Source organism: Virgibacillus sp. FSP13, from assembly GCF_054048505.1.
Genome location: NZ_JBSVKG010000004.1, coordinates 57672 through 115342 on the forward strand (window position 1 = coordinate 57672; position 57671 = coordinate 115342).

The following is a 57671-nucleotide window of genomic DNA, read 5'->3' on the forward strand; positions in this document are numbered from 1 at the left end:
TTGTTGATGATAGGGTTCGTGCTTTTATTACCGATAAGGGTTATGGTGATGAATTTGGACATGGTACTGGTCATTCGGTTGGCCTTGAAATTCATGAGAATCCCTACTTTTCTAGCAAATCAACAAACATTTTAAAGACTAATATGGTGATGACAGTGGAGCCGGGTATATATTTACCTGGTATTGGAGGGGTTCGAATTGAGGATGATGTTCTTGTAGCAGATGATGGGTGCGAAGTATTAACAAAGGCGTCAAAGGAATTAATTGTTTTATAAATTATAAGCGGGTCCGGCTGATATAGTGCCGGACCCGCTTATGTATGGATATTTTTATATTTTGCGCCATCTTATAAAAAGTAAATTAGATGTAAAATAATAACTATAATGAAAAGTGCAATCGTTTGAAACATAACTAATTGATAAAACAATTGATTTACCTTTTCAGAAGGTACTGTTAGTTCTTCAGAGGGAATAAAAGAATCATCATTTCTAGTTATTAATCGTCGAAATCTTCTTAAACCAAATGTCACCCCGTCAAAGAAACGATTTTTAATAATGAATAGGGATAAACAAAATGATAAATAGACTAAAAACTGATAAAATAAGATATTAAGGTAGTTAACAAATCTATAGTTTGTAGCAAATAAAAGAAACAAAATAAAACTTATAAGAATTGAAATAACAAGATATAACAACTTCTTGCTTTTAAAGATCGACATATTGAGCACCCTATTAATATATTTGATTAGCTTTAAACGTGTTTACTAGGTACATTCTTATCAGATAAAACCAAATACTCCTCCCATTGTTCCTGAACCACTTGTTTTCCTCTTTTCACCTCAGGATGAAACTGAATATAAGCACTATCTCTTGTTTGCTCAATCGCTTGAATGGACTCCCGTATTTCTCCATCTAACCCGCCAATGCCGGAGTTATGCGCTATTGACAATCCTGCTGTTACCCCTTGGGCTATCGCGACCTTGGCACCTTCAATACCAGTAATATTACCCGCGACATATAAGCCATCAAGTGTAGTTTCCATTCGTTCGTTATGTAAGGGGACATATCCGCCTAATTCTTCAACTAGATAGAAAGGACAGCCTGCCACAGAAGCTAATTCTGCTAGAGGATACAGTCCTCCTGCGATGCAGACAAAATCACAAGCTATTTTTTCCTCGCTTCCTGCAACTACTTCACCATTTGTATTGATTGTAGCTAAAGTGATGCCTTCTACCTGTTCGTCACCATAAATTTCAATGACAGCCTTTCTGAGCTGAATTGGAACATCCCACATTTTGACACCTTTTTTAGGATAAAAGGTAACCCCTAATTGTTTCATAAAGTCATTTTGCATTAATTTGCTACCATAACGGACAAATGGGGAAGGGGCCATATGGGATACGTGAAGAAGCGAATCCAATACTTCCCTAGGTTGTGCAGCATTTTCGGTCATCTGATTTAACGGTGGTAATGCGAGACAAGCTACATCTATCCCAGCCATTTTTAATTCCATAGCAATCGCAGCGGAAAGAACGTTTACCCCAATGATTATACCCCGCTCGCCAGGTTTTACCCGATGAACATTTGTCATCACTTGTGCAGCACCAACAGACATAACGCCTGGTAATGTCCAGCCTGGAACTGGTACTGGAGATTCGGCAGCCCCTGTTGCCAATAATAAATGGTTCGTGTAAAGAGGTTCTTTTTCTGTATAAACAACCCAATCATCATTTATTTTTTCTAGATTATTTACAGGTGTGTTCAATTGGAATTGAACCCCTATATCTAGCGCTTGTTGATGTAAACGGGCTGATTCGTTTATGCCATTCCACCATGATCCATTTGGTTCTTCGTATAGCTGGCCTAAAAGTCTTCCGCCTGCTTTGAGGTATTCGTCGATTACCACTACATCTAATCCTTTTTTAGCACATGTGATAGCAGCTGATAATCCAGCGGGTCCTGCACCGATAATAATCACTTCATTCATGTTCAGCCCTCCAATCCCTTACAGGCGTAGAGAGCTTTCCACCACTTGCGATTATCATTCCCTCTTGTAGTGGGGTTAGGCATGCACGAACTCCTTGTTGTCCGTTCACGGTAACCCTGCATTCAAAACAATGCCCGATATTGCAATAGATGCCACGGGGAGTCCCGTTTTCTTCATGATGGCGAAGTGTACGAATCCCATTGGCTAATAGTGCAGCAGCAATGGATTCGTTTGCCAAACCTTTATAATCTTTATTATTAAATGTAAACGTAACATAACGATTTTCTTCTAATTTTCCAAGTACAGGATGTTCTAAGATTCGCTGACTCATTGTTCCTGCCCTCCTAGATCTCCAAAACGGATTGGACGAACGGGAGGTTGATATTTTAACGTTATTTGAGTGCGGTTGTTGTTATCTAATGTTTCTGCTACTTTATTTACCATGTTCCGGCATGTTCTGCCACCACAATATCCCATTCCAGCTCTGGTACGAAGCTTTAATTCTCTTGCTGAACAATTGTACGTTTCAGCTGTTTCAACAAGCTCTTTATATGTTACTTCTTCACATCTGCAAACTATCATATCTTTTTCTGTCATTTGGATCACTCCTACTTTAGTGTCTGTATGGTTTTATATGCAAGAATAGTGCCAACATTTTCAGATTAGATCTTTAATCCTAATTTATTTATTCGATTGTAAAGTGTTGCCCTGGTGACTTGAAGATTTTTCGCGCATAATAATTTATTCCCGTCCACATTTTTTAATTCTTTAAGAATAATATCTTTTTCAAATTCTTGAAGCCGTTCCTGTAATGATCGATTATCATGTGCTGATAATGCAACAAGACTGCTATTGACTGTTTGTGATGTGTCTGTATCGAAAGGCAGATCATCTAGTTTGATTTTGCCATCTTCTGAAAAGACAACAAGCCGTTCGATGACATTTTTCAGTTCTCTGATGTTTCCTGGCCATTGATGTTGGAGAAGCGCTTGCATGACGGATTGTGATATGCCATGGATAGGTCGGTTATATTTTATAGAAATTTCGTGAAGGAAGTAATGTGTCAATTCAATAATATCTTCCAAGCGTTCTCTGAGTGGTGGGACTTCTATGCTTACGACATTTAGCCGATAATAAAGGTCTTGCCTGAATTTACCTTCCTTTACAAGTTCCCCTAGCTCACGGTTTGTTGCTGCAACTACTCGGAAATCTACTTTTATTTCCTTTGTTCCACCAACAGGATAAAACTTTTTTTCCTGAAGCAATCGCAATATTTTTACTTGCATGTCCAGTGGCATTTCACCGATTTCATCGAGAAATAATGTTCCACCTTTGGCAAGTTCAACTTTTCCTTTTTTTCCTTTTTGATCAGCGCCAGAAAATGCTCCTTTTTCATAACCGAAAATTTCGCTTTCGAACAATGCAGACGGAATTGCACCACAATTAATCGCAACGAATGGTGCTTGGTTGCCTTCTCGGATGGTGTGCACTGCTTTAGCAAAAAGTTCTTTTCCTACACCACTTTCTCCATGTATCAAAATATTGGTATCTGTTGCTGCTGCTTTTTTGATTTTGTTAATGGTTTTGTTTAAAACAGGGCTATTCCCTCTGATTTGGATAAATGGATCTTCTGTCGCTGTTAATTTATTTACTTCTCTTTCTAAATGAAATAATTTTTCGGAGGCATTGTATAATTCTTTATTTAACTTAATTTGACTGGTAATGTCGGTTTCTGACACAACAGCCCCGATAATTTTTTCCTTAAAGTATACTGGGTTTGAATTAATCAGTACGACCTGATTTTCCCTTGCTTTATGCTGGCTGTGGTGAACAGATGTCCCGTCTTTTAAGGCATTTAATATTTCCAACCGATCGGGGCTGAAAAAGTCTGTAATTTGTTTTCCGATGATATCCGCTTGTTTGACTGAAAAGATTTGTTCTGCGCCTTCTGTCCATGCAATTACATTTTTATTCTTATCAATTACGGTACACGATTCATCGATTGTAGCGAGAATTGTCGAAATGTAAGCCTGTAAATGTTGATAGGCTTTATACAAGTTAATACATAACCTCTGGGAGTTTAGGGAGCCAAGAATTTTTCCTTTACGATTTTTTACAATTAGGTGTTCATACATTGCCAACTTCTCAATAATATGATCGATTTTCGCGTCTGCTGAAATTTCCTCGCATAGAAAGTATGTGGTCTGATTCATCCTGTTAGAAAGTTTGATCCAGAAAATTGCATTGTCTCTAATTAGAAATACTGGTTTAGGATAGTTTGATTTAGCGACTGAGTCTATTTCATTTTCGGCCATTTCACTACTGTTTAACACGACAAACTGCGTGTCTAAAAATTCTTCGATACCAGGAAAAATTGAAATCACAAATCTCAAGCCTCCTTGATTGTATAAAAATATTTACATTTTAAAAATATTTTGACACATAAGGTTGACAAAATCAATGTTATTTCGAATATTTAATCAAATTATGTAGAGCAAAAATATAAATTTTTATTAAGAACTTAGCCTAGACTTCATTAAAGACGAGCAATATCTTAATTTGGCATAAAAGTTGCAATATGTATTATGAAAGGCTGGGTTCTTTTAAAAATGGGGGTGTTTTTAATGACTAATACCAATCATCGGGACATTGTTGTAATCGGTGGGGGCATTATGGGGGCAGCGATTTCCTACTTTTGCTCCAAAGCGGGATTAGATATAACGGTTCTGGAAAAAAAGGAATTGGCCAGTGGAACGTCATCTAGATGTGACGGAAATATTTTGGCGATCGACAAGGATCCTGGCTTTGACAGTCAAATGTCATTACAAAGTCAGCAATTGGTACATGAATTAGATAAAGAACTAGCGATGTCATTTGAATACCGTAATCCTGGCAGTATTCTTGTGTGTGAAAATGATGCGGAATTGGAAGCAGCACAAAAGTGGGTACATCAGCAACAAGAGGCAGGGCTTGATTTTAAGATGCTTGATAGGGAAGACCTGCGAAATGAATCCAACTATTTTGCGGATGATCTTTATGGCGGGTTAGAGTGTAAAACAGATTCAACCGTCAATCCATATATGCTAACGTACTCCATGTTTTACAGTGCACAGAAAAATGGTGCAAAAATACATACACATACAGAAGTGAAAAATATTGACAAAGATACATCTGGCCGATTTGTAATTAAAACCAATAAGGAAACATTCACTGCAAACAAAGTTGTCAATGCATGTGGGGTATGGGCCCCGTACATTGGCGAAATGCTTGATGTAGATATTCCGATTAAACCTAGAAAAGGACAATTAATTGTCGCCTCTAGACAACAGCCGGTGGGTCTTCGAAAAGTAATGGAATTTGGCTATCTCATTTCTAAGTTTGGTGGAGAACGGGTAGTAGATCCCGTAACAGAGAAATATGGTGTTGCATTAGTGTTTGAGCCTACCGAGAGTCAAAACTTTTTAATTGGAAGCAGCCGGGAGTTTAACGGATTTGATATAAACGTCAACCATGAAGTAACCAAATATATCGCGAAACGGGCGGTCAGATTTTACCCGAAAATGGCCGACATGACGGTTATTCGGACATATGCCGGTTTAAGGCCGTGGACAGAGGATCATCTTCCCATCATCTCCCATGTGGATGAAGTTCCGGGATTTTATGTAGCGGCGGGACATGAAGGGGATGGCATTAGTTTGGCAGCTATAACTGGGAAAGTAATTGAGGAACTGATCTCCGGAAGTGAAACATCGATACCAATGGAACCTTTGCGTCATGACAGATTTAAGGAGAGGGTGAGGAGTTAAATGAAGTTTCAACGACTGTTTACCACGATTGACACGCATACAGGTGGAAACCCGACAAGGACGGTTTTGAGCGGTTTACCAGAGTTGAAGGGTGACACCATGTCAGAAAAGATGCTTTATATGAAAGAGCATTATGATTGGATTCGTAAATTTTTGATGAATGAACCACGCGGCCATGATGTGATGTCAGGTGCCTTGATGGTAAATCCCTGTCATCCAGAAGCTGATGTCGGTGTTATTTATATTGAGACTGGTGGTTATTTGCCGATGTGTGGCCACGATACGATTGGTTTCTGCACAGCGCTTGTTGAAGCAGGGCTAATTGAAAAAAATGAACCATATACGATGATCAATTTGGATACACCGGCTGGTTTGGTAAAAGTCAAAGTCAAAGTGGAAGATGGAATAGCAAAGGAAGTAACGTTTCTAAATGTACCTTCATTTTTGTTAAAACAGGTTGAAATTGATGTGGAGGGCGTTGGTCATGTCGAATGTGATATTGCCTATGGTGGTAATTTTTATGGAATTATTGATGCGCGTAAACTAGGGCTGGATTTAACGACAGACAATGCTTCAACGATTATTGATCAAGCCATTACAATTCGGAATGCCATCAATGCAAAAGAAGAGGTAGTCCATCCGGAGCACCCATTTATTAACGGGTTGACACATATTGAATTTTATACAGATCCGGTGCATCCGGAGGCAAATCTCAAAAATACTGTTGTTGTTCCCCCTGGTGGAATTGATCGGTCTCCATGTGGAACAGGGACTTCCGCGAAATTGGCAACCATGTTTAGCAAAAATGAAATCGGTAAAGATGAACGATTCGTTTATGAAAGCATCGTTGGCACACTCTTTAAGGCGAAAATTCTAGAATTAACAACTATCAAGGATCGTGAAGCAGTAATCCCGGAAGTGACAGGTTCAGCCTGGATAATGGGGATGCATCGCTTCTTCTATAACGAAAAAGATCCATTAAAAGAAGGTTATTTACTTATTCCGCCGATGGAAGGCCATTAGGGAGGAGGTGCACAAATGAATGTTGAAAAAATGTTTACAACGATTGATACGCATGTAGCAGGTGAGGCATTTCGCATTATCGTGCATTCAGCCATTACATTAAACGAAAAAAATTTGGAATTGAACCAGGCGCTTATTGAGGAAAAATATATGCATGAAAAAGAATTATTGTTGAATGAACCTCGGGGACATCGTGGTATGAATGGCTGTATCGTCATTCCTTCGAACACGGCTGATTATGCTTGTGTCTTTGTGAATCATGATCGTGATGTGAAATTCAAGTATGCTGGACTGGTTGCAACGGTGACAGCCTTACTAGAAACAGGTAACTTGGTCAAAAAAGAAAATAACGTTTATGACATTGAAACGGTCAATGGTCTCCATTCGGTCTATGCAAGTTTTGAAAATCAAGAGGTTCGCAAAACTCGGATTGAAAGTGGTGCATGCCGGGTTGTTGAGACTTCCGATGATTACCAATCAGTAGAAATCGATCAATCGCGTCATTACCTGATTTATGATCCACCTGACACGATGGCAGGGATTGGGGTTGCGCATTTAGCTTCTATTAAGAAGTGGGGGTTGGAAACTGCAGCACAAATGAGAAGTAAGTCAATTTCATTTGACGGTATTGTCCTAACAGAACCTCTTGATACTAAAGGAAATAAGGTTCGCTCTGTCACGTTTGAAAAAGATGGAAGTATTTTACGGTCACCTGGTATGGATAGTACGTTTGCTATTTTGACAGCATTGTCGAGCGGGTCTAAGCCGTTAACAGAGCTTACCAATCACAGTATTTTTGATAGTAAGCTAACTGCCACATTAATCGAAGGAACGAACACCCGCTATTCTATTGAAACACAAGGTTTTATAACTGGCACACATCAATTTATTTATGATCAGGAAGACCCATTACGAAATGGATTTTTATTGAAATAAGTAAAGGAGGTTGTTTATAAGTGAATTTTTGAAAACGTTTGCTCAGTGGAAGGGAAGACCACGATAAAAAAGGAGAGTGAATAATGAGCGCAGAAAAAAGGTTACCGACGTTGGCAGAGGTACTATTTGTTCTAGTTAGTTTTATTGTCGTTATGTTTCTGTTTGTCGTACAGTTTGGCCTTCCAATTCAACTCGCATTGTTAACTACCTGGTTTATGATCATGCTGGTTGGGCTTCGGATTGGTTACACTTATGCTGAAATGCAGAAAGGTATTTTAAATGGTATTTATGATGGGTTAGAGGCTGTACTTGTTCTAATTTCGGTTGGTGCATTAATTGGTACATGGATAGCAGGTGGGGTCGTTCCAAGTATTATTTATTATGGGCTTTCAATTATTGACCCAAGTATATTTTTGATGGCAGCCTTTATTATTTGTGCCATCACGTCACTTGCCACTGGTACATCGTTTGGATCTGCTGGTACTGCTGGTATTGCCATGATGGGGATTGGAGTCAGCTTCGGCTTTCCAGTCGCATTGGTTGCTGGTGCTGTTATTTCTGGTTGTTATGTTGGGGATAAACTTTCACCATTGTCTGATACCACGGTTATGACTGCATCATTATCAAAAGTTAATTTAATTGAGCACATTAAATCGATGTTATTTGTAAGTGCACCTGCATTTATTATCGCAGGATTGTTGTTTCTCGGTACAGGGTTCTTTTTTCATAATGAAGATGGGGATATAAGTCAAGCAGAGGCTACGATGACATCATTAAGTGAGTATTTTAACATTTCTTGGTATATGTTGATCCCAGCTGCCATTGTCATTTTGATGCTTGCACTCAAAAAACCATCCATACCAGTTATTTTATTTGGTGCATTGCTTGGTTCTGTCTGGGCCTTTCTGTTCCAAGATGTTTCTGCGTTTGATGCTGTTAATAGCTTATATTCTGGCAACAATATTGAATCTGGCGTGGCGTTCATTGACAATCTATTAAATCGCGGTGGTATTGAATTCATGCTTGGTGTCATTGTATTAATTCTATTTGCCCTTGGAGTAGGTGGATTGATGGAAAGAATAGGTATTTTACAAGTCATTTGTAATACGATGCTAGCTTGGGCAAACAATGCTGGTAAAACCACATTAACAACGATGCTTTCTGGCTTTTTCGGTAATTTCTTTGGCGGTGCTGCGTATGTATCGATCATTACTGCTAGTAAGATCACCGAAGAAAATTACGATCGCTTAAATATTGATCGACGAATACTATCACGAAACACAGAAGCTGGTGGAACAGTTACAACACCAATGGTTCCATGGTCTGATGGCGGGGTATTTATGGCTGCAACACTTGGCGTATCAACCCTAACTTATCTACCTTTCCTTTGGTTTAACTTTTTGGTTATTGTTATATCACTGATATATGGTTTTGCGAATAAATTCATTTGGTACACGGAGGCTGAGGGAAACGGTCAAGACGCTAAGAAAGTAGTAAACTCGTAACTTTATAATCTAGGGAGGAATTTTACATGAAAAAATTAGAGGGAGCATTTCCAGTTCTTATTACGCCAATGAATCAAGATGGTGCTGTTAATTATAATGGATTAAAGCAGAATATCGAGCATTTTATTAGTGAGAATGTCGCAGGAATCGTTGTAAATGGAAGTACAGGGGAGTTTGTTAGTTTAACGAAGGAAGAAAAGTTTAATGTAGCACAAGTAGCAGTAGAACAAGTAAAAGGACGTATTCCACTTATCGTTGGTACTGCTGCAGAAACAACGGCAGATGCGGTGGAGTATACGAAACATGCTGAGGATGTTGGTGCTGATGCAGCATTACTAATTAATTCGTATTATGCGCATCCGAAAGATCATGAGATTTATGAACATTTTAAAAGCGTTGCGGAATCGGTAACTTTCCCAGTAATGATTTACAACAATCCGTTCACATCGGGAGTTGATATTGGTACAGAAACAATCTTGAACGTTGCGCGCGATGTAAAAAATATTACACATATTAAGGAATCAAGTGGAAAAATCCAAAAAGTTCGCGATATTACAAGACAAGGAGAAGGCTTTTTAAAAACATTCTGTGGATCGGATGATTTGGCCTTGGAGTCATTTCTAGTAGGTGCAACTGGATGGATTTCCGTAGCAGGAAACATAGCACCTCGGTTGGCTACTGATTTATTCAATAGTGTTCAAGAAGGCAGGCTTGACGTTGCATGGGAACTATATGATAGATTGCTTCCATTGTGCAACTTTATCGAGGGAACTGGAAAGTATGTACAAATCGTGAAAAGGGCAATGGATTTACAAGGGTTAGCAGGTGGACCGTCACGTAAACCACGTCTTCCATTGACAGAAGAAGAGGATCAAAAACTCCAGGAAATTTTAAATAACCTGCTTGTCACCGGATAAGAACCGTTCATTGTATCGATTCTAGAGAGAAATTAGCAGACAGTTAGACAATAGTCATTAAAGCAATACCCTGCTTAATGGAACTAAATAAGTAATGGGAGGAATAAGCATGATTACATTAGAAACTACGTTGAAGCCAAAGGTAAAGCATTTTTTAGAGGGGAAAAAAGAACTATATATTAATGGTGAATTTGTTCCAGCAATTAGCGGTAAAAAATTTGATGTGTATAATCCAGCTACAGAAGAAGTGCTTGCTCAGGTGAGTGAGGCACAAGAAGAGGATGTTGATAAAGCGGTAAAAGCTGCACGAAAAGCATTTGAGGATGGCGAATGGCCTAAATTGAGTACAGCAGAGCGTTCTCACTTGATTTACAAACTGGCTGATTTAATTGAACAGAACAGAGAAGAGCTTGCACAATTAGAAGCCTTGGATAATGGGAAGCAATATTCGGTTGCTTTAGAAGATGATATTGATGGCACTGCTGAGCATTTCCGTTATTATGCAGGTTGGGCAACAAAAGTTCTTGGCCAGACCGTTCCTATTTTTCATGATTATTTGAATTATACAAGACATGAACCAGTTGGTGTGATCGGTCAGATTATCCCATGGAATTTTCCGCTGTCAATGGCTTCTTGGAAATTAGGGGCAGCGTTGGCTACTGGTTGTACAATCGTGTTAAAACCGGCTGAACAAACACCACTTTCTTTGTTGTATGCAGCTACATTATTCAAGGATGCGGGATTCCCAGACGGAGTGGTCAATTTTGTGCCAGGTTTTGGTGAATCTGCTGGTGGTGCCATTGTCGACCATCAAGATATTGACAAAATTGCTTTTACAGGATCAACCACTGTTGGGAAAGAGATTATGCGAAAAGCAGCTGATACGGTCAAACATGTAACACTTGAGCTTGGTGGAAAATCACCTAATATTATTTTAGAGGATGCCAATGTTGACAAGGCAATTGAAGGTGCATTTGACGGTATTATGTACAATCACGGACAAAACTGTAGTGCAGGATCCCGTGTATTTGTTCACCGCAAACATTATGAACGAGTGGTTGAGGAACTAGCAAAACGTGCGGAAGCAGTGAAGCTAGGTAATGGACTGGATCCAGAAACGGATATGGGGCCACTTGTTTCAAAAGAACAGTATGACCGTGTCTTACATTATATTGAAAAAGGAAAAGAAGAAGGAGCTCGACTTGTTGCTGGCGGGGAAAAAGCTTTTAATAAAGGTTATTTTGTCAAGCCGACCGTGTTTGCAGATGTTGAGGATGATATGACAATTGCGAGAGAAGAAATTTTTGGACCAGTTGTAACCGTCTTTCCATTTGATACGACAGAAGAAGTTGTCAGACGAGCAAATGATAGTTTGTATGGTTTAGCTGCAGGTGTATGGACAGAAAATATTAAGACTGGTCACCAAGTAGCACATCGCTTAAAAGCTGGAACCGTTTGGATTAACGACTATAATCAAGAAAATCCTGCTGCTGCATTTGGTGGGTACAAACAGTCAGGTATTGGTCGTGAAATGGGGACATACGCGTTGGACAACTATACGGAAGTGAAAAGTGTTTGGGTTAATTTACAATAGAAGAAGATATACAATAACCGTTCTTTTTAAAAAGGGACGGTTATTTTTTAATCCTCAAGCAATTAATAAAATAAATTTTAAAAATTCATTATCCCATCGATTTTTTACTCGTTTCGTATTATACTAGTATGTAAGCGGATACAAATAAATGGTTATTGTAAGGAGGGACCAAATTGGAACTTATACTTCAACAAAGGCAAACGTTGAATCTTGTAATGACGACCGAACTAAGGCAGGCGATCCAGCTATTACAGTATTCAACATATGAATTATATCAGTTTATTCAGGAGCAGCAATTAGAAAATCCGTTAATCGAGTTGAAAGAAAATGTTCCCTATGCTCCCTATAATAAAACAAACCGTACGACTAAAACAGGACATACCTCATTTGACCCATTTGATTTTATCAAAAGTAATGAAATGGGTATGCGGGAAAACCTACTTGAACAAAAACAATTTCTTCCAATTACAGAAAAGGAGAAGAAGCTGTTACATTTTTTGATATTGAGTTTAGATGATAATGGGTATTTGCCATTAAGTACTGAGGTTATTGCAAATGAGACATCTTTCAATGAAGCAGAAATTAACAAAGGTATTACCCAACTTCAACAATTGGAACCAGTGGGCGTTGGTGCAAGAGATCTGCAAGAATGTTTACTCCTACAGGCAACAGCATATTTCCCTAAAGACTGTTTACTAGCATGTGTAATTAAAGATCATTTACAATTTTTAGCGGATAAAAAATGGAAGGAGATTACGAAACAGCTTGATATACCACTGGCGAAGGTGAAGGAAATTTATGATAAAATTCAATGTCTTGATCCAAGTCCATGCACAGATATATCAAATAGTAAGGCAGATTATTTAAATCCGGATATTATTGTAGAAAGTAAAGGAGATAATTTTGTTGCATATCTGAATGACAGTTATTTACCTGAAATTGGTTTAAACAGCCACTACACCGAATTTTTAAAGGAGAAGAATGAGGTGTCGAAATATATGCATGATCATTACAGAAAATACCAGTGGCTATTGAATAGTATTGAACAGCGTCGGTCAACTATTTTAAAGATCGTCCGTGTTCTGTTGAAAAAGCAACGTCATTTTTTCAGTAACGGACTTGCCGACCTTCAACCTTTAACATTAAAGGAAGTTGCTGATGAAATTAATATGCATGAATCAACAGTTAGTAGGGCCACAACCAATAAAGTGATTCAGACACCTAAAGGATCCTTTGACATTCGCTTGCTGTTTGCTACAAAACTGACGACAGATAATGGTGATGCAACTTCACAGGCGAAAGTCAAATTGCTGCTGAAGGATTTTGTTGACAAGGAAAATAAACAGAAGCCACTTTCCGATCAAAAAATAGCAGATTATTTAAAAGCAAAAAAAGGGATTAAGATTTCAAGAAGAACCGTTGCAAAATATCGAGAAGAACTAAAAATACCATCCTCCAGTAAGCGTAAGAGCATGGATGTATAGGCTTGGGAAATATGTAAACTAACAAAACGCTTGTGCTAATAGAATAGCACAAGCAGAAATTGTTAGTTAGCAATAAAATGCTGTCCCTACAATGATTAAAAGAATGAAAAGCACTACAATTAGCGCAAAATTGCTTCCGCCGCCGTAGCCACCATAGCCGGCGCCACCATAACCGTAGCCACCGCCGCAGCCGCAGCCGCCGCCAAATCCGTATGACATATCATTTCACCTCCTAGGGCGTTTACAGTTATTCTATGTAGGGATTCGTAAAATGTATAGACGTTTTCATCAGATGGGATAATAAATATGTTTATTTCATTTTGGAAAATTGATATGATATAATAATGAAAGGTGTTGTAAACAAAAGTTAATTGGTTAAAAACGTTTTGCTATTGTAAAATACATAGAGGGGGTACATGCTCATGTGGGAAACAGTATTTGGAATTATTTGCCTCGTACTCGTACTACTTAATATTGGATACTGCATTTTTGATAATGAGTAATAACATTTTTAAAGGGCAAGACAAGTTTATTTTGTCTGCCCCCTTTAAGATGTTCAAAAACTATGATAAGACAAACGCTTCTCGCACTTTACGGTTCTGTAACCTTCTTGTACGCACGCTCTTCTTAAATTCATCTAGTCATTGACCATTTATCAAATGGATAGATGATAATTTCTGACCTGCCGATGATATTATCTTCATTAATAAATCCCAATCCATTTCGACTATCTTTACTTATTGCGCGATTATCACCCATCACAAAATAATTATTTTCCGGTACTTGAACTGGTCCGAAGTTGCCAGTATGATTAATTGCATCCTCACTAACAAATGTTTTGTTATATTTTTGACCATCAATATATAGTTGGTGACCTTGCATTTCTATAGTTTCACCTGGTAATGCAATGACCCGTTTCACATAATTTTTAATGGGACGTTGAATAATGACGATATCTCCGCGTTCAGGCTCGTCAAATAAATAAACAAATTTATTAAAAATGACGCGCTCGCCGTCTTCCAGAGTAGGTACCATGCTTTCTCCTTCGACAATGGAAGTAGCAAACACAAATGTTTTTAAAAAGAAAGCAAGTAAAATTGCAATAAAAATGGCTTTACCCCATTCTATCCATTCATTTTTCTTTTTGGTTTCGGCCAATAGAAACATCCTTTCTACGTTGCACATCCATAATCAATGTTAACATAACGCTCCAAAAGAGACGAGAAATAAATATCAAAAAGGATAGTTAGACTTGTCAATATTTGCTTAACTATGCTAAAGTTAAGAAGTTGGTCTATTCTAAAGGAGGTACGGACAAGCTAAAATGTGTAATACAGACAAACTGTTAGAACAAATTGAATTTTTACGAAACCAAATGACTGAGATTGCCTTCCAAAAAGGATTTACTAGCTTAGAATCAATAACGATCAGTCAAGAATTGGATAAACTTTTAAATTTATATGAGCAGCAAAAGCAAATTGAGAAAGTTAAATTATAGTAATGGATAACACGTTACAAAATGATTGCAATTATATTTGTGCCGGTAGCAAGAGGGCATTAGACAATCATAAGCGTAAAGAAAGCCACATGTATCCTTCACCTAAGTATAAATGAAATCCCCTGGTACTGAAGTAACTTTCCCTTGCCGGACTAATGAATTCCTAACTCAAAAGAGCTTATCGTTATTAGAAAAAGCAGATCGCCCTATCAAGCTTAATTTCTCATAAACATGATTACGTCTTTTTCGATATTGAGCTCGCATGTCTTGTGAGTCGTTTATACCAATGTTAACGCGCTTTAAATGTGGCATATTGACTAAGAATGAGGCGTAGGATACGGACTTTCAGCATGTGTTATACAGCTATTGAAATGCAAGAGCATAGCCAATTTGAAAACTAGTCATAGCGTATGATTTTGACAAGCCATAATTGTTTTTTCTCGTGTTAGAGAAAATTGCTATCGAAACGTAATGACAAATCGTAGCCATATTTCTTCACAAAATGTTCAAATAATTTTCAAATAATTTCGATTAATATTGCGACAAATAGGGTATACTATATATAACAAGGATAAAGGAGTGTAACATATGCGTCCCAAAATACAGACTTTTGAACAGCTAGTAAAGCAAAATAGACAAGAGCTGATGCAAGATGAAAAAAGTTTAAATCAGATTGAAAAACGTTTAGAGAAAAAGCAAGTAAAGCTAGTTTCAGCTAAACAAAAACGATTACTCAATGATAACATAATTTGATTAAAAAACGTTAAAAACAGGCTGTTCCTTAAAGTTACTCCCGTACTGTGGAATAGGGTGTCAAACTTAAGGAACAGCCTGTTTTCTTTCTATCATAAATGGAAAATCTTTATTCATCTTGTTGCAAAACCGCAGAAAAAGCCGAGAATATCTATGCCTTTACTCTGGTCTTGTTTGGTTTAGTATATACCTGAATTAATATGACGGCACCAAGAATACATGCCATACCAATCATCTGAAAAAACGTGAACGCCTCATGAAATATAAATACACCAATTAATGTAGCTACAACAGGTTCAATGGTTGTTAAAATCGATGCTTTAGATGCTTCTGTTTGATTCAATCCATATGTATAAATAATATAAGCTATTGCAGTCGGTAGGAAGCCTAAACCAAATGCATAGAGCAATACGGATGGTTGAAGTAATAAGTGAAACTTCTCACTGTATGGAAAAAATGGTAACAATGTGATGCTTGCAATTAAAAATGTATAGGTGGTTATACTTAAGCTTGTGTATTTCTTTAAAGCGAACTTACTGAAAATGCTATATAAGGCATATCCGATACCTGATCCAACTCCAAATAACAAGCTACTTAATTTTAAAGAAGCAACACTTATTGGGATTAACCCGACAACAAAACATGTACCCAATAGTGTAATGAATAATGCAATCAGTTTTACCCTTGTAAAAGGCTCTTTAAATAATAGGAATGACAAAATGGATACAAAAGCAGGCGCAGTATAAAGTAATGCTGTCGCAACAGGTATAGTTGATAAATCGATAGCTGTGAACATACAGTAATTGAAAAAAATGATACTTAAAATGCCCGTGCCAATAAAGTATTTAAGGTCATAAATGGATTGTAATTTTAACTTCCTTGGTGCTTTAATTATCATGTAGAGAAAAAGGATGATTGCCGTTGACCATACGCGTAATGTGACTACTTCCATTGGTGTGAAACCGTATGTGTATAAATGTTTGACATACCAGCCAATTGTCCCCCAAAGTGCAGCCCCGAAGATAATGTAAATAAATGCTTTATTCAAACGGCATTCTCCCTTCAAGAGGTTGTTCAAAAAGTCCGGTAAAAATGACACATCGAATTTCTTCGTTGGCAAGACTCACCGTTCCTCACGGGCTAAGGAACTTCTGCTAAAACCGCCCACGTCCTGTGGGCAACGCAGAAGTCACCACATCCTATGGAAGCCCGTTCCGGTACTCAAAGCCACGCCGCCTTGAACTTTCGACGCACAGGACGTGCTAGTGTCGGCGTTGCTGGCAGGACGCCAGCGGTTTTAGTCGACGCGGTCCTTTTTATCCTCCTTTTTGAACACGCTTCAACCTAAAATAAAATTGCTCATTAATTATAGCAAATAATCTGTATTTTTTTAATATAAAAGGTATAACGCTGTGTTTGTTCGTTAAAACTGATTTATAAAAGTAGAAAGGACTTATGGGGATGTTATATACAACTTTCGATTGGATTCATATAAACCAGCTCATTTCACTTGGGTTAACAAAAGATCAGTTTTATTTCATTTTATTTTTCATCGTTATTTTTGTTGGTTATTATATTTTACATCCAATCATTCATTGGTTTGTCACATTACAATCTACAAAAATATTGAGTTATCTTATTACCAGTTTGATTGTTTTATTATGTATGTTCGCATTTGGCATCCATCAATTGGTAAAAATTGCACTTCAAAGTTTAGCGGTATTTGGCGGTGTTTTATTTTTACTACGGATCTTTCATGGAGTTTTTAAAAAGGGGAATAAAAAGAGCGCATGAACCATTTGTTCACACGCTGGTAGGCTTTATTATTTCTCGTTATTACTAAGTCCGCTTTGCATGGACCCTAACCAACGAAAAACGAGTTTATCTTGTGTGAGTGGCGATAAATGGGCGTCTGGTGTATGTTGCATCACTAACTTCTGTTCATTGTCTGGCAGTTTTTCGTATTTATCTTTTAATATATGAGTTTGATCAGCGTAGTTTTTTAACTCATACAAAAAATCCTTTAGCTCTGTCGTCATTTAAAAACCTCCCTTTATTTGTTCATTCCTCATGTTAAAAGTTTTAAAACATTAAAAAGCGCACGTTCTTTTTATGTACATGCGCTTGACCCTCCTACAAAGAGCTAGTTTTTAAAAATGACGATACGTTTTTTTAGGTGGCCATTCCATTTTCCCGAGAGATGATGGGGTATAATAGGAAGAGGTATACTGTTTTCTTCGCATTGGCTTTGACTCATTTCTGGGTTTCCAATCGATATAACGATAGATTACTTTTTTTGCTTGTGATAATGACATTTTCGTTCGTGGGTTTCGAAAATCTTGATCAAGTTCACCTAAATGTTCAAGTTCTTTGAAGTCTTGCTTTTCCGGGGGTATATGAAAATAGTAATTGTCCACTTTCACAAGCAGTGTTGAGTGCTGGTTACTGAATTTTGGGTGATCGGAAAAGTGGAGTCCGATTTTTATAGCTTGTTTTTCTTTTAACAAACGTTTAATCGTCTCTTTCTTGATAAAATATAAATGTTGTGGTTCTGGAGCAGTTTTGGCATGACGGTTTATCGTGTAAATTGCTTTAGCAAGCTCACCTAATGGAATTGATTTATCATCCATTATTTTCCCTCCTTTCATAGCTTGTCTTTATCGTACAGGAAAGCCTGTCCATTTTCAAGAACGAATTGTCTAAAAAAATAAAACGGAGCAGTAAGTATACAGCTCCGTTAAAAACTATTGCATATCTTTTATATCCTGAACGATTTTCTTCATATCGCCAGGCTTTCTTCCATCATATCGTTTAATTGCATTTCCTTCGGGTGATACAAGGTAAAAACTAGTTGCATGCATGAATTGGTCTGAATCAGGAACTTTTTCTAAGGCAGATTTAAATGATTTAATGGAAAATTCTTTGATCGTATCAAAATCGTATCCTGTAAATAGATGCCAATTATCTAGGTTTGTCGCACCACGCGATTTGGCAAACTCTGTCAGTGCCTCAGGGGTGTCCCTTTTTGGATCAACACTGAAGGAAGCTAACTGTACATCGTCAAGACCAGCATCGTTTAACTGATTTTGTAATCGAACCATATTGGAAGTCATTGGTGGACAGACAGTTTCACAATTTGTGAACACAAAATCTGCTACCCAGAACGAACCTGCGAAATCGTCTTTACTAATCTTTTCGCCAGTTTGGTCCGTAAATGTAAAATCCTTTACTTTATAAGAAAAATCACCCTCATATTCCTCTCCACAAGCACTTAGAATAATTATGAATAAGGCAAATGGCACTATTAATTTTAATTTTCTCAGCATATGTATAGCCTCCATGTTAACGAAATCGTATTTAGTGTAGCATGTTTTTATGTAAAAAACTATGGATAAAGTGTTACGAAATTTTCACTAAAAAAGGTTTGATCCTTTTTCTAGATCAAACCTTTTAGTTTAATAGTAGCCTTTATATAAATATGGATTGTACCCATATCCATACGGGTACGGTTGGTACGGAGGTGGATACGGATATGGATAATAATAGCCACCAGGATGTAGTGCCCCATATAAGAATGGTCCAAAAGCCAGACCAGTTAGAAAGGGCAAGACGGGAAAAGCTCGGTTCTCCGTATCTGGTTGTGCTGGATACCTGTACTGGTTTTGATTAACATGGCTAACCGGATAGTTCAATGAAATCTCCCTTTCCTAAACATCTCTCTGGTAGTATATGCAACGATTTGAAAAGGGAGCATGTATTAAGTAGATCCAGCTGAATTTCTTAGAGTAAATGTATGAAATTCTGGTTTACATAAAAAGCGATACGGCAGTCTTGTTGTACCAATTCCTCTGCTAACATACAATGTTAGGTTTTTATTATTGAGCAAGTATTTTCCTTGGACATATTTTTCAGCATATGCTGGTGTGTATAGGTGACCAATAAAAGGAAATCGAACTTGTCCGCCATGACTGTGACCAGAAAGTTGTACATCAACAGGGAAATTAGCTGTTGTGTCTGCAAAATCCGGTTCATGAGCAAGTAAAATGGTAAATTGATTAGGATTTGATTGTTTTAATGTTTTCTTTAGATCGGGTTTTCCAAGCATGAGATCATCAAGACCTGCTAGGATAATTTCATGATTGTCTTTTTTGATTGTGACATGTTGATTTTTCAATAGTTGAAAGTTGGCCTGATCCATTGTTTTTTTGACAATATTTGTACCATATCCACCGTGATCATGGTTGCCATAAATCCAATACTTACCATGTGTAGCCGTTAATGAACGAAGTATTTCAGTAAGTTTATTATTCCACTTGTATGTATCCGGTTTATCAACAAGATCACCAGTAAAGACAATTAAATCAGGTTTCTGTTTGTTTATTTTTTCGACTAGTTCTTTTAGTTGTTCGAGTGAATAGTGAAACCCGACATGTGTATCGGAAAACTGGACAATTTTGAAGTTGCTGAAAGTGTTTGGGATTTTTGTAGAAGAAATTATCTCTTCGTTTATTTGAAGCATCCGTGGTTCAACATCACGCGCATAATAGTACGTTCCACCGCCTATTCCGAGTAATGCTAGTGTACTGCCAATTATCTTTTTCAAAAACGATCTTCTATTCATAAGGGGTCAAACCTTTCTTTCATAAAAAAGCATTATAATACTTTATTATAGCATGGAAAAGACGGGAGTTTATATAGAAAATACCTTTGTCTTATTCATTAAAATTATCTGTTAACTTTTGACTTTTCAATCCAAAAGCAATAAGATAGTTAGTAAGAGATAAAACGCTTACAAGGGGAGTGTGAAATAAAAAAAGCGTGTTATCTAGGCGATAGTAACACGCTTTTTTCTAAATTACGTAATAAAATATTGAGAAGAAATGAAAGGCAGATCCAGCAATGACGAAAAGATGCCATACTGCATGGTGATAAGGAAAACTGCGCCACACGTAGAAAATTGCTCCAACAGTATAGAATAAACCTCCTACAATTAACAAAAGAATCCCGTTTTCATCCATGATAGCGGTAAGCGGCCCCCAAACAAGCACGATTAGCCATCCCATTAAAATGTAAAATAACGTTGATAAAACAAGGAATTTTTTTACGAAAAATATTTTAAATATAATTCCTAATATGGCGATTCCCCAAACCGTTCCAAATAAAATCCAGCCTATTTCACTTCTAAGATGAACAAGCAAAAGTGGTGTATATGTTCCAGCAATGAATAAATAAATGGATGAATGATCAAATATTTGAAAAATGTCCTTCCATTTTCCATCAGGCAAACTATGGACAATCGTTGATGTTGCATACATGAACAGCATTGTAACACCAAAAATAGTTACGGATACGATTTGCCATGGACTGCCATTTAATGATGCGTTTACGATTAATAATACTAACCCTGCAATGCTTAATAATACCCCGATACCATGTGTAACAGCATGGGCAATTTCTTCCTGTTTCGTATATGTGTGCGTAGTCATGAATTGTTCTCCAATCTGTCTGTTTATGACCTTTTTATTATTATACTACGTTATGCAGCTTTTATAAAATGGTTATCTAAGTAAGGTTAAACATGTTTCTACACGTAAATTATGGTAAAATGAGGTTGTCGATAAAAAGTTTTCTCCTTATTTTTTATCATGTAAAGGAGTGTTTATGTATGAGTACTACACAAGATAAATTATTGACTGATATTGTTATTGGTGACGTAATGATTCCTTCTGAAAAAGTAGCACATGTGCAAGTAAATAATCCTTTAGAACACGCACTGTTGGTGTTAGTAAAATCAGGTTATTCAGCAGTACCTGTTTTAGATATTGATTATAAACTAGTCGGTACTGTAGGCAAAACAATTATATTAAATCAAATTTTAGGGCTGGAACGGTTTGAATTTGAAAAGCTTTCTGATATGCAGGTGCATGAAGTGATGAATGTTGACATTCCGCGTTTAACGAAGGAAAAAAGCTTTATTGATGGTTTAAATACAGTAATTAATTATCCGTTTGTCTGTGTTTCAGATAATGAAGGTTTCTTTGACGGTATTGTCACAAGACGAGCGATCCTTAAACAATTGAAACGTGATTTATATACAAGAAAATAGCTTAGTAAAGCCCGTTTTGCTTGAAGGTGAGACGGGTTTACAATGTATATTTACTACCATACCATTAGGTAAACCAAAGTTCGCTTGGGATAGTTTGATTTTTTTGCATTTAATACAGGCTGATTAAAGACTTGGGACTAATATATTTTCTTTAGAATTGTTGTAAAGCTGGGATTAGAATGGGACACCAGAATGGGAAAACTAAAAATCTTAAACGACCATTTATTTTAGCATCTGTTATGTTAGGAATGTTTTTAGCAGCGATTGAGGCAACAATTGTTGCAACTGCTATGCCAAGTATCGTTGCAGATCTAGGAGGATTTTCTTTATATAGCTGGGTATTTTCAGCGTATTTATTAACAAATGCTGCCACTGTATTAATCTTTGGCAAATTATCCGATATATTTGGCCGGAAGCCAATTTTTGTTATTGGTGTTGTTATTTTTTTAACTGGCTCAACTCTTTCTGGGTTCAGTACATCAATGGTGATGTTAATTGTTGCTAGATTTATTCAGGGGTTTGGTGCTGGAGCGTTAATGCCGATTGCGACAACGATTGTTGGAGACATTTACAACAAAGAGGAGCGAGCAAAAATACAGGGTTATTTATCTAGCGTTTGGGGAATATCTGCTGTTACTGGTCCACTGTTAGGCGGCTTTTTTGTTGACGTCTTAAGCTGGCGATTTGTTTTTTTGATGAACATTCCACTTGGCTTACTCGCGATGTTCGGTATTATTTACTTTTTGCAAGAAGATATGGAAAAACAAAAACGATCAATTGATTATGCTGGATCTGTTTGGATTGTAATCGCTGTTAGTTCACTGATGTTTATCTTAGTTGAAGGCGGAATTAACATTGCATGGAATTCTCCCACAATGTATGGTTTAATTGGCATTTCCGCTATCGGGTTTTTGTTGTTTGTTTTTCAGGAAAGACAAGCAGTTGATCCAATGATGCCATTTAAAATATGGAAATTTCGCATCATTAGTGTGGCTAATTTGACGTCACTTACTACGGGGATGATCCTGATAGGAGTTTCCAGTTATTTACCAGCTTTTGTCCAGGGGGTGATGGGGGAATCCGCGACTGTTGCAGGATTTACGCTGACGACGATGTCAATAGGCTGGCCAATTGCCTCCACAATAGCTGGAAGACTTTTATTAGTGATTGGGTACCGGAATACATCTATAATTGGTGGTGTTTCTTTAGTAGTTGGTGGCACTCTGTTTTTCCTGTTATCCCCAGATAAAGGCCCTATTTGGGCTGGAACAGGTTCATTTTTCATTGGAGTTGGTATGGGTTTAACGAGTACATCGTTTATTGTAGGAATACAAAGTACAGTTGGCTGGGAAACACGTGGTATTGCAACTGCAGCCAACATGTTTATGCGTACACTCGGCAGTGCCTTAGGAGCAGCATTTCTAGGTGGTTTATTAAATGGTCAAATAAAATCATATATTGAAAAGAAAGGATTATCAGATCATATTTCAGTAGATGCAGCCAACAATTTGTTAGAACATGGTCAAAATAATTCATTTTCTGAAAAAACAAATACAATTTTACAAGCAGGTTTAACTACTGGTTTACATATCGTATACACGGGATTACTTCTGTTGGCGATCATTAGTTTGTTATTGCTCTTTTTTATGCCGAAGAAAAAGGATGAATAGCTGATGCTACAAGGGTTTGAGATAGATCGCCAGCTCGATGCTAAGTACAATCGGTTGTGAAAACATGTAGCAGATTGGCTCTAACAGAAGTATAGCTTTTTCGTTTTTGGAAAAACTACGAAAGAATATTTTTTCCATGTAGAGGAGGCACTAGTTATGGCGCGTATTGGCGTTGAACAATCATTAACAGATGTAAAAGAGGCACTAATGGAAATGGGACATGAAGTAGTAGACTTAAAATCGAATGACGATGTTGCTTATTGTGACTGTTGTGTTATCACAGGTCAGGATGAGAATGTAATGGGAATGTCTACTACAAGCATTGCAGGTCCTGTTATTGATGCACGAGGTTATAATGCGGAAGATATTTGCCAGATGGTTGAACAAAAATTAAGCCTTGAATAATCATAAAGAAGCCCAGCTCAAGAAAATAGAGCTGGGTGTTTTCTTATTTATTTTCTTGAATAAATACTTGTTGTGGAAATGGGATCTGTAAATTTGCCTGGTCAAATTCTCCTTTGATTCGTTTGCGCATGTCCCGTTCACAAGCCCATTGTAATCCGTTTTCGGTTTGTCCAACAACCCTTAGTACGAGGTCATTCGTTCCAAGACTTTGGACACCTAAGACGTTAGGACCTTCCTTAAATCGCTCGTCTGACTGGAATTCCTCGCAAACTTTTTCTAAAATGGTGATTGCTTCATTGATATTCTCATCATATTTTACAGTGAGATCAACGAGTGCCCGCATATTTCCACGGGAATGATTTGCAACACCGATTATTTCTCGGTTAGGTATAAAATTTAATGTTCCATCAAAACTACGAATTTTTGTTGTTCGTAATCCTACTTCTTCTACGATTCCATCATAACCGGCTGTAGTTACATAATCATCTATTTCAATCTGCCGTTCCAATAGGATGAAAAATCCGGTAACAATGTCGCTCACAAGACCCTGTGCACCAAAGCCGATTGCTAATCCAATAATACCTGCACCGGCAAGTAGTGGTCCAATCGGAATTGCGAAAATGGCAAACAACATCACAATAAATACAAAAATCATTACGTAACTGAAGACATTTACTAATAATTTCTCCAATGTTTTTACGCGACTAGGTGATAGTTTTTCGTTTTTACCTGCTTTCTGAAGTGTTTTTGTAATTATTCTTTTTCCAATTGGGACAAAAATGATAAATGCGATAATTAGTAAGATAATTTTAATTCCAATGGGTACAATGAGACTTAAAATCCCGCTGATATCAAAATTTAAACCATCTTCAAAAATTTTCATATGTAGTCCGAACTCCTTTCAATATCTAATCACAAAATCAATGTTACTATTTTAACGAAGTAAGTAACTCTAATCAATAATTACCCTATTTTTCATTTGTTAAACAATAAATCAATTCGATTCTCAATTAATGGACATAATATTCTACTAGTGTTACGGTATTAATTGTTGAATCAATTTGATGAAACTTCCATTACATGACATATCTTTTCATTTTGTGACTAAAATAAATAATATTTGTGAATGATAGTGAAGTGATGTGTCAAATATATGACAAGTACTCAGCCTTTTTTATATCAATTATTAATTAATATTGACTTAAAATAGGAAGGTGTCTATAATTTGTAATGTAAATTAAATTTTTATTTTAGTTGGAGGGATTATATATGGCAGAACGTATGGTAGGAAAACAAGCACCGCGTTTTGAAATGGAAGCAGTAATGCCTAATAAAGAATTTGGTAAAGTAAACTTAGAAGAGATTATGAAAGAAGATAAATGGACAGTTCTTTTCTTCTATCCAATGGACTTTACATTTGTATGTCCAACAGAAATCACTGCAATGTCTGATCGCTATGAAGACTTTGAAGACTTGGATGCAGAAGTAATTGGTGTTTCAACTGATACTATTCATACACATAAAGCATGGATTAACACATCTCGTGAGGATAATGGTTTAGGTGATATCAATTATCCATTAGCAGCAGACCATAACCATGCAGTTTCAAAGGATTATGGTGTTTTAATTGATGAAGAGGGTGTTGCACTTCGTGGATTGTTCATTATCGATCCTGAAGGTGAATTGAAATATCAAACTGTTTTTGATAATAACATTGGCCGTGATGTTGATGAAACATTGCGCGTATTACAAGCACTTCAAACTGGCGGCATGTGCCCAGCAAACTGGAAACCTGGCCAGGAAACATTGTAAAACGAATTGACATATAAATAGTGAAGAGGAGCTGACTCATAATTCCCTAATACGATAGATTTTGTGGGTTAGCTTCTTTTTGCTAGTGAAGTTGTAAGTGATGAAGGAGGAAGAAAAATGAAATTAAAAGATCAAATGCCGGAACTAGAGGGCGCCACAAAATGGTTTAACGGTGAACCAATTGAAAAAAGCGATCTAATTGGTAACAAACCTACATTAATTCATTTTTGGTCGGTAAGTTGTGGACTTTGTAAGGAAGCAATGCCAAAAGTAAATGAATTTAGAGATGAATATAAAGATGAGTTGAATGTTATTGCTGTTCATATGCCTCGTTCTGAAAAAGATTTAGATCTTGATCAAATTAAAGAAGTTGCTGATGAACATGATATTACGCAAACAATATTTGTAGATAATCAACATAATTTAACAGATGCATTTGATAATCAATACGTACCTGCTTACTATGTTTTTGATGAAGAAGGACAATTAAGACATTTCCAAGCCGGTGGTGGCGGTATGAAAATGCTACGTAAACGTGTGAACCGTGTATTGGGAAAAACAGAAAAAAAATAAGGATTTGCAAAAGACACCTGCTATTCAACAGTAGGTGTCTTTTTGATTAGCTTAGAAGCCCAGTTGGTGCGTTTAATTCTATATAAACGTTGCCCTTTTAATGGGTTTACTATTTTATACATTTTCTATTTTAAAAAAAATATAAAAATTAAGTAAAAAGAGTAGCAATTTATTTCGTAACCCGTTATATTAGTAATTATGAAAAGTACATCAAGAGGGGGGAGAAAATTGGATACATTTAAAAAGCTAAAGCAATTTTATTGGCCTTTTAAAAAATATTTTTTCACATCGCTATTCTTTTTACTGTTTGTTACGGCGATAACGGTTGTGTATCCAATCATACTGCAAAAGACAATTGATGAGGTTGTATTGAAGGATCGCTTATCTTTAATACCGTATTTAGCAATTGCTTTTTTGGTTGTAATGATTGTAAAAGGATTTGCAACTTTTTTTCATCAATATTTAGGAGAATTATTTGGAATTACATCTGTTTATAAAGTTAGGGAAGCATTATATGAAAAGCTGCAGGTGTTGTCATTTACGTACTATGATAATGCAAAAACAGGTGATTTAATGTCACGATTGACTGCAGACGTGGAAGGGTTCCGCTTTTTCCTATCAGTAGGATTTGCAGAACTTCTTCGCATCGCACTGTTAATCATTTTTAGTTTGGCGGTGATGTTTTATTACTCTGTTCCGCTTGCACTCGTAACAATGGGAGCAATGCCGTTTTTGGCTGTTGTTGTTTTCCAATTTGAGAAACGTGCACATCCTGCTTTTAAAGGAATACGAAAATCATTTGGTCGCTTAAACACAAGAGTACAAGAAAATATCAGCGGTATGAACACAGTGAAATCATTATCAAGGGAAGATTTTGAAATTGGTAGGTTTTCATCCAGCAATGATAATTATCGACAAAACTATTTAAAAACGTCAGAAATTTGGGCGAAGTTTTTCCCGTTAATGGAGTTCATTGGCAATGTTTGTGCTGTAGCGTTATTGGCATTTGGTGGATATCTCGTGATAACTGAAAAAGTGATGGTTGGGGAACTTGTAGCATTCTTTAGTCTTGTCTGGTACATCTTAGGACCACTAATGAACTTAGGATTTGTCATTAATTTATTTTCTCAATCAAAGGCTTCTGGTGAACGATTGCTCGAAATTCTTGAGGCAAGAGAAGATATTGTGGAACAAGAAAATGCAATTAATACGACAATTAAAGGTCATGTTACGTTTCGTGATGTTACATTAACTTATACAGGAAACGATGACACAGCTTTAACGAATATTAACTTTGATGCACCACCAGGAAAGGTAATTGGGTTAATTGGGGCGACCGGTTCAGGAAAAACAAGCATTACACAACTGATAACCCGCTTTTATGAACCTGAAGAAGGAGAAATTTTGATTGATGAAAAACCTATAACAGACTATAAATTAAAAGCATTGCGGAAACACATTGGCTTTGTTTTGCAGGAATCATTTTTGTTTTCCACAAGTATTCGAGAAAATATTGCGTATGGCAATCCTGACATTAGCGAAGAAAGAATTATTGATGCAGCAAAACGGGCACAAGCACATGAATTTATTATGGAGATGCCAAATGGCTATGATACGATGCTAGGCGAACGAGGTATGGGGTTATCAGGCGGTCAAAAACAACGGATCGCAATTGCACGGGCAATCTGTATTAATCCAAGTATATTAGTCTTAGATGATGCAACATCTGCCGTTGACATGGAAACAGAGTTCAAAATTCAAAAGGCATTAAAAGAGGTTATGCATGGAAGAACAACTTTTATCATTGCGCACCGGATTTCCTCATTGAAACATGCGGATGAAATTTTGGTACTGGAGGATGGAAAGATTGTTGAGCGTGGGGTACATGATATCCTCGTTAATAATCAAGGGCCATATCAACGTATCTATGATATTCAGTATCAGGATCGTGAAGAAATTATGAGTACGGTCCATTCATAGGGGGGGAGAAAAATGACTCAACAAAAAACATTACAGAAGAATCGCCATTTGAAGCGATTCCATTATACGGTTGATCATGCAGTCGAAAAACCTTTCAATTGGAAGCAGTTATGGCGTCTTCTCGTTTATTTAAAACCATATGCGAAAACGTATTTGCCTGGCGCAATCATCGCGATGTTAGTGTCTACTGCAGTAAGGCTAGCTGTACCAATACTAATCGGTAAGGTCGCCATAGACATTGCGGTTAAAAATAAAGATACAACAATGTTAACGTATCTTGTTATCGGAATTGGCGTACTTTATTTACTTAATTATCTCGGGAACATATTTCGCATAAAATGGGTCAATATTTTAGGACAGAACGTTATTTTTGACTTGAGGAAACATTTATTTTCCCATGTTCAGCGTTTATCCCATCGTTTTTTTGATTCAAGATCAGCTGGATCGATACTTGTTCGGATTATGAACGATATTAATTCTCTGCAAGAACTATTTACGAATGGGATTATTAACTTGTTAATGGACGTTGTTACCTTAGGGGGAATAGTAGTTATTTTGCTCGTGTTAAGTCCGAAGTTAGCACTAGCAATCATGGTTATTATCCCAATCATGTTTTATATCTCAACTAAATTACGACGGACTATTCGTAAAGCATGGCAAAATACACGTATTCAGCAATCAAGATTGAATTCACATCTGAATGAAAGTATTCAGGGCATTCGGATTACCCAATCGTTTTCTCAGGAAAAAGAAAATGCCGAATTCTTTGATGGTATTAATTCTGACAACTTTGAGAGCTGGCGAGTGGCAACTAAGAAAAGTGCTTTATTTCGTCCGTTTGTTGATTTGAGTAATGCAATTGGAACGATTATCTTAATCACATATGGTGCCTATTTAATTTTGCAGGGTCCCGCAAATGGAGGAATTGAAGTCGGTGATTTTGTCACATTCGCTTTTTTCCTAGGAATGTTTTGGGAGCCGATTTCGAGACTGGGACAAATGTATAATCAGCTATTGATGGCAATGGCTTCATCGGAAAGAATTTTTGAGTTCTTAGATGAACAACCAAATGTAGAAGACAAAGTGAATGCATATGAATTTACTGGTATGAAGGGCCATATTCAATTTGACCAAGTTCAGTTTTCCTATGATGAAGAACGGATTGCATTGCATGAAGTGTCACTTGATATTAAAGATGGTGAAACGATTGCACTTGTTGGCCATACTGGAAGTGGTAAATCAACCATTGCCAACTTAATTAGTAGATTTTATGATCCGACAAAAGGGACGGTCCGAATTGATGGACACGATTTACGCGATGTCAGACTAGATAGTTTGCGTCAACAAATCAGTGTTGTATTACAAGATACGTTTATTTTTTCTGGAACGATTAAGGAAAATATCCGCTTTGGTCGCCCTGATGCTTCAGATCATGAGGTGATTGAAGCTGCTAAAGTCGTTGGGGCGGATGAATTTATCCAACGGTTGGCCAACGGTTATGAAACAGAGGTAGAAGAACGGGGAAATATTTTGTCAGCAGGGGAACGGCAACTATTATCATTTGCAAGGGCATTGCTTGCTGATCCAAGGATTTTAATTCTAGATGAAGCAACAGCAAGTATTGATACAGAGACAGAGGTTAAGATTCAATCTGCTTTACGCAGACTCTTGAAAGGGAGAACAGCGATAATTATTGCCCACCGTTTGTCAACAATTCGGGATTCTGATGAAATTTTTGTATTACAACATGGGAAAATTTTAGAACACGGCAACCACCAACAATTAATGGAATATAAAGGCGAATATTTTGATTTAGTAAAGTCACAGTTTCAAATGCTCGATGCAATGTAGGGTTCAGGCAGTCTCTTCTAATGTGGAAGAGACTGCTTTTATGTTAAGACGGAGATGTCACACAACTGTCATGAAAAAGGGGCTGTTTTCAAGTGTTAAGGGTTTATACTATGGGTACAGTGAAAATATAGTCTAACAGTCATTTGCAGTTTTAGTCTTTTTCGATGCTTTAACATGTTGATGGCTCTATTTAAAGCCCAGATAGTGCGTTACTGAGCATAAACAAGTAGGGGGGACAACAATGGAGTTTGATAGTGTTTTAATGAGTAGAATGCTTACCGCAATGACACTTGGGTTTCATATTATTTTTGCAACAATTGGTGTAGGGGTACCTGTGATGATTTCGATAGCGGAATTTATTGGGATAAAGAAAAAAGACCCACATTATCGGATGCTTGCACGAAGGTGGACGAGAGGCTTTGTTATAACAGTTGCTGTCGGAGTGGTAACAGGTACCGCAATTGGTTTGCAACTGTCATTATTATGGCCAAACTTTATGCAAGTTGCAGGGAATGTTATTAGTTTACCATTATTTCTAGAGACATTTGCCTTTTTCTTTGAGGCCATTTTTTTGGGGGCATACCTGTACACATGGGATCGCTTTAAAAAACCACTCACACATTGGCTTCTTTCGATACCTATTGTGATTGGATCAAGTTTTTCCGCTGTGTTTATTACAACTGTCAATGCTTTTATGAATACACCCACAGGCTTTACTATGGAAAATGGGAAAGTAACATCAATCGATCCAATTCAAGCAATGCTTAATCCTGCAACACCAACCAAAGTGTTTCACGTATTAAGTTCATCTTATTTAACTTCAGCGGCTGTTCTTGCAGCAATTACTGCTTTTATTATCTTACGGAAGAAGTCGTCAGCTTATTATAAAAAGGCGTTGAAATTAACGGTGACGGCGACTTTCTTATTTGCTGTTTTAACCGCCATTGCTGGTGATGCCTCAGCTAAATTTTTAGCAGAACATCAACCCGAGAAATTAGCGGTTGCTGAATGGCATTTTGAAACAGAAAAAAGCGCTGATTTAATATTATTTGGGTATTTGAATGATGAAAATGATGTAATTAATGGTATTCATTTGCCTGGGGTATTAAGTTTCCTAGCGCATGGTGATTTTAATAGCGAGGTTACTGGTTTGGACCAATTTCCTGAAGATGAGATTGCACCATATTGGGTCCACTATATGTTTGATCTAATGGTAATGCTTGGTATGTATGCACTAGCCGTATCCCTTATATATTTGATTTTCACCAAGGTCAAAAAATGGAATGAGCATGCAAAATGGTTGCTTATCTTGCTTATAGCAAATGGTCCGTTAGCGATGCTTGCCTTAGAGTTTGGCTGGATTTACGCAGAAGTGGGCAGACAGCCATGGATTTTGCGCGGTTATATGAAAGTGGAGCATGCAGCCACAACTTCACCACATGTTGATATTATGTTCTTCTTATTCTTAGCGCTGTACATTTTACTAGGTGTGTTATGTATCGTTGTACTACGAAAAATGTTCCGTAACAATCCAGTAGAACAGGAACTAGAGGAACGTTATCCAAGTATAGAAGGGGATGATCAATCATGAGTTATGAACTCATTGGTATAACCGTACTATGGATTTTTCTTTACGGATATCTGATTGTCGCTTCCATCGATTTTGGTGCAGGGTTCTTTGCTTATTACGCTAAAATAACGAAAATGGACCATATTATCAATCAGTTAATTTCCCGTTATTTATCGCCTGTTTGGGAAGTAACCAATGTGTTCTTTGTGTTTTTCTTTGTTGGACTTGTTGGATTTTTCCCGGATGCAGCCTATTATTATGGTAGTGCATTGCTTGTGCCTGGAAGTATTGCGATTGTGCTGCTTGCGATTCGTGGTTCATTCTATGCCTTTGAAAATTACGGATCAAAGAAGAGCGATGTTTATATGTTTCTTTATGGTGCAACGGGTTTGTTAATTCCGGCATCATTATCAATTGCTTTAACGATATCTGAAGGTGGTTTTATTATAGAAAAAAATGGGGAAGTATCTTTGCTATTGAATGAGCTTCTTACTAGTCCCTATTCATGGAGCGTTGTCTTTTTAGCAATTGTTTCCGTACTGTTTATTAGTTCAACATTTTTGACGTTTTATGCAGCACGAGCTAATGATCAGCCTGCATTAAGATTGGTGAAAAAATATGCATTGTTTTGGAGTGTGCCAACTATTATTGCAAGCTTAACAACGTTTATCGCCTTAAGTCAGCACAATGAAAGACATTACCAAAATATGATTGATCTATGGTGGATGTTTGGTTTATCAATTGGCTTTTTCATGATTGCGATGTGGCTTATTTTTCAAGGTAAACGATATGGACTTGCGTTTATTGCGGTTATGTTACAGTTTTTCTTTGCATTTTTTGGGTATGGGATGGGACATTTACCATATCTATTGGATCCGTTTATTACGATTTATGAAAATGCAACGCAAGAATCAATGGGGACTGCACTTATCATTGCGTTTATCGGTGGCTTGTTTTTACTTATCCCATCATTACTATTACTCATGAAAATGTTTTTATTTGATGCCGATTATGTAAAAGGAAAAAAGTAATCGTATACCAATCTGACATATTGTATGATAGACTATAGATTGAATTCGGATGATGGGGGAAGTAGTATGAAACGTGATTTTGCTGTAATCGGGTTAGGTCGGTTTGGCGGTAGTATATGCCGGGAATTGAGTATGGAAGGAATGGAAGTTTTAGCGATCGATGTTGATGAAGACAAAGTGAATGAATTTAAAAATATAGCTTCACATGCTGTTATCGCTGACTCAACAGATGAAGCAACACTAAAAGACTTAGGGATAAAAAACATTGATCATGTTATTGTAGCGATTGGTGATAATATACAGGCGAGTATCTTAACGACCGTTGTGCTGACGGATTTTAATATCAAGAAAATCACGGTCAAAGCGCAAAATGATTACCATGAAAAAATTCTTAATAAAATTGGCGCCGATCAGGTTGTTCATCCCGAACGTGACATGGGAAAACGAATCGCCCATAATATCATTTCGAACAATATTTTGGATTACCTAGAGCTATCAGATGATCATAGTATTGTTGAGGTTAAAGTAGGAGAGAAAATGCGCGGCAAATCACTTGTTGATCTTGACATCCGGGCTAATTATGGTTGTAACGTGGTCGCAATTAAGCGAGGTAAAGACATTAATGTTTCCCCGAGTGCTGAGGATTTGCTCCGAAACGAGGATGTTCTTATTGTCATTGGTGCCGATAAAGATATATCAAGATTTGAAAAACACCTAGTAGTAGATGAATAATTCAAGTGCTTTTAAACCTGTATCCATTTGATGCAGGTTTTTATTATGGGATTCTAGGTTATAGAGTATAGAACGGATATATTTTTCGGAAAGGATGTAGGACATGTTTGAAAAACGAACAGGAGAAATAATTACGGATTTACTTAGTGAGTGGAAAATCAATCATATTTATGGTATGCCAGGTGATTCGATTAATGAATTAGTTGATGATTTACGGAAAAAGCAAGAAGAGATTAACTTCATTCAAATTCGCCATGAAGAAGTTGGGGCATTAGCAGCAAGCGCTTACGCAAAATTGACTGGGAAACTTGGCGTTTGTTTATCGATAGCAGGTCCAGGGGCTATTCATTTGTTAAATGGTTTATATGATGCTAAGCAAGATGGTGCACCAGTATTAGCACTTGTTGGACAAGTATCAAGTACAAAAGTGGGCACAGGTACGTTTCAGGAAGTCAATTTAGAGCGAATATTTGACGATGTTGCTGTTTTTAATGAACAGGCTGAATCTGCGGAACAATTGCCAGATTTACTCAATATGGCAATCCGAACAGCATACGCAAATAGTGGTGTTTCTGTCTTAATTGTTCCGGATGATCTATTTGCTGTTAAACAAAAATATGATCAACCAATCACTGCACCAACATATTCCAAACCTGCTATTATTCCCGATCGAGCGGCAATTGCAAATGCAGTTAAATTGCTGAATAATGCTAAGAAGCCAGTTATCTTAGCAGGCAAGGGTACAAGGGATGCACGGCATGAACTAATAGCATTTGCCCAACAAATTCAGGCTCCAATTGTATTAAGTCTACTAGGTAAAGGCACAATACCGGATTATCATGAATTGAACCTTGGTCAGCATGGACAAATTGGTACGAAACCGGCATATGAGGCAATGATGGATACGGATCTTTTACTCCTAATCGGTACTTCTTTTCCATATCGAGAATTTCTACCTGACAATGCAAAGGCTGTCCAAATTGACATTAAACCTGAAAAAATCGGTAATTTTTATCCAATAACAGAGGGTCTTTGTGGGGATGCAAAGAATATACTACCGATGCTTACTGCCATGATTTCAAAAAGAAATAATAATTCATTTCTAACTTGTCAACAAACAAAAATGAAGAAATGGCATATTTATATGCAGCAAGAGAAAAAAGCGGAAGCACATCCTATTCAAGCGCCACAAGTCATGTATGCTTTGGAGCAAGTCGTTGAGAAGGATGCTGTTATTGCTAGTGATGTTGGAAATGTAACAGTGTGGACGACACGCTTTTTTCCATTTGTAAACCAAAAATTTGTTATTTCCGGACGCTTGGCGACGATGGGATCTGGTCTTCCAGGTGCTATTGCTGCACAAGTAGCTTATCCTAACAAACAAGTTGTTGGTATTTGCGGAGATGGTGGTTTTTCGATGGTTATGCATGACTTTGTTACAGCTGTAAAGTATGACTTGCCGATTAAAGTCATTGTGCTTAATAACGGTAAAATTGGTATGATTAAATACGAACAAGAAGAAATGGGAAATCTTAATTATGAAACAGACTTAAGCGAAGTGAATTTTGCCGAATTTGCCAAAAGCTGTGGTGGTGATGGTTTTCATGTTGAACGCCAAGAGGAACTTAGCAGCACGATGAAGCAGGCATTCCTGTCGAACAAGCCAGCAATTATTGATGTTGCTATTGATGATCAAGCACCATTACCAGGAAAAATAACTTATGATCAAGCTGTAAGTTATGGACAATATTTAATAAAAGAATTTTTTACAAATGGCAAGGTTGAATTTCCTAATATAGGGAAATCAATCAGAAGGTTATTGTAAGATCGATAAAATAAGGGATGACATTGTATTTAATGTCATCCCTTCGCTAATCTATTTTACACTTCCATAATGATTGGTAATATCATCGGCCGACGTTTTGTTTTGTCATAGAGGAAAGGTGCAATCGTATCGGTAATTTCATTCTTAATTTCAGACCATTGTGTTGTTCGGCGTTCCATTACTTTTTCTAAGTGTGCAGATACAAGCTTTTGTGCTTCGTTAATAAGGTCCTCCGATTCTCTCATGTAGACAAAGCCACGTGAAATTATGTCTGGACCGGAAGAAATTTTAAATTCCTTCATATTAATACTAACGACGACAATAACAAGTCCTTCTTCAGATAGTATACGGCGGTCACGTAATACAATGTTACCAATATCACCGATTCCGCTCCCATCCACATAAATTGAACCAGAAGGAATTTTTCCAGCAACCATGGCATTGTCTTTACCTAATGCCAGCACATCGCCATTATCCATTAGGAAACTGTTAGCTGGTTCAATTCCACAAGCTTTGGCAAGTTTAGTATGTTCAACCTGCATTCTGAACTCGCCGTGAATTGGCATGAAATACTTTGGTTTAATAAGGCGAAGCATCAGTTTTTGTTCTTCTTGACTACCATGTCCAGATGTATGAATATTGCTTAATTTTCCATGGATTACGTCAGCACCTGCACGATACAATTTGTTAATCGTGCGACTTACACTAATTGTATTTCCAGGGATTGGAGACGATGAAAATACAACCGTGTCACCAGGAATAATCTGGATCTGTCTATGTGTACCATTGGCAATGCGTGATAAAGCTGCCATTGTTTCACCTTGTGAACCGGTACACAAAATCGTTACTTCATTTGCTGGTAAACGATTGATTTGATTGGCATCAATAAACGTATCTTTAGGCGCACTAATGTAACCTAATTCTTGTCCGATCGTGATGGATGACTCCATACTACGACCGAAAACAGCTATTTTACGATTATGTTTTACTGCTGATTCGACTACTTGCTGAAGTCGGTAAATATTAGATGCAAATGTGGCAAAAATCAACCGACCTTCCGCACGACTAAATATATCATTGATGCTTTCACCAACAACACGTTCGGACATTGTAAAACCTGGAACTTCACTGTTTGTACTATCAGAAAGCAAACATAGTACACCTTCATCGCCAATTTCAGCCATTTTTGTTAAGTTAGCTGGCTCTCCAACTGGGGTGAAGTCAAATTTAAAGTCACCAGTATGCACAACATTTCCCGGTGGTGTTTTTACAACGATACCAAATGAATCAGGGATACTATGTGTTGTACGGAAAAAGCTTACAGATGTTTTGCGGAATTTGATAACATCATCTTCTCCGATAACATTTAATTTAGCATTTCTCAATAAACCATGCTCGTCTAATTTATTTCTGATCAAACCGATCGCAAGTTTTCCAGCATAAATTGGCACATTAATCTCACGCAAAAGAAATGGAATACCTCCAATATGGTCTTCGTGTCCGTGAGTTATAAATAATCCTTTTATTTTATCTTGGTTTTGTACTAAGTAGGTATAGTCTGGAATAACATAATCGATACCTAGTAATTCATCTTCAGGAAACTTAATCCCTGCATCAATTAAAATTATTTCATCCTGAAATTGTACACCATAAGTGTTTTTACCAATTTCCCCTAATCCACCTAATGCAAAAACTGCTGTCTGGTCATTTTTAACAAACTTCATATACTAGGCGTTCTCCACTTCAAAATGATCAGAATGCTTTTCGTATTCTAGATGTGCCTCATCTAATGGTTGGATAAACTCTATATTTAGTTTGCGATCTATGAGTTTATTACGTACCTCACGTTCAGTTTCTGCCTCAATATAAAGGCTTTTAGTGCGTTCCCGTACAGGGATTTCGCTTGGATTTTCTTGATATAATACTTTAAATATCATTTCATCTCTCCTACCTTTTTTCTTTAATCTTTGTTTTAAGAATGAAGTATAAAAAAACGGAGGCTATCGCTATTAAATTTTAGCGATTAGCCAAGCATCTTTTAAAATACTCAAATAAGCCTAACAATAGGGTTGAAAATCACTTATTAAATAAATTGGATAATAAGCGAGTGTGTCAACCCGATTGTCTGCATTAATTGTTAAATTCCGCAGCATGGTTGATTCATTTAGTATTGATTACTTTAAGTTTTCGTATAACCGGGTAACCCGACATATGTTTAACGGGCGTTTTCACTTTTGTGCTGTGATTGGTTCCATCAGTGGTAGTCTTTTTCACAAGTAGTTGGTACACGTCCTCGGCCTAAAAAATCCTTCCAGCGTTTTTTCAGCTTTTCTTTTAGGCGTTTTAACATGATGGGTCGCATCTCCTTTCCTTATCATTAAGAAAAGCAAAGCAAAAATATTCTACCGATCCAATCCCTCTTATTTACAGTATAATACTGTTTGAGAAATAATGAAATAAAAATACTATATTTATCCTAAAAAAGTTTATATTTACTATAAATTATGCCTGAAGAACAATCCCTGTTAATCTGAAAATTTCCCTTATCAACATTTTTCACTTAGAATTAATTATTATACAAGGTAGTTTATGGTTAAAGTAACTTTAGGGAAAAGGAGAGAAAAGATAATGCATCAGAAAATAGTATTTTTCGATATTGACGGAACACTACTTGATGAGGAAAAAAAGATACCAATGTCTACGAAGAAAGCGATAAAGCAACTTAAAAATAATGGTGTTTATGTTGCGATTGCAACAGGAAGAGCGCCTTTTATGTTTGAGGATATTCGCAAGGAACTAGAAATTGAGTCTTTTGTCAGTTTTAATGGGCAATACGTTGTTTTTGAAGGGAAACCAATTTACGAAAATCCGCTTGGCGTACAAGAGTTAACACGATTATATCAACGATCACTAGCAAGTGATTTTCCTATGGTTTTTATGAGTAGTAATGAAATGCGTGCTTCTACAGGGGAAAGTTCATTTATAAAAGAAAGTTTTGGAAGCTTAAAATTCGATTATCCTGCAGTTGATGCTGATTATTATCGAAGTAATATGATTTATCAAGCATTATTGTTCTGTGGAAAGGGAGAAGAAGATTCTATTGTAAATGATCATCAAGAACTTCGCTTTATTCGCTGGCATGATTATTCGTGTGATGTTCTACCCCGTGGAGGTTCGAAGGCTATCGGTGTACAAAAATTAATCGATAAAAGTGGGATAGGTCTTAGTAATACGTTTGCTTTTGGTGATGGTTTAAATGATATAGAAATGTTAACAGAAGTAGGAACGGGAATTGCCATGGGAAATGGAGTTTCTGAATTAAAAACAGTGGCGGATTATGTAACAGATGATGTTGACAAAAATGGCATTGTGAAAGGGTTACAACAATTCGGTTTGTTATAAATGAAATAGGCTACGAGAACATGTTCTCGTAGCCTATTTCATTTAAACATTACTCAATCGCTTTTGCGTCTTCTGGAATGGCAAATGGGGTTGTTTGGTTAATGTGATCATAAAACATAATACCATCAAGATGATCGATTTCATGTTGAAAAACAATTGCTGCGTAATCGCGTAAACGTAATTTTAACGGATTGCCTTCTAAGTCTGTTGCTTTGATCGTGATTCGGGCATACCTTGGAACATAACCTTCCACTGATCGATCAACAGAAAGGCATCCCTCTCCACTTGTGAGGTATGCTTTTTCAACGGAATGACTCACAATCTTTGGATTTAGCAAACCGTATGAATACCATTTTCCTTTAAAGTCTTGAAAATGAACGGCAATCATGCGCTTAGAAATACCGAGTTGTGGTGCAGCTAAACCCACACCAGGTCGTAATTCATAGTCACAAGCAATTTTATCGTCTTGGCTATTTTTTAGAAAATCAAGCATATCTGCTAATAATTTGTTTTCTTGTTCAGTTGCAGGAAGGTCAACTTCTTTTGCTACTTCTCGTAATGATGGATGGCCTTCTCTTACAATATCCTTCATTGTTAGCATTATTTACACTCCTAGTCTATGCAATTTCATGATAATGGCGACCAAAATGAATAAAATCTATCCATATTGATTGATTTCATCTTCTTATTTTAACATAATTGGTTCTATTAGTTCATAAATTTGCTATAGGACATATTACCATCCATTATCTTTAGTTCGCATATGTTATACTTTATACAAAAAACGTTTATTGTGTTAGAAACCGATATGAATGAAGGAGGTCAGTCAACGTGCCATTTAAAAAAATAATGATGGTTGTATCTATATGTTTAATTGCGGGATTAGTTGCATGTAGTGGATCATCGACTAAAGAGAAGATATACGATCATTTAGAAGAAGCCGTAACATTAGAAGAAGCTTTTGAAAAACAGCAGGATACGATTGTTGACTTGGAAAAAAATGAACAGCAATTATATGGTAAAATTATTGATTTAGGAATGGATGATTTTGATAAAATAAAAGATCTGTCTCAACAAGCAATTGAAACAATTGAAAAACGATCTAAAAAAGTGGAATTAGAAAAAGAGAGCATCACTGCCTCTAAAGAAGAATTTATAAAAACAGAAGATTTAATCGATGAGCTTGAGGATAAAAAAACAAGAGATAAGGCGGAGAAAATGTATGATGTAATGATGAACCGATATCAAGCATACGATTCTTTGAATAAAGCTTACACAACATCATTAAAATTAGAAAAAGAATTATATACAATGTTGCAAAAGAAAGATATCGAACAAGAGACATTAACAGAACATATCACTAAAATTAATGATAGTTATCAAGAAGTGCTGGAGGCAAATAAAGATTTCAATACACACACAACAAAATATAATAAATTGAAACAAGAATTTTATAAAGTAGCCGATATAGAAGTTGAATATGAAGACGGAAAACCTGCTGATAAAAAGGATTCCAAATAACGCCATAAAAAAAGACTGAATTAATTCAGTCTTTTTTTATGGCGTTTTGTCATGTGTTTGGATAATCATACTAATACAGTTAGGCAGATAGGATATAACAGGTAAGCAAAGAAGAGTAATGACTACATCTATCTGGTTTAAAAAACTGCAATAAAAATACAGAAATAAAAACAAAGTGATTGACCAAATCCGTATGAATAAGCTAAACTCTAAATAGATCACCTATTGTATCAATAAATTTTCCTTTATGAATGTAACAGTTTTTGAGAATGGTTTAGAATAAGATTAATAAAAATCAAAACAGGGTACAAGAATAAAGGCAGAATGGTACAGATTTTTTCAAGTTTAGGGAAGGCTAGAAGTGAAAATATTAAAACGGATATAGAAAGGAAGAGGTGAACTATTTTGAAACACGTACTTAAAAGTGTTGAAAGTCAGTTCGAAATGTTCCAAATTCTTAATGAAGATGGGAAAGTTGTAAATAAAGATGCTATGCCTGATCTTTCGGATGATGATTTGAAAGAACTAATGCGTAGAATGGTTTATACCCGAATTTTGGATCAGCGTTCCATGGCATTGAATCGTCAAGGACGTTTAGGTTTTTATGCTCCAACAGCAGGACAGGAAGCTTCACAACTAGGAAGTCACTTTGCTTTGGAGAAAGAAGACTTTATATTACCAGGATATCGTGATGTTCCACAGCTTATTTGGCATGGACTTCCATTATATCAAGCATTCTTATTCTCTAAAGGACATTACCATGGTAACCAAATGCCAGAAGGAGTTAATGCTGTAAGTCCGCAAATTATTATCGGTGCACAATACACACAAGCTGCAGGTGTTGCACTTGGAATGAAAAAGCGTGGTAAAAAAGCAGTAGCAGTTACTTATACAGGTGATGGTGGTACTTCTCAAGGTGATTTCTATGAAGCATTGAACTTTGCTGGGGCATATGGAGCTCAAGGTGTTTTCATTGTGCAAAACAACCATTTCGCTATTTCAGTTCCAGTTGAAAAGCAGACAAATGCATCAACACTAGCACAGAAAGCAGTTGCTGCTGGGATAGAGGGCGTTCAAGTTGATGGAATGGATGTGCTCGCTGTTTATGCTGCAACAAAAGATGCACGTGAACGAGCTATTAATGGTGAGGGTCCAACATTAATTGAGACATTAACCTATCGTTACGGACCACATACAACTGCAGGTGACGACCCAACCCGCTATCGTACGGAAGAACTTGACAATGAGTGGGAAAAGAAAGACCCATTAGTTCGATTCCGCAAGTACTTAGAAGGTAAAAAGTTGTGGTCCGAAGAAGAAGAAAACAAAGTAATTGAAGAAGCCAAAGATGATATTAAACAAGCAATTAAAAAAGCTGACAGTTATCCAAAACAAAAAGTAACCGAACTTATTTCCAATATGTATGAGGAACTTCCAGTGAATCTTCAAGAACAAATGGAAGAATATAAAGAAAAGGAGTCGAAGTAAATCATGGCACAAATGACAATGATTCAAGCAATCACTGATGCAATGCGTTTAGAATTAAAAAATGATGACAATGTGCTTGTATTTGGTGAAGATGTCGGTAAAAACGGTGGCGTATTCCGTGCTACAGAAGGATTGCAGGATGAATTTGGCGAAGAACGGGTATTTGACACACCACTTGCTGAATCAGCAATTGGCGGACTTTCCATTGGTTTAGCTTTACAAGGATATCGTCCTGTGCCGGAAATTCAATTCTTCGGCTTCGTTTATGAAGCAATGGACTCTATTAATGGGCAAATGGCTCGTATGCGCTATCGTACGGGCGGTACACGCACAGCACCAATTACAATTCGTTCACCATTTGGTGGCGGTGTTCACACACCAGAATTGCACGCAGATTCACTTGAAGGATTAATTGCCCAACAACCAGGAATTAAAGTTGTTATTCCATCAACCCCACAGGATGCAAAAGGATTGTTAATTTCCGCTATTCGTGACAATGATCCGGTTGTATTTTTAGAGCATATGAAACTTTATCGCTCTTTCCGTGATGAAGTTCCTGAAGAAGAATATACAATTGAAATTGGCAAAGCCGATGTTAAACGGGAAGGAAAAGACGTAACATTGATTGCATATGGTGCAATGGTTCATTCGGCACTTAAAGCTGCAGAAGAATTGGAAAAAGACAATATTGATGCAGAAGTTATCGACTTGCGTACAGTATCACCGGTTGATATGGACACTATAATCGAATCAGTGAAGAAAACGAATCGTGTTGTATTCGTTCAAGAAGCTCAACGACAAGCAGGTGTTGCATCAAATGTGATTTCTGAAATTCAAGAACGTGCGATCTTACATCTAGAAGCACCAATTTTACGTGTCACTGCACCAGACACTGTCTATGCGTTTACACAAGCAGAGGAAGTATGGCTGCCTGATCATAAAGATATCGTAGAGAAAGCTCAGCAAGTAATCAACTTTTAATTTTTAGATTGGAGGTAGTAAGGCATGGCATATGAATTTAAATTACCAGACATTGGTGAAGGAATTCATGAAGGTGAAATCGCAAAATGGTTTTTTAAAGCAGGTGATGAAGTAAAAGAAGATGACGTTTTATGTGAAGTACAAAATGATAAAGCTGTCGTTGAAATTCCGTCACCAGTAGATGGTACTGTAAAAGAAGTTAATGTAGATGAGGGATCCGTTGCAGTTGTAGGTGATACAATCATCACCATCGATGCAGAAGGATACGAAGATGATGAAAGTGGCTCAGAAGAAACGGATAATAAAGAAGAGCCAGCAAAGGAAAAAGAAGAACCTAAAAAAGAAGTTAAGCAAGAGACGAAACAAACTCAAGCAGGTGACGATTCACAAGATGATAGTAAGCGAGTTATCGCAATGCCATCTGTACGTAAATATGCACGTGAGAACGATGTGAACATTCAAAAGGTAACAGGATCAGGTAAAAATGGTCGTGTTCTTAAAGAAGACATTGATAGCTTCTTAAATGGTGATCAACCATCTGCACAGGGTACTACTGAAAAAGCAGACAAAACAGAGACACAAAGTCAGAAAGAACAAACTGCACCAAAAGGCGAATATCCAGAAACACGCGAAAAAATGAGCGGAATTCGCAAGTCGATTGCTAAGGCTATGGTTAATTCGAAAACAAAAGCACCACATGTTACATTAATGGACGATATAGATGTCACAGAACTTGTAGCACATCGTAAGAAATTTAAAGCAGTCGCAGCTGAACAAGATATTAAATTAACGTACTTGCCATATGTTGCTAAAGCATTTGTGTCGGCATTGAAAAAATATCCAATCATCAATGCTGCTGTTAATGATGATACTGACGAAATCATTTACAAGCATTATTATAATGTAGGTATTGCTGCAGATACGGATAAAGGTCTGCTTGTTCCAGTTGTAAAAGACGCTGATCGTAAATCCATTTTTACAATTTCACAAGAGATTAATGAATTGGCAGATAAAGCAAGAAGTGGTAAACTAACACCGGACGAAATGAAAGGTGCATCAAGTACAATTACAAATATTGGTTCTGCAGGTGGTCAGTGGTTTACACCAGTACTAAACTATCCTGAAGCAGCGATTTTAGGAATTGGTCGTATCGCTGAAAAGCCAGTAGTACGTGATGGAGAAGTCGTAGTTGCTCCAGTACTTGCATTATCATTAAGCTTTGATCATCGCATTGTTGACGGTGCGACTGCACAGTTGGCACTAAATCAAATTAAGCGATTATTGAACGATCCACAATTAATCATGATGGAGGCGTAAACTATGGTAGTAGGAGATTTTCCAGTTGAAGTTGATACGTTAGTCGTTGGAGCCGGACCTGGTGGCTATGTTGCTGCCATCCGTGCTGCACAACTAGGACAAAAAGTAACCATTGCTGAGAAGGCTACATTGGGTGGAGTTTGCTTAAATGTTGGTTGTATCCCATCTAAAGCAATGATTCAAGCAGGTCATTTAACAGAAAAGGCACATGGAAATGAAGAACTTGGGATTACATCAGAAAATGTTTCGGTTGACTTTTCTAAAGTGCAAGAATGGAAAGGAAAAGTTGTCAATAAATTAACTTCTGGTGTTGAGGGGTTATTAAAAGGAAACAAAGTAGACATTGTGAATGGTGAAGTATACTTTGTTGATCAAAACACAGCAAAAATTATGGATGAAAAGAACTCGCAAACATATAAGTTCAATAATTGTATTATTGCGACCGGTTCTTCACCAATTGAAATTCCAAGCTTTAAATTCTCAGACCGTGTTCTTGATTCGACAGGTGCATTGAATTTAAAAGAAATTCCGAAGAAAATGGTTGTTATCGGTGGAGGATATATTGGAACAGAGTTAGGATCTGCTTATGCCAACTTTGGAACAGACATTACAATTTTAGAAGGTGCAAAAGACATCCTTGGTACATTTGAAAAACAAATGACACAAGTTGTTAAAAAACGTCTTAAGAAGAAAAATGCTACCATCATCACTGAGGCAATGGCAAAAGGTGTTGAAGAAACAAAAGACGGCGTAAAAGTAACATATGAAGCTAAAGGTAAAGAAGAAACAATTGAAGCAGATTATGTATTGGTAACGGTTGGTCGTCGTCCAAACACGCAAGAACTCGGCTTAGAGCAAGTTGGTATAGAAGTAGATGATAAAGGCCTAATAAAAATTGATAAACAATGTCGCACAAACGTACCTAACATTTACGCAATTGGCGATATTGTTCCTGGCTTACCACTTGCACATAAAGCTTCTTATGAAGGGAAAGTTGCTGCAGAAGCAATCAGTGGGGAAAAAGCAGAAATCGATTATATTGGTATGCCTGCTGTTGTATTCTCTGATCCTGAACTGGCATCTGTCGGTTATACAGAAAAAGAGGCAAAAGAAGCAGGGTACAAAGCAAAAGCTTCAAAATTCCCATTTGCAGCTAATGGACGCGCGTTGTCATTAAATGATAGTGATGGATTCTTAAAACTTATTACAAGAGAAGAAGATGGACTTGTAATTGGGGCACAAATTGCTGGACCGAATGCTAGCGATATGATTGCCGAGGTTGGCTTAGCAATCGAAGCGGGCATGACAGCAGAAGATATCGCTCTTACTGTACATGCACATCCAAGCTTAGGTGAAATCACGATGGAGGCAGCAGAAAAAGCATTAGGAACGCCAATCCATACAATGTAAGATTACATGAGAAAAGAAAAGGAGAGCTGTATGAACAGCTCTCCTTTTGTATTTTTTGAAACCGAATATGCATATGTTTTAACAAGTTTAATTAGCTATTTATTAATAATAAATAGACATTAAATAAGCCATACCATAACAGTGGTATGGCTTAAGATTTATTGTTTCTTTCGTTTTAAATCATATTGTCTCGCTTCTTCTTTAAATGACTTGATTAGTGAAAAGACGACAAAGATCATAATTATCGCAAATGGAAAGGCGACAATAATAGATGCGGTCTGCAACGCATTTAGACCACCCTGCCATAGTAAAATAGCAGCTGCACTTGATTGAATAAGACCCCAAATAAATTTAACTTTATTTGGCGGATATAAACTACCACCAGTTGTTTGCATACCTAAAACAAAAGTTGCTGAATCGGCAGAAGTAATGAAGAAAGTACTAATCAATAAGATAGCAATTATCGACATCACGGTTCCAAATGGAAAGTGTTCTAATACTGCAAATAATGCTGTTTCCTCGCCAAGATCATTTACATAATGGATGATATCGACGCCTTGGAAGAACTCTAAATTGATAGCGGATCCGCCGAAAACGGAAAACCATAATGCTCCAAAAATAGTTGGTACAAGTAAAACCCCTAAGACAAATTCCCGTATTGTTCTGCCTCTGGAGACACGGGCAATAAATGTACCAACGAAAGGTGCCCAAGCAATCCACCAAGCCCAATAAAATATTGTCCAATCTTTAATCCAGGTATTATCTTGTTGAAATGGCGTCATCCGAAAACTCATGCCAGGCAAATTTTGAATGTAACTGCCAAACGTTGTTGTAAAGAAGTTCATAATAAAGTTCGTTGGTCCTGCAAAAAGCAAAAATAACATTAGCGCAATAGCAAGAACTATGTTTGCGTTACTTAAGTACTTAATCCCTTTGTTCAATCCGGTCATAGCTGAAATTAAGTAAAGAACAGTAACAATTAGGATAATAACGAATTGCATTGTAACTGTTTGGTCAAAACCAAATACAAAGGCAAGTCCACCACTAATTTGGATTGCACCGAACCCAAGAGACGTTGCAACGCCAAAAACAGTAGCAAATACAACGATAAAATCAATTACTGTTCCTAGAGGTCCTTTTACTCTATCACCAAAAATAGGCTGTAAAATAGCACTTACAACGCCAGGTGCTTGCTTGCGAAATTTAAAATAGGCTAAGGCCAAAGCAATTGTTGCATATACTGCCCAAGGATGTAATCCCCAGTGAAAGAAACTGTATTGCATGGCGGTTTTTGCTGTATCATTTGTTCCTGGTTCACCAAATGGTGGTTCATGAAAGTGAGATAATGGTTCAGCAGCTCCCCAGAATACCAAACCGATCCCCATACCTGCACTGAAAAGCATGGCAAACCATGTTATATAAGAATATTCCGGCTTGTCTCCTGGTTTCCCAAGTTTAATGTTTCCATACTTTGAAAAAATGAGATAGATGGCAAATATTACAAACCCTGTGGTACTTAATAAATAAAACCAGCCAAATTTATCGACCAAAAAAGTTTGAATGATCGTTGTTACATTATCGAGGTTACCATGTGGTAATACATCTTTTGGAATGATTCCCCATATGATAAAAAGTATCGCAACTACAGCTGATATCCAAAAAACACGTGTAACTTTGTTCATTATCACAATTCCTTTCTATTTTGTTGTCTTTGGTAAAAATTTGCACATCTATGTATTAAAACATATTCTTGTCCATGTCTCAACTAATGTGATGTTAGTTCTTACTATTTACTAAAGAGCAAGATATAATTCTGGAATTTGGCAGAGGACCTAAAATTATATACCCATTATCGATCCAATACAAACGTAAATAATTCTTGACGACTATATACATCACCTTTACTGCTTCGTTACAATGGAAATATCGATTTTTAACAACGAAGGGAATGGAACAACAAATGAAACAAAGGGCTTGGTTTTCTTTGTTAATGGTGGGTATATTGCTGACAGCTTGTAGTATTCATTCCGACAAAGAAATAGATGATAACGATGAAAAACAAGACCAAACGGAAGTCAAAAATGATCAGCAGGAAAATCAGAAACAAAAAGATAATAATACAAGGGATCAAGAGGTTAGTAACCAAAAGAGCAATAAAGAAGACAAGATAGAACCAAGGTATAAAGTTGCTGATAATTGGTCCATTGTACCTATAGATGAAGCAAATGAAAAAGTGGTGTTGTTAACATTTGATGATGCACCAGATGAACATGCATTGGAAATGGCCAAGACATTAAAAAAATTAGATGCTAATGCGATCTTCTTTGTTAATGGACATTTTCTTGAAACGCCTAAAAAGAAAGAAATGTTAAAACAAATTGATGATATGGGGTTTTTAATCGGCAACCATACATATAGTCATGCGTATTTACCCGATTTGTCGAAAAAAGAACAAAAAAAGGAAATTGTTCGTGTGAATGATATGGTAAAAGAAATTATTGGAGAGCGTCCAAAGTTCTTTCGAGCACCAAATGGGGCAAATACGGATTATACGAAAAAAATTGCTAAAGAGGAAGAGATGATCCTCATGAATTGGTCTTATGGGTATGATTGGAACGAAGAATATATGTCCAAAGAGGCGATCACGGATATCATGCTCCATACGGAATTATTAACAAGTGGTGCTAATTTATTGATGCATGATAGGGAATGGACCGCTGCTGCGTTAAAGGATATCGTGAATGGCTTACGTGAAAAAGGGTATGAAATGGTTGATCCAAAGTTAATTGAAACTAGATAAACAAAAGCAATTTTAGGCAAAAGACAGCTAGTTATTTTGTGATAACTAGCTGTCTTTTATATGTAATTTTAATTATGTTATACTAAATGAGTGTTGTAATTCCGATTGTGACATACTATAATATTAATATGATATTATAATTAACGAAAAAGGAGTTGGACCAGATGGGCACGATCGTATGTCAAGACTGTCAGCAGGTTATTGAACATTTTGATGATGAAAAAGTATCAACCCTTTATGGAACATGTCCTAATTGTAAGAACTAAAACATAAAGTGTTTTTATTGACTCAGATCACCAAATTGATATTTGATTATCACATTTTAAAAACGAGGCTTTCCCTTAGGTAATTAATATAGACCAAAGTGAAAGCCTCTTATTTTATGCTAATTTGGCTTTTCCATTAGCCAGAAACAAACTTGTAATGATAGGATATAGGTTGGAGGCGTATACATAATTGGGGGGAGGATTTATTTATGAACTGGAATACACGTGTGACTGAATTATTGAATATTAAGTATCCGATTGTTCAGGGTGGTTTGGCATATCTTGCATATGCAGATTTGGCTGCAGCCGTTTCAAATGCTGGTGGTTTAGGTCAGATCACGGCAATGAGTTTAGGAAGCCCCGAGGAATTAAGGAAGGAAATACAACGTGTAAAACTATTAACAGATAAAGCTTTTGGGGTGAATTTTGCTATTGGACAACATGGACGTCCATTTGCGGATATGGTTCAAGTGGCAATTGATGAGGAAGTACCGGTAATATCGGTGACAGGTGGGAATCCCAAAGGCGTGTTGGACATGGTGAAGGATTATCCGATTAAAAAACTAGTGCTTGTCGCTGCAAGAAGACAAGCTGAAAAAGCGGAGGAATTAGGTGCCGATGCTGTTATGGTGGTTGGTCAAGAAGGTGGAGGCCATCTTGGACGCGGGGATGTAGGGACTCTAGTACTTACCCCGCAAGTAGTTGATCACATCGCCATTCCTGTTATTGCTTCAGGTGGAATTGGTGATGGACGTGGTTTGATGGCAGCACTTTCGCTTGGTGCGGAAGGAATTGAAATGGGGACAAGATTCATCGCAACGAAAGAATGTGTAGATGCGCATCCTAGCTATAAACAGGCATTACTTAATGCTGACGAGAACGCTACAACTGTTATCAAACGTTCATTAGGTACCCCTGCTCGTGCATTAAAAAATGGATGGACCGAACGTATACTTGAGTTGGAATCTACCCAACCTACATACGAAGCAATGAAAGATTTGATTAGTGGAAAAGCAAATAAACGGTATATTTCCGATGGATATGCATCAGAAGGTTTCGGTTGGGCTGGGCAGGTAGCAGCTCGAATTAAAACAATCCCAACAGTACAGGAATTATTTACTACGATGATTATGGAAGCCGAAGAAATTCGCAACAAATGGTTAAACTAAAAGGGGGCAAGTTACATTGAATTATCATTACCCGATTGATGAAATGTGGTCGAAAGCAGAAATTGTTGACGTGGTTAATTTTTTTAACATGGTCGAAAAGGCCTATGAAAAAAATGTGAAAAGTGATAATGTAATGCTTGCATATAAGCGATTCAAGCAGATAGTACCAGCTAAAAGCGAAGAGAAAACTATTTTTTCTGAGTTTCAGAAAGCATCGGGCTATTCCAGTTATCATGTTGTCAAGAAAGCAAAAGAAACAGACGGATTCATAACAATGAAAAAAGGTAGCTCCAAATAGGATACGGGGTCCTCCTTTGAGACGCAAAATAGACCTTTAATCTTTCATAACTATATATTACACAGCCTTTTAGAAAATCTGACATATGCACTCTACCAAGGTTTCAGCCACTTAAACAATATAAATCGCAATTCGCACATCAAATAACAGATTGAGAACAAAAATTTTCAATCTGTTATTTTGTGTGCTAAACGGTGTGTCATTTTACAGATAAAAATAAGATCTATTTTCGTAATGTTTGTTCCTTTTTCAATTTTGTAGTTGCGACATAACCTTTACGTGACTTCCTCCCAACCCTTTACAAGATGAGTGGTTCCAAGTATTACTAATATATAGATTAAATTACAATAAAAATAGCAGAAGTGAATTTTATTGTGAATTCTTCTGCTATTTCTATGCGATCATTTGGTTTTCTCCTATTTGCATTTCAAAAAAGAACGTTTTACTAATAGGAAAGCTGCGTATTCTTTTTATAGTAATGCACGCTGGTAGAAAGGTAATAAGATATCATACGTATTTTTCGCGATATTTACCAATTCTTCTCCGTTCGTAATACGTTTGTCGTTTGCTGCGATATGCCTGCCAATTAAAAACTCTGCTTTTTTAACATCTCGGAAACGTTCTAATGCTGCTTCCAGGTTGATGTCTACGAGTTTAGTGGATTTCTTTTTCGTATGGTCAAGTGAAATTACAAAATCATCGGGAACATCGCTTTCAATAATGTCAATGTTGTTCAGCAGATTTTTCGCGATTTCCTGCTTGTTTGGTAACTCATAGATAAAAGCTAGCCAAATGAAAATGTGATCGTCAAATAAGCCGAACTGAAAATGTGGATGTTTTTTATATCCTCTTTTGTTATTAGCAATAGCCAGCCAAGTATCTTTTGGAGGATTGACAGTCCTTCTTGCATGTTTCGCTATATGTAAAAACATTTCATTACCAAGTTGTGTCTGTAAATGGTCAGTTAATTCATTGCCAATTTCTTGAAACTTCGGTTGTATACGGTTCTGAATTGCTTCCATCCGTTCAGTTAATCCGTCAATTGAAAACGTTGCAAAGTCCTGCGCAGTAAAGCCATCTAAACTCATTGTGAATCATCCCTTCTCTCTAAAAAATGCCTGTATCCTTTATTACAGATTATAATAATTATTAAGTATATCTGAAACCAAGTCAAGTTCTTCGGTTTAAAAACAAGCGAAATTGGGAATTGATAAAATAAGTAAATCTAAAAAAATGTTGAACGATATCATAATTTTTCTCATATATATAAAATAAGCCATCTGAAAGGATGTAAGTGACATGAAATATGTACTCGAGACAATTAGACGAAAAGAAGCACAAGAGAAACTACCTGTCATTCGCATGGAAATTGATTACGAGCTTGTCACACTTCATGACGCATTAAAAGCAAACGATACGGTTCAAATTATAAAAACAAAAGAACGTTTGGAACAATTACGAAAACAACTACTAGAGATTGAAAATGATTAATCATCATACTTGACTCCTATACATACATAGGGGTCATTTTTTGTCGTATACCAAGCAATTCGAAACCAATGACTTGTTTGCTACAATTTGGTAGTATAGTAATAATAATGCGAGCAATGGAGGTCTGCATATGGATTTGGAAATTCGCGAAGAGCTGTTCAAACAGGCTAAAGCATGGGTACTACAAGCAGGTGCAACAATTAGGGGGAAAATGAATGACCCATTAATCGTTGATACTAAATCAAACCCTAATGATCTTGTCACACATATGGATAAGGAAACAGAGCGATTTTTTGCTGCGAATATCAAACATTCATATCCTGATCATTTATTGCTAAGTGAAGAAGGATATGGTGATGATTTAAAATCGTTGGATGGGACAGTATGGATAGTCGATCCGATTGATGGAACAATGAATTTTGTTCATCAAAAAAGTAATTTCGCAATATCAGTAGGAATTTATCATCAAGGGATTGGGGAAATCGGCCTTATTTATAATGTCATGGATGATATTTTGTATCATGCTGTGCGTGGTAAGGGAGCCTATAAAAACGATGTTCCACTACCACACCTAAGAGATGATGTGAACCTTGAGAAGGCGATTCTTAGTATGAATCACTTTTGGCTTTGTGAGAATCGATTAGTAGATGAGACACAGATGCAACAGCTAGTAAAAAAGGTAAGAGGTACAAGAACTTATGGGTCTGCTGCGCTAGAGTTTGCTTATGTTGCAGAGGGTAAGCTGGATGGTTACTTAACGATGAGCTTAGCACCATGGGATGTAGCAGCAGGTATTGTGATCGTTAATGAGGTTGGTGGGTTGACAACAACAATTTCCGGGGAGCCTGTCGATATGTTACATAAGAATTCTATTTTAACATGTAATCCGGTTATACAATCCGAGATAATTAAAGACTATATAGAAAAAGGAAAGAAGTGAATCGCACTTAATGCGAGCCACTTCTTTTTCGTTTGATCGATAAGCCAAATCCCATAAATGCAAACCCCATAATCAAAAACAAAAAAATAAGCCATATGTTACGATAAGAAATAGCTACACCGATACCTACAAACATGGCAATGACGAGCATAGCCAATAATAACATCGGAATATTGATCTTTTTCATTTCTTCACCCCACGTTTGATTACATGGAACAGTATATATCATTGGAGTAAGTTTTTCAAAACAAGTTATTTGTTAAACTTCTTTCACATTTACTACTAGCATGTGCAGACAAGATTTAGTATGATGGAAAAAGAGCTTTTATGATGGGGGATACATGCATGAATAGTAATTTTAGTTTAATTTTTGATTATATTGAGGAAAATTACGGTATTGATCATTTATTTACGATTTTATATGTTCTTAATCTAATTTTTGGGGCGATTGCATTTAAACTAGGTTTTGCCCGGAAATTGCCTATACTCAAGTCTTTATTTGTTTATATTATGCTTGCAATTGGGACCTTTATTATAACGATTTTTAGTATTTTTAAAATGCCTATGACCGAAAGCTTAATTATAATTTCTGCTGTTTTAGGTGTCTATCGATTCCGTTTACACCAGCAACGTAAAGCCAAAATGAATAATGGCCAAAGTAAAACTCCCTAATCCAATGGATAAGGGAGTTTTACTTAAATAAGATCGTTTTTTTGTTTCTTTTCCCTATATAAACGGAATTTGCCTGATAGATGTCGTGCTCTTGTTCTTTCGTCTATCCGTTGATAACAAGGTTTGCATAAGTACATATTTAGCCGACGGTTTCGCAATCGTTTTGCCTGTAACGAGTGATCGTCTATCGCCTCTATCGTATCACATATGACACATTTGACTTGCATAATTTCACCTCAAATTAGGCTGTTTGTTTAACTATACCACAGGATCGTTATGCATAAAAGAAGTTGTTCAAAAAGTCCGGTAAAAATGACACATCGAATTTCTTCGTTAGCAAGACTCACCGTTCCTCACGGGCTAAGGAACTTTTGCTAAAACCGCCCACGTCCTGTGGGCAACGCAGAAGTCACCACATCCTATGGAAGCCCGTTCCGGTACTCAAAGCTACGCTGCCTCGAACTTCTCGGTCCTTTTTATCCTCCATTTTGAACACGCATTAAAAGAAGTATATTATTTGATGTTTGACAGAAAAATAGGAAGGGAATAAATAATTAAAGCATAAATAGAAAGGACGATTTGATGAAGAAAAGGTATGTTATTTCAGCATTAGGCGTTGCTGGGGTAGGTACAGCAGGGTTATTTTTAAAGGATAGAGCCAATAGGGATAAAGCCATAAGAAAGGTCAAATCTTTAGCAGGTAAATTTAAAACGAATGATGAAACGTCCGCACTAGATGATGCAGGAATACCAGATCAAACCGGTAACAAAGACTTGGCGCAGTTCGAGAATGCTAAAATGGTCTCAGAAGGATCGCAATTCGGTGTTAATTATTATAATGAAGTTAAAGCAGAAGAGGAAGCGTAATAAAGGGTCAGACCCCATTAATGAGGGGTTCAGACCCTTTTGTTTGTGATAATGTTTTCCGCTCATTCGTTATTTTTGTGGTTAGACTGATCCTCTTGAATATCGTCTAGTTTTTTCTCATCTTCTTTAGGAATTACTTCTTTATTTTGATCAGGTTCTACAGGTTGATCTTCATTTATAGGGAAATCTGGCATGTATCTACCGACAATTGCAGATAATTCATCAACAATTCCTTGTGCAGGGTGGCCTTGACTTATTTTGTCACTCATTCCACGTATACGTTCTGTCATATCGGCATCTGCGACAACGACAGCAGTTTTGCCATATGGATCGTGTCTTAGCGCTTCTAAAACAGAATATTTAATGGTGCCAACACGGGAACGATCTAAATCTTTATCAACATCAATCCCAACTACGGCATATGGTCCGGCAACGACTGCCGCTGAATCCTTAACATTCGGAACATCACTAGCAATGTTTGCTAAATGGTTTGCCATCTGTTCATTGCTTATATTTTTCTTTTTGGTTGGGTGGGAATCTTCAACTTGAATGAACTGATTTCCGCTTTCTTCATCTGGCAGTGAAGTATCTTTTTCTTGTTGCTGGCATCCAACCAACACAATAATACCAGTAAAAACTAGTGGTAATAAGCGTGGAAACATTTGCACTCCTCCTTAAAATGAGTAGTTATTGATATATTTTTCGCTGGAGAAGCCAAATTATACAAAAAAGCTGATTACCTAAAACTGGGCAATCAGCTTGAAGAGGCTGTTCAAAAAGTCACCAAATAATAAGCGGCGAATCTCTTCGTTGGCTTGTTTCTCCGCTCCTTGGAAAAGAAAATCACTTTTCCTGCGTGCGAAGTGAATTTCGAGGAAGGTTTCCTTTGTGCTCGAAACTACGCCACCTCGACCTTCTTGCTTCTAATTTGGCAACTTTTTGAACACGCACCTTAAAAAGTTATTTTATAATAATTTTTTGAACCCCTTTAATTGGGTTTTCTTGATTTGAACCATCTTGATAAAAGAAGTGAACTGGACCATCATCTTTTACTATTTTGCCATCAACTGCAAATAATAATAAACCATTTCTAAGCTCATTCAGGGAAATATTGATTTCACCATTACTGGTTGCTAATATTGCACTTTCAGCATTGTCGTTTATTTCTGCGTTATCAATAAAGTCAATAATTGGCATCACATATGAATTCTTTAGTATTTTTTCTCCTTCAAAGCGGGAAATGCTTTTGTTAACTGGTGGATTGAATACCGCTCTATCCCATCGTTTAGATGCTTTTTCAAGTTCATCATCTTCAACTTTATTATCGGTATTTTGCAGAAATGCTTCCTCAAATAGAATTTTACGATCGTCAAAAATCCATACTGTTGGATCAAGTGTAATTGGATAGGCAACTTTCCCTGTTATTGGTACGATCATCGTTTTTACCACCTCTCATAATATATCCTTTACAAGAATAGCAGACATGGGTGAAAATTTCATCTTAAAGAATTATACTATTTCATTTGCAATTTATAGCCTGTAACGATAATATAGTAGAGAAGAAAGTCTTTTACTTGGAGGGGATATATTTGTTACCTGAGGTGACCGCAAATCATCGTGAAAAAGCCTATGCCCTTCTTAAGGCTGATGCTGATAAAATTTTAAAACTTATTGAAGTCCAAATTGAAAATTTAATGACACCGCAATGCCCATTGTATGAAGAGGTTTTAGATACACAAATGTTTGGTCTTTCAAGGGAAATAGATTTTGCTGTGCGTTTAAATTTAATCGGCGAGAATGAAGGTAAAGCACTTCTCGAAAATCTCGAAAGACAGCTGAATATTCTGCATGAAGCAGCACAGAAATCTGTGTAACTTTTTGTATAACATTTTTGGCGTTATGTACCCCGTATTATAGTAAAAACTTTGCCGACAAATTCATGGCAAGGTTTTTTTATTATAAATTTGTGTTCAAAAAGTCGGCAAATTAGAAACAAGAAGGTTGAACCGCGTAGATTTAGGACCTGCGTGTGGGGAAGCAACATGATAAGCACGCTTGGCTTTTCTTAACAAATTATCATTTAGTGACTATTTTGAACATCCTTTTTAGTGCAATTCAATATTGTTAAATAAATTCGTTGGTAAGATAGAAAAAGAAATCTGTAAATTACGCTAATTTCAAATTATGTGTTATACTATTTAAAATTTCTTTTTTGTCTTTACCGTTAATACATATGTTGGGGAGAAGTAAGATGATAAAGAGATTAAAGAATAATGATTTCACTTTAATGATTACTCCAGTATTGTTAGCCGCTTTTGGTCTAGTTATGATTTACAGTGCTAGCATGGTTACAGCTGTTTATGAAGGGCATGAAGCCAACTATTATTTAGTTAAACAGTTACAATGGTTTGTTATTGGTTCTATTGGTTTTACGCTGTTTAGTATATTTCCTTATAAATATTATCAAAAACTGACAAAAATGATGATGATAATTATCATTTTACTATTAGTTGGTGTACTGTTGTTTGGAACGGAAATTAATTATGCACAATCATGGTTTGACTTGGGTTTTGTCAGTGTACAGCCCGCAGAGTTTGCTAAATTGGGTCTAATTATTTATTTGGCATCGGTATATTCGAAAAAACAAGCTTACATTAACGAGTTTAACAAAGGCGTATTACCACCATTGATTTTAACTGGTTTAGTACTTGGTCTTATTGTATTACAGCCTGATATTGGAACAGCGGCAATTATCTTTTTGATTGCTAGTTCAGTCATCTTTAGTTCGGGGATTAAATTTAGGCATTTGTTTATTCTTATAGCTGCAGGTCTTTTGGTTGTAGCTATTGCTATCCCGAACATGGTAACAGATGAAAGGATTTCGCGATTCACCGGAGCATATCAACCTTTTGAACACCCTGAAGACGATGGTTACCATCTCATTCAGTCTTATCTAGCCATTGGAGTTGGTGGATTAACAGGTGAAGGACTAGGTCATAGTGTGCAAAAGCTTGGTTATTTACAGGAAGCACATACCGATTTTATTATGGCAGTCATTGCGGAAGAGTTAGGCTTTGTAGGTGTCGTAATTGTAATTGGATTACTGGCTATCATTGTTTTACGGGGCATCTTTATTGCCAGAAAGTGTGATGATAGTTTTGGAGCGCTTTTAGCTATTGGCGTTTCGTCTATGATCGCTATTCAGGCATTTGTTAATTTGGGTGCAATAAGTGGAATGTTGCCTATAACTGGTGTTCCATTACCCTTTGTGAGTTATGGTGGTTCTTCCTTATTGGTGATGATGATCTCAATGGGAATTTTAAATAACATTGCAAGAAATGTTAGAGAGAAGGAACAACAGCCAGTTCCAGTCAATCGTAAAGATATACCACAAAATCAGACAAATAACGGAGGAGGAAGATCATGGCTGATGTAAAGAAGATAAATAAAGTTTTAGTTGCAAATCGTGGGGAAATAGCAATCCGAGTTTTTCGTGCTTGTACAGAATTAAATATCCGGACTGTTGCGATTTATTCGCAAGAGGATACAGGTTCTTATCATAGGTATAAAGCTGATGAAGCGTATTTAGTTGGGGAAGGCAAGAAGCCAATTGATGCCTATTTGGACATTGAAGGAATTATTAAGATAGCTAAAGATGTCGGTGTTGAAGCAATTCACCCCGGCTATGGTTTTTTGTCGGAAAATATTCAATTTGCAAAACGCTGTGAGGAAGAAGGAATTATATTTATTGGACCGACAAGTGAACATTTAAGTATGTTCGGTGACAAGGTAAAAGCAAGAACACAAGCAGTAAATGCCGGATTACCTGTTATACCCGGTAGCAATGGACCGGTAGCATCTATTGAAGAAATAGAAACATTTGGAAAACAGCATGGATATCCAATTATTATAAAAGCCTCTCTTGGCGGAGGTGGTCGTGGAATGCGGATTGTGCGTAACCAGAATGGATTATCCGAAGCTTATAATCGAGC

63 protein-coding genes (2 of these 63 cut by a window edge) are annotated in these 57671 nt (G+C 36.8%); 39 read left to right on the forward strand and 24 right to left on the reverse strand.

The genetic code is table 11. The features are described 5' to 3' along the window. On the forward strand, window positions 1–275 hold the 3' end of the coding sequence (locus tag ACW2QC_RS05295; protein ID WP_457542941.1) for a M24 family metallopeptidase. 784 nt of this gene lie to the left of the window's left edge; 275 of the gene's 1059 nt are visible here — the last part of the coding sequence; the start codon falls outside the window, past its left edge; the stop codon is at window positions 273–275. Between the two features lie 71 nt (window positions 276–346). Here the strand turns inward: ACW2QC_RS05295 and ACW2QC_RS05300 are convergent, their stop codons facing one another. From ACW2QC_RS05300 to ACW2QC_RS05320, 5 genes are all read right to left on the reverse strand, one after another. Beyond that, window positions 347–718, reverse strand: a complete 372-nt coding sequence (locus tag ACW2QC_RS05300) for a DUF3899 domain-containing protein (RefSeq protein ID WP_457542942.1) — start codon at window positions 716–718, stop codon at window positions 347–349. A 32-nt stretch (window positions 719–750) separates the two neighbouring features. Continuing rightward, window positions 751–1986 (reverse strand): NAD(P)/FAD-dependent oxidoreductase, encoded by a 1236-nt coding sequence (locus tag ACW2QC_RS05305; RefSeq protein WP_457542943.1) that lies wholly within the window; start codon window positions 1984–1986, stop codon window positions 751–753. After that, window positions 1979–2317, reverse strand: a complete 339-nt coding sequence (locus ACW2QC_RS05310; RefSeq protein WP_457542944.1) for a (2Fe-2S)-binding protein — start codon at window positions 2315–2317, stop codon at window positions 1979–1981. Before ACW2QC_RS05310 ends, ACW2QC_RS05305 begins: the two co-directional genes overlap by 8 nt. Next, complete coding sequence (locus ACW2QC_RS05315) at window positions 2314–2583, reverse strand: (2Fe-2S)-binding protein (RefSeq protein ID WP_457542945.1); 270 nt, start codon at window positions 2581–2583, stop codon at window positions 2314–2316. The genes ACW2QC_RS05310 and ACW2QC_RS05315 overlap by 4 nt, the downstream gene beginning before the upstream one ends. 65 nt (window positions 2584–2648) lie before the next feature. Beyond that, on the reverse strand, window positions 2649–4370 hold the full coding sequence (locus ACW2QC_RS05320; protein WP_457542946.1) for a sigma-54 interaction domain-containing protein: 1722 nt from the start codon (window positions 4368–4370) through the stop codon (window positions 2649–2651). Between the two features lie 240 nt (window positions 4371–4610). On the opposite strand from ACW2QC_RS05320, the gene ACW2QC_RS05325 reads away from it, so the two are divergent. The 7 genes from ACW2QC_RS05325 to rpoN all read left to right on the forward strand — a co-directional run bounded on the left by ACW2QC_RS05325 (window position 4611) and on the right by rpoN (window position 13251). Beyond that, window positions 4611–5792, forward strand: a complete 1182-nt coding sequence (locus tag ACW2QC_RS05325; protein ID WP_457542947.1) for an NAD(P)/FAD-dependent oxidoreductase — start codon at window positions 4611–4613, stop codon at window positions 5790–5792. Then, window positions 5793–6815, forward strand: coding sequence for a proline racemase family protein (locus ACW2QC_RS05330; protein WP_457542948.1), 1023 nt, complete (start codon window positions 5793–5795; stop codon window positions 6813–6815). Between the two features lie 15 nt (window positions 6816–6830). After that, complete coding sequence (locus ACW2QC_RS05335; RefSeq protein WP_457542949.1) at window positions 6831–7751, forward strand: proline racemase family protein; 921 nt, start codon at window positions 6831–6833, stop codon at window positions 7749–7751. Window positions 7752–7834: 83 nt separating this feature from the next. Further along, window positions 7835–9256 carry a Na+/H+ antiporter NhaC gene (nhaC, locus tag ACW2QC_RS05340; RefSeq protein ID WP_457542950.1) on the forward strand — a complete coding sequence of 474 codons (1422 nt, stop codon included), beginning with the start codon at window positions 7835–7837 and terminating at the stop codon, window positions 9254–9256. Between the two features lie 26 nt (window positions 9257–9282). Beyond that, window positions 9283–10173 (forward strand): 4-hydroxy-tetrahydrodipicolinate synthase, encoded by an 891-nt coding sequence (gene dapA / locus ACW2QC_RS05345; RefSeq protein WP_457542951.1) that lies wholly within the window; start codon window positions 9283–9285, stop codon window positions 10171–10173. Window positions 10174–10282: 109 nt separating this feature from the next. Further along, window positions 10283–11767 carry an aldehyde dehydrogenase family protein gene (locus ACW2QC_RS05350; protein WP_457542952.1) on the forward strand — a complete coding sequence of 495 codons (1485 nt, stop codon included), beginning with the start codon at window positions 10283–10285 and terminating at the stop codon, window positions 11765–11767. 173 nt (window positions 11768–11940) lie between these two features. After that, entirely contained in the window at window positions 11941–13251 is a 1311-nt protein-coding gene (gene rpoN, locus ACW2QC_RS05355; RefSeq protein ID WP_457542953.1) for an RNA polymerase factor sigma-54, read from the forward strand. Window positions 13252–13317: 66 nt separating this feature from the next. Here rpoN and ACW2QC_RS05360 read toward each other — a convergent pair whose 3' ends face one another. Further along, the gene (locus ACW2QC_RS05360) at window positions 13318–13470 is read right to left on the reverse strand and encodes a YjcZ family sporulation protein (protein WP_106497793.1); all 153 of its coding nucleotides are present in this window, start codon (window positions 13468–13470) and stop codon (window positions 13318–13320) included. 414 nt (window positions 13471–13884) lie between these two features. Then, a complete protein-coding gene (gene lepB / locus ACW2QC_RS05365; RefSeq protein WP_457542954.1) occupies window positions 13885–14409 on the reverse strand; it encodes a signal peptidase I in 525 nt (174 codons plus the stop codon). 166 nt (window positions 14410–14575) lie between these two features. On the opposite strand from lepB, the gene ACW2QC_RS05370 reads away from it, so the two are divergent. Continuing rightward, window positions 14576–14749 (forward strand): Spo0E family sporulation regulatory protein-aspartic acid phosphatase, encoded by a 174-nt coding sequence (locus ACW2QC_RS05370; RefSeq protein WP_457542955.1) that lies wholly within the window; start codon window positions 14576–14578, stop codon window positions 14747–14749. Between the two features lie 588 nt (window positions 14750–15337). Beyond that, entirely contained in the window at window positions 15338–15502 is a 165-nt protein-coding gene (locus ACW2QC_RS05375; protein ID WP_457542956.1) for an FbpB family small basic protein, read from the forward strand. 151 nt (window positions 15503–15653) lie between these two features. Here ACW2QC_RS05375 and ACW2QC_RS05380 read toward each other — a convergent pair whose 3' ends face one another. Beyond that, the gene (locus ACW2QC_RS05380) at window positions 15654–16550 is read right to left on the reverse strand and encodes a DMT family transporter (protein ID WP_457542957.1); all 897 of its coding nucleotides are present in this window, start codon (window positions 16548–16550) and stop codon (window positions 15654–15656) included. A gap of 413 nt (window positions 16551–16963) precedes the next feature. Here ACW2QC_RS05380 and ACW2QC_RS05385 point away from each other — a divergent pair, with 413 nt between their 5' ends. Next, entirely contained in the window at window positions 16964–17296 is a 333-nt protein-coding gene (locus ACW2QC_RS05385) for a hypothetical protein (protein WP_457542958.1), read from the forward strand. Window positions 17297–17325: 29 nt separating this feature from the next. Here ACW2QC_RS05385 and ACW2QC_RS05390 read toward each other — a convergent pair whose 3' ends face one another. From ACW2QC_RS05390 to trhA, 6 genes are all read right to left on the reverse strand, one after another. Further along, window positions 17326–17541 carry a hypothetical protein gene (locus tag ACW2QC_RS05390; protein ID WP_457542959.1) on the reverse strand — a complete coding sequence of 72 codons (216 nt, stop codon included), beginning with the start codon at window positions 17539–17541 and terminating at the stop codon, window positions 17326–17328. 111 nt (window positions 17542–17652) lie between these two features. Then, window positions 17653–18132: a YkyB family protein gene (locus ACW2QC_RS05395; protein WP_457542960.1), complete on the reverse strand. Its 480-nt coding sequence runs from the start codon at window positions 18130–18132 to the stop codon at window positions 17653–17655. A gap of 114 nt (window positions 18133–18246) precedes the next feature. Continuing rightward, entirely contained in the window at window positions 18247–18828 is a 582-nt protein-coding gene (locus tag ACW2QC_RS05400; protein ID WP_457542961.1) for an SCO family protein, read from the reverse strand. 129 nt (window positions 18829–18957) lie between these two features. Beyond that, entirely contained in the window at window positions 18958–19194 is a 237-nt protein-coding gene (locus tag ACW2QC_RS05405; protein ID WP_457542962.1) for a hypothetical protein, read from the reverse strand. A gap of 65 nt (window positions 19195–19259) precedes the next feature. Next, window positions 19260–20123: a metallophosphoesterase gene (locus ACW2QC_RS05410; RefSeq protein WP_457542963.1), complete on the reverse strand. Its 864-nt coding sequence runs from the start codon at window positions 20121–20123 to the stop codon at window positions 19260–19262. A 229-nt stretch (window positions 20124–20352) separates the two neighbouring features. Beyond that, a complete protein-coding gene (gene trhA / locus ACW2QC_RS05415; protein ID WP_457542964.1) occupies window positions 20353–20988 on the reverse strand; it encodes a PAQR family membrane homeostasis protein TrhA in 636 nt (211 codons plus the stop codon). Window positions 20989–21167: 179 nt separating this feature from the next. On the opposite strand from trhA, the gene cbpB reads away from it, so the two are divergent. From cbpB to ACW2QC_RS05430, 3 genes are all read left to right on the forward strand, one after another. Beyond that, window positions 21168–21608 (forward strand): cyclic-di-AMP-binding protein CbpB, encoded by a 441-nt coding sequence (gene cbpB, locus ACW2QC_RS05420; RefSeq protein WP_457542965.1) that lies wholly within the window; start codon window positions 21168–21170, stop codon window positions 21606–21608. A gap of 179 nt (window positions 21609–21787) precedes the next feature. Beyond that, window positions 21788–23278, forward strand: coding sequence for an MDR family MFS transporter (locus ACW2QC_RS05425; RefSeq protein ID WP_457542966.1), 1491 nt, complete (start codon window positions 21788–21790; stop codon window positions 23276–23278). Window positions 23279–23434: 156 nt separating this feature from the next. After that, a complete protein-coding gene (locus tag ACW2QC_RS05430) occupies window positions 23435–23683 on the forward strand; it encodes a YkuS family protein (protein WP_457542967.1) in 249 nt (82 codons plus the stop codon). 43 nt (window positions 23684–23726) lie between these two features. On the opposite strand, the gene ACW2QC_RS05435 is transcribed toward ACW2QC_RS05430, so the two are convergent. After that, on the reverse strand, window positions 23727–24566 hold the full coding sequence (locus ACW2QC_RS05435) for a mechanosensitive ion channel family protein (protein ID WP_457542968.1): 840 nt from the start codon (window positions 24564–24566) through the stop codon (window positions 23727–23729). A 386-nt stretch (window positions 24567–24952) separates the two neighbouring features. On the opposite strand from ACW2QC_RS05435, the gene ACW2QC_RS05440 reads away from it, so the two are divergent. From ACW2QC_RS05440 to ACW2QC_RS05475, 8 genes are all read left to right on the forward strand, one after another. Next, window positions 24953–25495: a peroxiredoxin gene (locus ACW2QC_RS05440; protein ID WP_457542969.1), complete on the forward strand. Its 543-nt coding sequence runs from the start codon at window positions 24953–24955 to the stop codon at window positions 25493–25495. A gap of 117 nt (window positions 25496–25612) precedes the next feature. Then, entirely contained in the window at window positions 25613–26068 is a 456-nt protein-coding gene (locus ACW2QC_RS05445; protein WP_457542970.1) for a TlpA family protein disulfide reductase, read from the forward strand. Window positions 26069–26296: 228 nt separating this feature from the next. After that, window positions 26297–28048 (forward strand): ABC transporter ATP-binding protein, encoded by a 1752-nt coding sequence (locus ACW2QC_RS05450; protein WP_457542971.1) that lies wholly within the window; start codon window positions 26297–26299, stop codon window positions 28046–28048. A 12-nt stretch (window positions 28049–28060) separates the two neighbouring features. Further along, window positions 28061–29899, forward strand: coding sequence for an ABC transporter ATP-binding protein (locus ACW2QC_RS05455; RefSeq protein WP_457542972.1), 1839 nt, complete (start codon window positions 28061–28063; stop codon window positions 29897–29899). A 241-nt stretch (window positions 29900–30140) separates the two neighbouring features. Then, the gene (locus ACW2QC_RS05460) at window positions 30141–31490 is read left to right on the forward strand and encodes a cytochrome ubiquinol oxidase subunit I (protein ID WP_457542973.1); all 1350 of its coding nucleotides are present in this window, start codon (window positions 30141–30143) and stop codon (window positions 31488–31490) included. Beyond that, entirely contained in the window at window positions 31487–32500 is a 1014-nt protein-coding gene (locus ACW2QC_RS05465) for a cytochrome d ubiquinol oxidase subunit II (RefSeq protein WP_457542974.1), read from the forward strand. The genes ACW2QC_RS05460 and ACW2QC_RS05465 overlap by 4 nt, the downstream gene beginning before the upstream one ends. Before the next feature lie 66 nt (window positions 32501–32566). Continuing rightward, on the forward strand, window positions 32567–33232 hold the full coding sequence (locus ACW2QC_RS05470; protein ID WP_106497771.1) for a potassium channel family protein: 666 nt from the start codon (window positions 32567–32569) through the stop codon (window positions 33230–33232). Window positions 33233–33335: 103 nt separating this feature from the next. Next, on the forward strand, window positions 33336–35057 hold the full coding sequence (locus tag ACW2QC_RS05475; RefSeq protein ID WP_457542975.1) for a pyruvate oxidase: 1722 nt from the start codon (window positions 33336–33338) through the stop codon (window positions 35055–35057). Between the two features lie 56 nt (window positions 35058–35113). On the opposite strand, the gene rnjA is transcribed toward ACW2QC_RS05475, so the two are convergent. Both rnjA and ACW2QC_RS05485 read right to left on the reverse strand, forming a co-directional pair. Further along, on the reverse strand, window positions 35114–36781 hold the full coding sequence (gene rnjA / locus ACW2QC_RS05480) for a ribonuclease J1 (protein WP_457542976.1): 1668 nt from the start codon (window positions 36779–36781) through the stop codon (window positions 35114–35116). Between the two features lie 3 nt (window positions 36782–36784). Then, complete coding sequence (locus tag ACW2QC_RS05485; RefSeq protein WP_457542977.1) at window positions 36785–36994, reverse strand: DNA-dependent RNA polymerase subunit epsilon; 210 nt, start codon at window positions 36992–36994, stop codon at window positions 36785–36787. Between the two features lie 691 nt (window positions 36995–37685). Between ACW2QC_RS05485 and ACW2QC_RS05490 the strand changes: the two genes are divergently transcribed. Further along, window positions 37686–38459: a Cof-type HAD-IIB family hydrolase gene (locus ACW2QC_RS05490; protein WP_457542978.1), complete on the forward strand. Its 774-nt coding sequence runs from the start codon at window positions 37686–37688 to the stop codon at window positions 38457–38459. Between the two features lie 49 nt (window positions 38460–38508). On the opposite strand, the gene def is transcribed toward ACW2QC_RS05490, so the two are convergent. Beyond that, a complete protein-coding gene (def, locus tag ACW2QC_RS05495; RefSeq protein ID WP_457542979.1) occupies window positions 38509–39060 on the reverse strand; it encodes a peptide deformylase in 552 nt (183 codons plus the stop codon). A gap of 230 nt (window positions 39061–39290) precedes the next feature. Between def and ACW2QC_RS05500 the strand changes: the two genes are divergently transcribed. The 5 genes from ACW2QC_RS05500 (at window position 39291) to lpdA (ending at window position 45176) form a co-directional block, all read left to right on the forward strand. After that, entirely contained in the window at window positions 39291–39980 is a 690-nt protein-coding gene (locus tag ACW2QC_RS05500; protein ID WP_457542980.1) for a YkyA family protein, read from the forward strand. Window positions 39981–40424: 444 nt separating this feature from the next. Further along, window positions 40425–41468: a pyruvate dehydrogenase (acetyl-transferring) E1 component subunit alpha gene (gene pdhA / locus ACW2QC_RS05505; RefSeq protein WP_457543085.1), complete on the forward strand. Its 1044-nt coding sequence runs from the start codon at window positions 40425–40427 to the stop codon at window positions 41466–41468. 3 nt (window positions 41469–41471) lie between these two features. Continuing rightward, entirely contained in the window at window positions 41472–42449 is a 978-nt protein-coding gene (locus tag ACW2QC_RS05510) for an alpha-ketoacid dehydrogenase subunit beta (protein WP_457542981.1), read from the forward strand. Between the two features lie 24 nt (window positions 42450–42473). Continuing rightward, the gene (locus ACW2QC_RS05515) at window positions 42474–43766 is read left to right on the forward strand and encodes a dihydrolipoamide acetyltransferase family protein (RefSeq protein ID WP_457542982.1); all 1293 of its coding nucleotides are present in this window, start codon (window positions 42474–42476) and stop codon (window positions 43764–43766) included. Between the two features lie 3 nt (window positions 43767–43769). Beyond that, on the forward strand, window positions 43770–45176 hold the full coding sequence (gene lpdA, locus ACW2QC_RS05520; RefSeq protein ID WP_457542983.1) for a dihydrolipoyl dehydrogenase: 1407 nt from the start codon (window positions 43770–43772) through the stop codon (window positions 45174–45176). Between the two features lie 158 nt (window positions 45177–45334). Here the strand turns inward: lpdA and ACW2QC_RS05525 are convergent, their stop codons facing one another. Beyond that, window positions 45335–46858, reverse strand: coding sequence for a glycine betaine uptake BCCT transporter (locus ACW2QC_RS05525; protein WP_457542984.1), 1524 nt, complete (start codon window positions 46856–46858; stop codon window positions 45335–45337). Between the two features lie 278 nt (window positions 46859–47136). On the opposite strand from ACW2QC_RS05525, the gene ACW2QC_RS05530 reads away from it, so the two are divergent. From ACW2QC_RS05530 to ACW2QC_RS05545, 4 genes are all read left to right on the forward strand, one after another. Further along, the gene (locus ACW2QC_RS05530) at window positions 47137–47976 is read left to right on the forward strand and encodes a polysaccharide deacetylase family protein (protein ID WP_457542985.1); all 840 of its coding nucleotides are present in this window, start codon (window positions 47137–47139) and stop codon (window positions 47974–47976) included. A 164-nt stretch (window positions 47977–48140) separates the two neighbouring features. Then, window positions 48141–48242 carry a GapA-binding peptide SR1P gene (locus tag ACW2QC_RS05535; protein WP_106497759.1) on the forward strand — a complete coding sequence of 34 codons (102 nt, stop codon included), beginning with the start codon at window positions 48141–48143 and terminating at the stop codon, window positions 48240–48242. A 209-nt stretch (window positions 48243–48451) separates the two neighbouring features. Next, window positions 48452–49411 carry an NAD(P)H-dependent flavin oxidoreductase gene (locus tag ACW2QC_RS05540; protein ID WP_457542986.1) on the forward strand — a complete coding sequence of 320 codons (960 nt, stop codon included), beginning with the start codon at window positions 48452–48454 and terminating at the stop codon, window positions 49409–49411. Between the two features lie 16 nt (window positions 49412–49427). Beyond that, window positions 49428–49709 (forward strand): UPF0223 family protein, encoded by a 282-nt coding sequence (locus tag ACW2QC_RS05545; RefSeq protein WP_457542987.1) that lies wholly within the window; start codon window positions 49428–49430, stop codon window positions 49707–49709. A 470-nt stretch (window positions 49710–50179) separates the two neighbouring features. Here ACW2QC_RS05545 and ACW2QC_RS05550 read toward each other — a convergent pair whose 3' ends face one another. Then, window positions 50180–50797, reverse strand: coding sequence for a YktB family protein (locus ACW2QC_RS05550; RefSeq protein ID WP_457542988.1), 618 nt, complete (start codon window positions 50795–50797; stop codon window positions 50180–50182). 211 nt (window positions 50798–51008) lie between these two features. Here ACW2QC_RS05550 and ACW2QC_RS05555 point away from each other — a divergent pair, with 211 nt between their 5' ends. Together ACW2QC_RS05555 and ACW2QC_RS05560 are read left to right on the forward strand one after the other, a co-directional pair. Continuing rightward, on the forward strand, window positions 51009–51200 hold the full coding sequence (locus ACW2QC_RS05555; protein ID WP_457542989.1) for a hypothetical protein: 192 nt from the start codon (window positions 51009–51011) through the stop codon (window positions 51198–51200). A gap of 130 nt (window positions 51201–51330) precedes the next feature. Further along, a complete protein-coding gene (locus ACW2QC_RS05560) occupies window positions 51331–52140 on the forward strand; it encodes an inositol monophosphatase family protein (protein ID WP_457542990.1) in 810 nt (269 codons plus the stop codon). A gap of 7 nt (window positions 52141–52147) precedes the next feature. On the opposite strand, the gene ACW2QC_RS05565 is transcribed toward ACW2QC_RS05560, so the two are convergent. Further along, window positions 52148–52327, reverse strand: a complete 180-nt coding sequence (locus tag ACW2QC_RS05565) for a DUF5325 family protein (protein WP_457542991.1) — start codon at window positions 52325–52327, stop codon at window positions 52148–52150. 158 nt (window positions 52328–52485) lie between these two features. Between ACW2QC_RS05565 and ACW2QC_RS05570 the strand changes: the two genes are divergently transcribed. Next, window positions 52486–52812: a YlaH-like family protein gene (locus ACW2QC_RS05570; protein ID WP_457542992.1), complete on the forward strand. Its 327-nt coding sequence runs from the start codon at window positions 52486–52488 to the stop codon at window positions 52810–52812. Between the two features lie 23 nt (window positions 52813–52835). Here the strand turns inward: ACW2QC_RS05570 and ACW2QC_RS05575 are convergent, their stop codons facing one another. After that, window positions 52836–53039: a YlaI family protein gene (locus ACW2QC_RS05575; RefSeq protein WP_457542993.1), complete on the reverse strand. Its 204-nt coding sequence runs from the start codon at window positions 53037–53039 to the stop codon at window positions 52836–52838. A 355-nt stretch (window positions 53040–53394) separates the two neighbouring features. Here ACW2QC_RS05575 and ACW2QC_RS05580 point away from each other — a divergent pair, with 355 nt between their 5' ends. Beyond that, on the forward strand, window positions 53395–53679 hold the full coding sequence (locus ACW2QC_RS05580) for a hypothetical protein (RefSeq protein WP_457542994.1): 285 nt from the start codon (window positions 53395–53397) through the stop codon (window positions 53677–53679). 62 nt (window positions 53680–53741) lie between these two features. On the opposite strand, the gene ACW2QC_RS05585 is transcribed toward ACW2QC_RS05580, so the two are convergent. Further along, a complete protein-coding gene (locus ACW2QC_RS05585) occupies window positions 53742–54341 on the reverse strand; it encodes a YhcN/YlaJ family sporulation lipoprotein (RefSeq protein WP_457542995.1) in 600 nt (199 codons plus the stop codon). Window positions 54342–54639: 298 nt separating this feature from the next. Then, window positions 54640–55116: a hypothetical protein gene (locus ACW2QC_RS05590; protein WP_457542996.1), complete on the reverse strand. Its 477-nt coding sequence runs from the start codon at window positions 55114–55116 to the stop codon at window positions 54640–54642. A 152-nt stretch (window positions 55117–55268) separates the two neighbouring features. Here ACW2QC_RS05590 and ACW2QC_RS05595 point away from each other — a divergent pair, with 152 nt between their 5' ends. The 3 genes from ACW2QC_RS05595 to pyc all read left to right on the forward strand — a co-directional run. Continuing rightward, on the forward strand, window positions 55269–55553 hold the full coding sequence (locus ACW2QC_RS05595) for a YlaN family protein (protein ID WP_457542997.1): 285 nt from the start codon (window positions 55269–55271) through the stop codon (window positions 55551–55553). A gap of 377 nt (window positions 55554–55930) precedes the next feature. Next, window positions 55931–57115, forward strand: coding sequence for a putative lipid II flippase FtsW (gene ftsW / locus ACW2QC_RS05600; protein ID WP_457542998.1), 1185 nt, complete (start codon window positions 55931–55933; stop codon window positions 57113–57115). After that, on the forward strand, window positions 57103–57671 hold the 5' portion of the coding sequence (pyc, locus tag ACW2QC_RS05605; RefSeq protein ID WP_457542999.1) for a pyruvate carboxylase. It continues 2875 nt past the right edge of the window; 569 of the gene's 3444 nt are visible here — the first part of the coding sequence; the start codon lies at window positions 57103–57105; its stop codon lies off the right edge, out of view. The genes ftsW and pyc overlap by 13 nt, the downstream gene beginning before the upstream one ends.

What these genes read in the sequence shown, in the direction of transcription:
- ACW2QC_RS05360 (WP_106497793.1), bottom strand. Translation starts at nt 13,470, where the DNA reads ATGTCATACGGATTTGGCGGCGGCTGCGGCTGCGGCGGTGGCTACGGT.
- ACW2QC_RS05475 (WP_457542975.1), top strand. Translation starts at nt 33,336, where the DNA reads ATGTTTGAAAAACGAACAGGAGAAATAATTACGGATTTACTTAGTGAG.
- ACW2QC_RS05445 (WP_457542970.1), top strand. Translation starts at nt 25,613, where the DNA reads ATGAAATTAAAAGATCAAATGCCGGAACTAGAGGGCGCCACAAAATGG.
- ACW2QC_RS05455 (WP_457542972.1), top strand. Translation starts at nt 28,061, where the DNA reads ATGACTCAACAAAAAACATTACAGAAGAATCGCCATTTGAAGCGATTC.
- dapA (WP_457542951.1), top strand. Translation starts at nt 9,283, where the DNA reads ATGAAAAAATTAGAGGGAGCATTTCCAGTTCTTATTACGCCAATGAAT.
- ACW2QC_RS05515 (WP_457542982.1), top strand. Translation starts at nt 42,474, where the DNA reads ATGGCATATGAATTTAAATTACCAGACATTGGTGAAGGAATTCATGAA.
- ACW2QC_RS05390 (WP_457542959.1), bottom strand. Translation starts at nt 17,541, where the DNA reads ATGACGACAGAGCTAAAGGATTTTTTGTATGAGTTAAAAAACTACGCT.
- ACW2QC_RS05510 (WP_457542981.1), top strand. Translation starts at nt 41,472, where the DNA reads ATGGCACAAATGACAATGATTCAAGCAATCACTGATGCAATGCGTTTA.
- ACW2QC_RS05485 (WP_457542977.1), bottom strand. Translation starts at nt 36,994, where the DNA reads ATGATATTTAAAGTATTATATCAAGAAAATCCAAGCGAAATCCCTGTA.
- ACW2QC_RS05565 (WP_457542991.1), bottom strand. Translation starts at nt 52,327, where the DNA reads ATGAAAAAGATCAATATTCCGATGTTATTATTGGCTATGCTCGTCATT.
- ACW2QC_RS05400 (WP_457542961.1), bottom strand. Translation starts at nt 18,828, where the DNA reads ATGCTGAGAAAATTAAAATTAATAGTGCCATTTGCCTTATTCATAATT.
- ACW2QC_RS05560 (WP_457542990.1), top strand. Translation starts at nt 51,331, where the DNA reads ATGGATTTGGAAATTCGCGAAGAGCTGTTCAAACAGGCTAAAGCATGG.
- ACW2QC_RS05430 (WP_457542967.1), top strand. Translation starts at nt 23,435, where the DNA reads ATGGCGCGTATTGGCGTTGAACAATCATTAACAGATGTAAAAGAGGCA.
- ACW2QC_RS05325 (WP_457542947.1), top strand. Translation starts at nt 4,611, where the DNA reads ATGACTAATACCAATCATCGGGACATTGTTGTAATCGGTGGGGGCATT.
- ACW2QC_RS05385 (WP_457542958.1), top strand. Translation starts at nt 16,964, where the DNA reads ATGTTATATACAACTTTCGATTGGATTCATATAAACCAGCTCATTTCA.
- ACW2QC_RS05370 (WP_457542955.1), top strand. Translation starts at nt 14,576, where the DNA reads ATGTGTAATACAGACAAACTGTTAGAACAAATTGAATTTTTACGAAAC.
- ACW2QC_RS05470 (WP_106497771.1), top strand. Translation starts at nt 32,567, where the DNA reads ATGAAACGTGATTTTGCTGTAATCGGGTTAGGTCGGTTTGGCGGTAGT.
- ACW2QC_RS05335 (WP_457542949.1), top strand. Translation starts at nt 6,831, where the DNA reads ATGAATGTTGAAAAAATGTTTACAACGATTGATACGCATGTAGCAGGT.
- ACW2QC_RS05440 (WP_457542969.1), top strand. Translation starts at nt 24,953, where the DNA reads ATGGCAGAACGTATGGTAGGAAAACAAGCACCGCGTTTTGAAATGGAA.
- lpdA (WP_457542983.1), top strand. Translation starts at nt 43,770, where the DNA reads ATGGTAGTAGGAGATTTTCCAGTTGAAGTTGATACGTTAGTCGTTGGA.
- ACW2QC_RS05530 (WP_457542985.1), top strand. Translation starts at nt 47,137, where the DNA reads ATGAAACAAAGGGCTTGGTTTTCTTTGTTAATGGTGGGTATATTGCTG.
- ACW2QC_RS05590 (WP_457542996.1), bottom strand. Translation starts at nt 55,116, where the DNA reads ATGATCGTACCAATAACAGGGAAAGTTGCCTATCCAATTACACTTGAT.
- ACW2QC_RS05570 (WP_457542992.1), top strand. Translation starts at nt 52,486, where the DNA reads ATGAATAGTAATTTTAGTTTAATTTTTGATTATATTGAGGAAAATTAC.
- trhA (WP_457542964.1), bottom strand. Translation starts at nt 20,988, where the DNA reads ATGACTACGCACACATATACGAAACAGGAAGAAATTGCCCATGCTGTT.
- ACW2QC_RS05525 (WP_457542984.1), bottom strand. Translation starts at nt 46,858, where the DNA reads ATGAACAAAGTTACACGTGTTTTTTGGATATCAGCTGTAGTTGCGATA.
- ACW2QC_RS05465 (WP_457542974.1), top strand. Translation starts at nt 31,487, where the DNA reads ATGAGTTATGAACTCATTGGTATAACCGTACTATGGATTTTTCTTTAC.
- ACW2QC_RS05315 (WP_457542945.1), bottom strand. Translation starts at nt 2,583, where the DNA reads ATGACAGAAAAAGATATGATAGTTTGCAGATGTGAAGAAGTAACATAT.
- ACW2QC_RS05535 (WP_106497759.1), top strand. Translation starts at nt 48,141, where the DNA reads ATGGGCACGATCGTATGTCAAGACTGTCAGCAGGTTATTGAACATTTT.
- ACW2QC_RS05395 (WP_457542960.1), bottom strand. Translation starts at nt 18,132, where the DNA reads ATGGATGATAAATCAATTCCATTAGGTGAGCTTGCTAAAGCAATTTAC.
- rnjA (WP_457542976.1), bottom strand. Translation starts at nt 36,781, where the DNA reads ATGAAGTTTGTTAAAAATGACCAGACAGCAGTTTTTGCATTAGGTGGA.
- ACW2QC_RS05555 (WP_457542989.1), top strand. Translation starts at nt 51,009, where the DNA reads ATGAAATATGTACTCGAGACAATTAGACGAAAAGAAGCACAAGAGAAA.
- cbpB (WP_457542965.1), top strand. Translation starts at nt 21,168, where the DNA reads ATGAGTACTACACAAGATAAATTATTGACTGATATTGTTATTGGTGAC.
- ACW2QC_RS05350 (WP_457542952.1), top strand. Translation starts at nt 10,283, where the DNA reads ATGATTACATTAGAAACTACGTTGAAGCCAAAGGTAAAGCATTTTTTA.
- ACW2QC_RS05425 (WP_457542966.1), top strand. Translation starts at nt 21,788, where the DNA reads ATGGGACACCAGAATGGGAAAACTAAAAATCTTAAACGACCATTTATT.
- ACW2QC_RS05585 (WP_457542995.1), bottom strand. Translation starts at nt 54,341, where the DNA reads ATGTTTCCACGCTTATTACCACTAGTTTTTACTGGTATTATTGTGTTG.
- ACW2QC_RS05300 (WP_457542942.1), bottom strand. Translation starts at nt 718, where the DNA reads ATGTCGATCTTTAAAAGCAAGAAGTTGTTATATCTTGTTATTTCAATT.
- ACW2QC_RS05310 (WP_457542944.1), bottom strand. Translation starts at nt 2,317, where the DNA reads ATGAGTCAGCGAATCTTAGAACATCCTGTACTTGGAAAATTAGAAGAA.
- ACW2QC_RS05330 (WP_457542948.1), top strand. Translation starts at nt 5,793, where the DNA reads ATGAAGTTTCAACGACTGTTTACCACGATTGACACGCATACAGGTGGA.
- ACW2QC_RS05540 (WP_457542986.1), top strand. Translation starts at nt 48,452, where the DNA reads ATGAACTGGAATACACGTGTGACTGAATTATTGAATATTAAGTATCCG.
- ACW2QC_RS05375 (WP_457542956.1), top strand. Translation starts at nt 15,338, where the DNA reads ATGCGTCCCAAAATACAGACTTTTGAACAGCTAGTAAAGCAAAATAGA.
- ACW2QC_RS05410 (WP_457542963.1), bottom strand. Translation starts at nt 20,123, where the DNA reads ATGAATAGAAGATCGTTTTTGAAAAAGATAATTGGCAGTACACTAGCA.
- ACW2QC_RS05435 (WP_457542968.1), bottom strand. Translation starts at nt 24,566, where the DNA reads ATGAAAATTTTTGAAGATGGTTTAAATTTTGATATCAGCGGGATTTTA.
- ACW2QC_RS05575 (WP_457542993.1), bottom strand. Translation starts at nt 53,039, where the DNA reads ATGCAAGTCAAATGTGTCATATGTGATACGATAGAGGCGATAGACGAT.
- def (WP_457542979.1), bottom strand. Translation starts at nt 39,060, where the DNA reads ATGCTAACAATGAAGGATATTGTAAGAGAAGGCCATCCATCATTACGA.
- ACW2QC_RS05490 (WP_457542978.1), top strand. Translation starts at nt 37,686, where the DNA reads ATGCATCAGAAAATAGTATTTTTCGATATTGACGGAACACTACTTGAT.
- ACW2QC_RS05305 (WP_457542943.1), bottom strand. Translation starts at nt 1,986, where the DNA reads ATGAATGAAGTGATTATTATCGGTGCAGGACCCGCTGGATTATCAGCT.
- ACW2QC_RS05460 (WP_457542973.1), top strand. Translation starts at nt 30,141, where the DNA reads ATGGAGTTTGATAGTGTTTTAATGAGTAGAATGCTTACCGCAATGACA.
- ftsW (WP_457542998.1), top strand. Translation starts at nt 55,931, where the DNA reads ATGATAAAGAGATTAAAGAATAATGATTTCACTTTAATGATTACTCCA.
- nhaC (WP_457542950.1), top strand. Translation starts at nt 7,835, where the DNA reads ATGAGCGCAGAAAAAAGGTTACCGACGTTGGCAGAGGTACTATTTGTT.
- ACW2QC_RS05550 (WP_457542988.1), bottom strand. Translation starts at nt 50,797, where the DNA reads ATGAGTTTAGATGGCTTTACTGCGCAGGACTTTGCAACGTTTTCAATT.
- pdhA (WP_457543085.1), top strand. Translation starts at nt 40,425, where the DNA reads ATGTTCCAAATTCTTAATGAAGATGGGAAAGTTGTAAATAAAGATGCT.
- ACW2QC_RS05580 (WP_457542994.1), top strand. Translation starts at nt 53,395, where the DNA reads ATGAAGAAAAGGTATGTTATTTCAGCATTAGGCGTTGCTGGGGTAGGT.